The sequence below is a fragment of the Neisseria sp. KEM232 genome (genome assembly GCF_002237445.1).
Classification (GTDB): Bacteria; Pseudomonadota; Gammaproteobacteria; order Burkholderiales; family Neisseriaceae; genus Neisseria.
In genome coordinates, this window is record NZ_CP022527.1 from 341,255 (window position 1) to 396,995 (window position 55,741).

The following is a 55,741-nucleotide window of genomic DNA, read 5'->3' on the forward strand; positions in this document are numbered from 1 at the left end:
GAAGGCTATATCGAGAAACTGCACATCACCCCCGCCAATACCCATGAGTGCAAACACCTGTCGCCTTTGCTGGAAGGCATTGCCGAAGGCACGACCGTCTATGCCGACAAAGGCTACGACAGTAAGGAAAACCGGCAACATCTGAAAGAGCATCAGTTGTTAGACGGCATGATGCGCAAAGCCCACCGCAACCGTCCGCTGACGGAAGCGCAAACCAAACGTAACCGATATTTGTCGAAGACCCGTTATGTGGTCGAACAGAATTTTGGAACGTTGCACCGTAAATTCCGCTATGCCCGGGCAGCCTATTTCGGACTGAGCAAAGTGAGTGCGCAAAGCCATCTGAAGGCGATGTGTTTGAACCTGTTGAAAGCGGCCAACAGGCTAAGTGTGCCTGTTGCCGCCTAAAAGGCGGCCCGGATGCCTGATTATGGGGTGTCCGGGGAGGATTAAGGGGATATTTGGGTAAAATCAGGAGTGATTGGGGGCGGAAACAGCCGAAAACCTGTGTTTGGGGTTTCGGTTGTCGGGGAAAGGGCTTTTTTGCAAAGGTCTCCACGCTTTCAGACGGCCTTTGCCACAGCGGCAGTAAATAAGTCGGGCAACAGCGTTCCCTCTCCCGCCTGTACCCCTTTGGGGCATAAACGGGGGAGGGTTAGGATGGGGTCTGCACGGCTTCGGCAACTTTTGCAGGCAGCAGCGAATGCAGTTCTTTTAACTGCCCCCCACCCCTGCCCTCCCCCGCGCTTGCGGCGCAGGGGAGAGTGTTTGGTGTGCTGCGGGATTTTCGGTTTCAGACGGCCTTTGAAGGCGGCCGGTATTGCCTTGGGACGATACGCCCTGACCGCTTACTTGGGTTGAGATTTCTTGCGGGAAAGTGTCGGATACGGGTATCCGGCATACGAACTTGAGGCCGTCTGAAAGTGGAGGCCGTCTGAAAGGGTGAGGCCGTCTGAAAAACCTGCTTCGCAGGTTCTTCAGACGGCCTTTTGTCACATCCGAGAGTGGGGTTTACACGCCGCGTAAAAGCTCGTTGACGCTGGTTTTGGCGCGGGTTTGCGCGTCGACTTTTTTCACGATAACGGCGCAGTAGAGGCTGTGCGAGCCGTCTTTGGCGGGCATCGAGCCGGATACGACGACCGAGCCTGCGGGCACGCGGCCTTGGTGGATTTCGCCGGTTTCGCGGTCAAGGATTTTGGTGGACTGGCCGATGAACACGCCCATGGAAATTACGCTGCCTTCTTCGACAATCACGCCTTCGACGATTTCCGAGCGCGCACCGATAAAGCAGTTGTCTTCGATGATGGTGGGCGAGGCTTGCAAGGGTTCGAGCACGCCGCCGATGCCGACGCCGCCGCTCAGGTGTACGTTTTTGCCGATTTGGGCGCACGAGCCGACGGTCGCCCAGGTATCGACCATCGCGCCTTCGTCAACGTATGCGCCGATGTTGACATACGAGGGCATCAATACGACGTTTTTGCCGATAAAGCTGCCGCGACGGGCAACGGCACCGGGTACGGCGCGGAAACCGGCGACGCGAAATTCTTCTTCGCTCCAGTCGGCAAACTTGGTGGGCACTTTGTCGAAATATTTGTTGACGCCGTCGTTGAGGATTTCATTGTCGGCGATGCGGAAGGAAAGGAGAACGGCTTTTTTCGCCCATTCGTTGACTTTCCATTGACCTACGCCGAGGCGTTCGGCAACGCGCAATCCGCCCGAGTCAAGCAGACGGATGGTTTCTTCTACGGCCTGTTTCACTTCGGCGGATACGGTGGCGGGGCTGATGCCGGCGCGGTTGTCAAAGGCGGTTTCGATGATGTTTTGCAGGGACATGGGGTTTCCTTTTTTTGATGTGGAAAAGGCCGTCTGAAAGCGGTTTGGCGGTTTTCAGACGGCCTTTTGGCGGTTGGTTTACAGGCCGGAGAGGGCGGCGGTGTCGTGGGCGATCATGAGTTCTTCGTTGGTCGGAACGACGACAACAGCGGGCGCTTGGCCTTTGGGGCTGATGATGCCTTCTTTGCCGAAGCGCACGTCGGTGTTGGCGGCATCGTCGATGTGCAGGCCGAGGAAGCCGAGGTGGGCGACGGTTTTGGCGCGGACGGTGTCGGAGTTTTCGCCGATGCCGCCGGTGAACACCAGCGCGTCGATGCCGCCTGCGGCGACGGCCATGGAGGCGATGTATTTGGCCAGGCGGTAGGTCATGACGTCCATCGCCAGCTTGGCGCCTTCGTGGCCTTCGGCTGCGGCTTCTTCAACGACGCGGCAGTCGTTGGAGAGTTCGGACAGGCCGAGCAGGCCGGATTTTTTGTTCAAAAGGTCGGCCACTTCTTCGACGCTCATGCCGGCGTTGGCAGCCATAAAGGGGAAGACGCTGGCGTCGACATCGCCGCTGCGTGTGCCCATAACCAGGCCTTCGAGGGGGGTGAAACCCATGCTGGTGTCTTGCGATTCGCCGTTTTTGACGGCAGTGATGGACGCGCCGTTGCCGAGGTGGGCGATGATGAGGCGGCTGTTTTTGATGTCTTTGCCGATGATGCGGGCGGCTTCGGGGGCGACGAAGCGGAAGCTGGTGCCGTGGAAGCCGTAGCGGCGGAAGGCGTAGTTTTTGTAGAGGGCGCGGGGCACGGCGTAGGTGTAGGCGCGCTCGGGCATGGTTTGGTGGAAGGCGGTGTCGAACACGGCGACGTTGGGCAGGCCGGCGAAGATGGCTTGGGCGGCGCGGATGCCGGTGAGGTTGGCGGGGTTGTGCAGGGGGGCGAGCGGGATGCAGGCTTCAAGCTGGGCAATGACGGCGGCGTCGATCAGGACGGAGGCGCTGTATTTTTCGCCGCCGTGGACGACGCGGTGGCCGATGGCTTTCACGTCGGCATCGAGGCCGTATTTTTTCAACTCGTCGAGCAGGGCGCCGACCGCGCCGGTGTGGTCGTGGCGGTCGGACAGCTCGACTTTGTGTTTCTGGCCGTCTTTTTTAAAGGTGATGTAGGCGTCAGGGGTGGTGAGTTTTTCGCCGAGGCAGCTTAAGAGGACGTCGCCGCTTTGGTTGTCGATAACGGCGCCTTTGAGGGAGGAGGAGCCGCAGTTGAGTACGAGGATGAGTTGTTTGGACATTGTGTTTTCCTTGTTGAAAAAGTGCTTGAAACGGTGGTTTCAGACGGCCTGCATTATACAGGCCGTCTGAAAGTTGTGGAAAGGACGCCCGGGCGGGCGCGCCTGTTTCAGGCGGGGGTTTTGCCGCTGTTTTCCGTGCCGCTTTCCGACTCTGCGGGCGGTATGTCCCCATTGTTTTCAGACGGCCTCTCTTGTGCTTCGGCCTGCGCGGTTTCGGCTGTGGGGGTTTGTGCGGGCTGTGTTTGCGGCTCGGTTTTGGCTGCGGCTTCGGGGTTTTCAGACGGCCTCTCTTCTTGGCGGGGCGGCTGCGGCTCGGCCGTTGCGGTATTTTGTCCGCCCTCTTCGGCGAGATAGCCGAGGGTGACGGTTTTGCCGCCGCGTCTTTCCAGTTGCTCGCGCAGGGCGGCTTCGCCCATCAGGTTTTGCGCGCCGCCGCTTAGGTGGCGGATAACGTTTTGGTAGCTGCGGTTGAGTTCGTCGACGGCATCGGCGGTGTCGGCGAAATGGCGGTCGACGCGGCTGCGGTAGGCGTCGAATGCCTGCTGCACGGCGTCAAGTTCGGTTTGGAGTTTTTCCTGTTCGCCTTTGCCGCCGCGCAGGGCGAAGCGGGCGGCGATAAAGCCGAGGGCGAAACCGACGAGGGCGGCGAGGATGATGTGGATGGCGTTCATGGTGCGTTCTCCTGGTTGCGGACAAAAAGCGTGAGGCCGTCTAAACGTGTTTCAGACGGCCTTTTGTCTCTTTAAGAATGGGCGGCGATAAAGGCTCCGACTTGGGCGCTGCCGGTGAGGGCGGTGCAGACGGTATCTTTGTTGATGCGTTTGGCCAGGCCTGCGAGCACTTTGCCCGGCCCGCATTCGGCAGATTCGGCAAGGCCGTCTGAAACGAGCAGGTTGACGGTTTCCGTCCAACGCACGGGGCTGTAAAGCTGGCGCACGAGGGCGTCTTTGATGGCGGCTGGGTCGTTGTGGGCGGCAACGTCGGCGTTGTGGATAACGCGGATTTGCGGTGCGGCGACGGAGACGCTTTCCAGGGCTGCGGCCAATTTGTCGGCAGCGGGCTTCATCAGGCTGCAATGGGAGGGGACGGACACGGGCAGCGGCAGAGCGCGTTTGGCGCCCGCTTCTTTGGCGGCGGCCATGGCGCGTTCGACGGCGGCGGCGTGTCCGGCAATCACGATTTGGCCGGGCGAATTGTAGTTGACGGCTTCGACGACTTCGCCCTGTGCGGCGGCGGCGCAGATTTCTTCGACCTGCGCATCTTCGAGGCCGAGGATGGCGGCCATCGCGCCGACGCCCTGCGGCACGGCGTTTTGCATAAGCTCGGCACGCAGGCGCACGAGTCGGACGGCGTCGGCAAAACCGAGCGCACCGGCGGCAACCAGTGCGCTGTATTCGCCGAGGCTGTGTCCGGCCACGGCCTGCGGTGCTTTGCCGCCTGCGGCGAGATAGGCGCGATAGGTGGCGATGCCTGCGGCGAGCATGAGGGGTTGGGTGTTGACGGTTTGGCCGATGAGTTCGGCATCGCTGCCGTTCATCATCGCCCACAGGTCTTGGCCGAGGGCGGCGGAGGCTTCGTCGAAGGTTTGGCGCACGGCGGGGGCGCCGTCGAAGCCGTCCATCATGTTGAGGCTTTGCGAGCCTTGTCCGGGGAAGAAAAATGCGAAAGGCATGGGGTTTCCTTGTGCAAAACGGGTTTTAACTTTACTTTCAGACGGCCTTTTGCGGCATCTGCTGCGGAGGCCGTCTGAAAACTTTATCTGTGTTGTTTGGCAGGCGTGTGCCGACGGTAAAAACGCCACCGCAGGCAGAATGCGATGGCGCGAAGTGTATCAGAAAGGGTTTTGTCCTTCTATCGGCGGATGGTGCTTTTCAGACGGCCGCCCTGCCCTTTTATTGTTCGGTTTCGGGATAGAGGATGTCGATATCGGTTAAGAGCCATTGGCCGTTGTTGTGGCGTTTCAGACGGCCTTTGAGCACGTCGCCCACCTGCGGCACGTTGAATTGGTTGAGGTGTTGGCCGAGGGCGAAAACGGGAATTTCGGGTTCGCTGGCGAGCATGCCGAAGCCGCCGTTTTTCTTGATGTCCCACATGCCGACTTTGATGCGGACGATGTCGCCTTCTTTAACCACATCGCCTGCGCGGGCGGCGGGGTTGGCCTGAACGACGGGCGCGGGCGACAGGGCGCAGGGGCGGTTTTTATCGTCGGTACCGGCGATGTAGGTGATTTCGTCGCCTACTTTGGGCTCGCGGTAGCCTGCGGGCAGGTCTGCCGCCAAAAGCAGCAGGCGCGAACCTGTGTCGTCTTTGTCGCGCACGACGCCGAGCTGTTTGTCCTGAAACCATGAGATAACGATGCCGTAATGTTGGATTGCCTGCATTTTCAATACTCCGTATATGTAATATGTTTGGTCGATTATTATTGCCTGCACCGATTATCCATAAAAATAACCGTTCGGCTCGGTTACGCATTATACGCATCAGACGAACGGTTGCAATAGTTTGCTGAGCGGTATATGCGTTAGAGTTTGTTAAATTTTCCGTCCTCTGCCGCCATCCGCTTGTCCGGCACGCAAATGCCGGATATTTCGGGCGCTTTTCAGTAGCGTAAAAGCACCGCGCCCCAGGCGAATCCGCCGCCTATGCCTTCGAGCAGCAGGTTTTGTCCGCGCACGATGCGGCCGCTTCGGATGCCTTCGTCCAGCGCCAGCGGGATGGAAGCGGCGGAGGTGTTGCCGTGATCCTGAACGGTGAGGATCACTTTGTCCATGCCGATGCCCAGGTGTTTGGCGGTGCTGCCGATGATGCGTTTGTTGGCCTGGTGCGGCACGATCCAATCGATTTGCTCTGCAGTGCATCCCGCTTCGGCCAGCACGTCTTCGGCAGCTTTGGCCAGCGTTTTGACGGCAAATTTGAACACGCCCGGCCCGTCCATTTCGATATAGGGATTGCCGCAGATTTGTCCGCCCGCTATCTGCGCGGGCACTTTGAGCAGGTCGAGATAGCTGCCGTCGGCCTGTAATTTGCCGTGGATGATGCCCGGTTCGTCAGATGCGCCGAGCACTACCGCGCCCGCGCCGTCGCCGAACAGCACGCAGGTGGTGCGGTCGCTCCAATCGAGGATGCGGCTGAACGTTTCTGCTCCAATCACTAGCACTTTCCGTGCCATATTGCTTTTGATGTAGGCATTGGCTGTCACCAGCGCATACATAAAGCCCGCGCAGACGGCCTGCACGTCGAAAGCGGTGCAGCCTGCGATGCCGAGTTTGTGTTGAACGATGGTGGCGGTGGCGGGAAACTGCATATCGGGGGTGGCGGTGGCGACGATGATGAGGTCGATTTCGTCCGCATTCATACCTGCGTCGGCCAAGGCACGCTGCGCCGCTACTACGGCGAGGTCGCTGGTTTTTTCGTTTTCGGCGGCGATGTGGCGGAATTTGATGCCGGTGCGGGTGGTGATCCATTCGTCGGAGGTGTCGACGATTTGGGCAAGGTCGTCGTTGCTGAGGCGTTTGGCGGGCAGATAGCTGCCCGTGCCTAAAATTTTCGCATACTGCATGGTGTGTTCCTTTCGCAATATTTGGGAAGGTGGGAACCTGTCGGGATTTCGGCCGCAGCCGCCGTTCGGGGCGCTCGGGCGGATTTTGCAAAGAGGCCGTCTGAAAGCATCTGCGTTTTTCAGACGGCCTCTGTCGTGTCGTTGCCGCAAAGGCGTGCGGTGCTGCGCGGCATCATACCTGTTTTTCAGACGGCCTGTTCAGTCGATATTGATGGCCGCCTGTTCGGCCTCGAGTTTTTTCTCGGCGAGAAAGGCAAGCTGGTCGGCCACGCCTTCCTGAATGCGCGCCAGACTGTCGGCTTTGGCTTCGTGGAAAGCTTCTTCCAGCGCGTAGCTGAAACCGACGGCATCGGTGCCGCCGTGGCTTTTGACGACGACGCCGCGCAGGCCGAGGAAGATTGCGCCGTTGAATTTGCGCGGGTCGAGTTTGTTTTTGAAGCCTTTCAATGCGGGCATGGCGGCCAGTGCGCCGAGTTTGGTCAGCAGGTTGGTTTGGAATTCCTGCTTGATGGCCGCGCCCATAAAACGCACCGCGCCTTCAATGGTTTTCAACACGATGTTGCCGACGAAGCCGTCGGCCACCACGACATCGACTTCGCCGTCGAAAATGCTGCCGCCTTCGACGTTGCCGATAAAGTTGAGCTTGCTGCTTTGTAGGAGTTTGAAGGTCTGCTTGACGGTGTCCGTACCTTTGATGTCTTCCGTGCCGACGTTGAGCAGGCCGACGCGCGGGCTGCCTTTTTCGGGATAGAGGGCGTGGACGAGTTCGCTGCCGATCACGGCAAACTGCACAAGCTGCTCGGGCGTGCAGTCGACGTTGGCACCCAAATCGAGCACCAGCGTCATGTGGCCGTCTTTGGACGGGATGAATTTGGCAATCGCCGGACGCTCAATACCCTGTATGGTTTTCAGCACGAAGCGGGCGGTGGCCATCAGTGCGCCGGTATTGCCCGCTGAGACGGCAGCCTGCGCCTGGCCGTCTTTGACTTGGTTGATGGCGACGCGCATCGAGGAATCTTTTTTGTTTTTCAAAGCCAGCTGGGGCTGCTCGTCCATTTCCACCACCTGCGTGGCGGGAATGATGCGGATTCGGTCGGCAAGAGCGCCCGCGCCCTGTAAAGCCTGACGGATTTGTGTTTCGTCGCCAACCATCAGTAGGGAAACACCGCTCTGCTGGCGTAAAAAAGACAAAGCGCCGGGAACGGTTACCGCCAGCCCGGCATCGCCGCCCATGGCATCAACAGCCAAGGTAATCATAAGGTTTTCTCCATTTGCCGGAGCCCAGTCCGGTTGTCCGGCGGTGCGGCTGCCTGTGCCGCCGCACCGCCTTTTTGTTTTCAGACGGCCTCAATCCGCCTTTTTGCTTTCTGCGGCAAGGGTGTTGTGCGCGACGATGTCGTCGGCGTCCCACGGGTAGTTGATCCACCAGTCCTCAACGGTGATGCCGCTGAAATAGTGGATACCCTCGGGCAGCTTGCCTGTTTTTTCTTTAATTTTCGCGTGCAGCACGGCCACGCCGATTTCGCCGAAATCTTCTTCTTGCAATTCGTTCAGCACGAATTCCAATGTGACGCGCGAATCGTCCACTTCGTCGACAACCAGGATGTTTTTGCCTTTCAGCGTTTCCGGCATCGGATCGAGCCATTGGATTTTTTTGATTTCGTCGTTGGTTTCATAGCCGAAATCGTTGGCGTAATAGGCCGTAGTTACCGCGTAAATCGGAATATTGAGGAAGCAGCGCAGGATACGCGCCGGGATGAAGCCGCCGCCGCCGATGGCGATCATCGCATCGTACCGCACCCCGCCTGCGCGGATTTTTTCCGCCAACTGTTTCAACACCTGATGGATTTCGTCGTAGGTATACCAAATTTTTTTGACCATAATCGTCTTTCCGCTGCTTGCTGCTGAAAAATACCGAAAACAAAAACGGAAACCCGCAGACGGATTTCCGTTTTTCATCCGCCTCCGGCTTATTCGCCTTTGGCTTTCATAACTTTGCGGCCGCGGTACATGCCGTTGGGCGAAATGTGGTGCGGGCGGTGTACTTCGCCGGTTGCGCTGTCGACAGACAGGGCGGGCGCGGTCAGCGCGTCGTGCGAACGGTGCATACCGCGTTTGGAGGGGGATTTTTTGTTTTGTTGAACGGCCATTTCAAGCTCCTAAAAAATGATAGAAAAATTATTTGCTGCTTTTCAGCCCGGCCAAAACCGCAAAGGGATTGGGCTTGCCCGAATCTGCCGCCCCGGCCGGCATACCGCAATCTTCGTGGCGCGGGGCATAAGGCATCGCCATCAGAATCTGGTCTTCCACCAAAGTGCGCACCGAAATTTCCCGCTCCGCCACCATGCCTTCCAACTCGTCGTCGGACAACATGGCTTCGTCCAATCTGCCTTCGTCGGCAAACAATACGATGCGCGCGTTTTCGTCCAGCTCGAACTCGACAGGTTTCATGCAGCATTGGCACACCAGCGGCATACTGCCGCCCACATGCAAATCCAAAAAGGGACGCTGCCATTTGTCCTTGCCGCCGCGCAGCATAACCTGCAACGGCGCCGCGTTTCCGGCTAAATATTCGTGCGACCTTACGCGCTCGTCCATCTCGGCGGGAGACAGGCTGCCGCGAAGCTCGCGCTTCTCGGCGGCAAACGCCAGGGGGTCAATCAAATCAGGCTCTAACATAAACCGCGCATGATATAATCCAAGCCGTTCAACGTCAATGTTTTTACAAAAATGAATCGCACGCCGCCCATCGTTCTCGGTTCGAGTTCCGTTTTCCGCCAAGAACAGTTGAAAAAGCTGGGGCTGTCTTTTCAGACGGCCTCTCCCGATTTCGACGAAACACCTCTCCCCGGCGAGGCGGCAGCCGATACTGCCCTGCGCCTGGCCGTCGGCAAAGCACGCTCGCTGGCCGGGCGTTTTCCTGGCACGCTGATTATCGGTGCCGACCAAGTCGCCCTCTGCGGGGGCAGGCAGCTCGGCAAACCGATGAACGTCGCAAACGCGCAACAGATGCTGTCGGAGCTGAACGGAAAACAGATTGAGTTTTACAGCGCGGTCTGCCTGCTCAATACGTTTTCAGACGGCCTCAGGCATCATGTGGACAAAACCGTCGTCACCATGCGCGAGCTGTCTGAGGGACAAATTGCCCGCTATCTGCAACGCGAACCTGATGCCGTTTATTGCGCGGGCGCGGCCAAAAGCGAAGGTTTGGGCGCCGCCCTGCTGCAAAAAGTGGAAAGCAGCGACCCGAACGCACTGATCGGCCTGCCCCTCTTTCGCCTGATCGATTTTCTCCAAGTGGAAGGCGTCGATATTCTCTGAGGCCGTCTGAAAACACTCCGCCAACTATTCCGACCGAAAACATGCCTACGCTCTATCTGATCCCCACCCCACTGGGTACGCCCGACACGCCCTGCCTGCTGCCGCACGAACAAGCCGCCATTACCGGTCTGACCGATTTTGTCGTGGAAGCGGAAAAAACCGCACGCACGCATTTGAAACACCTCGGCATCACCACACCCATACGCGATCTGAACCTGCAAACCCTAAACGGACATACCGACCGCCAATCGCTGCCAAACCTTCTGCAACCTTTGCGGGAAGGCCGCAGCATGGGTCTGCTCAGCGAAGCAGGCTGCCCCGCTGTTGCCGACCCGGGCGCCGATTTGGTTGCGCTGGCACACAAACAGGGGTTTGTCGTACAGCCGCTAGTCGGCCCGTCCAGCATCATGCTGGCGCTGATGGCATCGGGGGCAAACGGTCAGAATTTTGCATTCAAAGGTTATCTGCCGTCTGAAAAAACCGAGCGCATTGCGGCGCTGAAAACTTTGGAACGGCATTCGCGTGCGCACAATGAAACAGCGCTGTTCATCGAAACACCCTACCGGAACGACGCCATGCTGGCCGATGCCGTTTCCTCACTGCATCCCGACACCCGGCTGTGCATCGCCTGCGATTTGACGCTGCCCACCCAGCTGATTGTCAGCCGGCCGGTTTCGGAATGGCGGTTGGCCGACGCTTTGCCGAATCTGAAAAAGCGCCCGACAATTTTCGTTTTGCAGGCATAACGCCCTTGCAAAAACAGAAGCGCCTCTCTATAATCCGCGCTTCTTTACGGAATGTAGCGCAGCCCGGTAGCGCACTTCGTTCGGGACGAAGGGGTCGGAGGTTCGAATCCTCTCATTCCGACCATTTTCAAAAGCAGCCTGTTTCGGCTGCTTTTTTATTTTCCCCGATAGGGTTCATCCATATGGTTTTCAGACAGTCTCATCTGTGCTTGAGGCCGTCTGAAAACCGTTTAACGGCCGACAGCCGCCCTTATGTTGTCGATAAATTTATCGAACAACGGCGCAACGTCGTGCGGCCCGGGACTTGATTCCGGATGCCCCTGGAAACTGAATACCGGCCGCCCGACCAACTCGATTCCCTGCAACGAGCCGTCAAACAGCGAACGGTGGGTAATTTTGACGCCCGCAGGCAAAGTATCCGCATCCACCTCGAATCCGTGGTTTTGGCTGGTAATCATCACTTTGCCGCTGTCCAAATCCTGAACGGGATGGTTGCCGCCGTGATGGCCGAAAGGCATTTTTTTCGTTTTCCCGCCCAAAGCCAAACCCAACAACTGATGTCCGAGGCAAATACCGAAAACAGGCTTGCCGCTGTCCAAAAGCTCTTTCACTGCTGAAACTGCGTAGTCGCACATTTCGGGATCGCCGGGACCGTTTGATAAAAACACGCCATCCGGATTCATGGCCAAGACTTCTTTTGCCGGTGTTTGCGCAGGCACAACCGTCAGCCTGCATCCGCGCGCGGCAAGCATTCTCAGAATATTGGTTTTGACACCGTAGTCGTAGGCGACAACATGATAAGGCTGCTCCTGCGGCGTCACAAAGCCCTTACCGAGCACCCACTCGCCTTCCGTCCATTCATACGGTTCGCTGCAACTTACTTCTTTGGCCAAGTCTTTCCCTACCATACTGCCGAACGCAGCAATCAGCTCCTTGGCATGGCTCTCGTCAGCCTGTTCGCCTGTCAAAATGGCTCCGGCCTGCGCACCTTTGTCACGAAGAATTCGAGTTAGCTTACGCGTGTCGATATCTGCAATGGCTACCGTTTTATTGCGCACCAAAAATTCCTGCAAACTCTCCGTTTCGCGAAAATTACTACCCAATAAAGGTAAATCACGAATAATCAAGCCGGATGCATGCACAGCCTTACCTTCGACATCTTCGGGATTGATACCTGTATTACCGATATGGGGATAGGTGAGTGTAACAATTTGCTTGCAATATGAAGGATCCGTCAGGATTTCCTGATATCCGGTCATGGATGTATTGAACACAACTTCACCGGACGCATTACCCTGGTAGCCGATAGATCGGCCGTGAAATACGCTGCCGTCGGCAAGAACGAGAAGAGCGGGAATAGTCATTATAAAAATCCTAGTAATTTCAATCTTCGCGAAAAAGCACGCATATGCCGTATATATGAGACATATTGCGTGCCTAATCAAATATCAAACCAAGCCGAAACGAGGGTGTGAATTGTAAACGAACGCACCACTCAAATTCAAGCAAACCTAAAATTTATTTTGTTTCAATTAGTTAATAAAACTTTTTGAAACCAAACTCAGATAATATCGGCAATATGTTTCGCCGCACGCTTCGCATCCAGCAAAATCAGTCCGAGTTTACCGCTTTCGTTGGCAATTAAAGCCAATACAGCATCGGGACCTGCTTGGTTTAAGAGAATATAACCGTTTTTGCCTTTAACCATTACCTGATCCAAATCACCGCAATTGAGTTCATTGGCAGCGTGACTTCCCAAAGCCAGCAGAGTTGCCGACATTGCACCGACACGATCCGGATCAAGACCATGTGGAATCAAAGTGGCAATCGGCAAGCCGTCGCTGGAAATTACGGCAGAAGCAGTAATATCCGCAGAAGTCGCATTCAAATCGCTCAATACCGAAATCAAAAGTTGTTCACGCATATTTGTAATCCAATTAATTTGTATCTTTTATATAAGATGCCGACATGACAGCATCAAGAATTTACCCGTAATACCAGAAATATTTCTGTTTATGACATTGAGGAATCACAACCAATATTTAAGCATACCGATTGCATAACACTTTAATTAAAGAAACAAACGCTTCCTTATTCAAATCCGGCATGCCTGCAACTACCAAAACCAGCTTCACTTTTCCCGCATATAATGGGAAGAAAGTCAGCTCTGTTTGCCCTGAAGGATCACAAATACCCCATGCATTATGATGGATATTGAGATTGTTTTTTACCAGCAGCTGATGCTTTTCACCTAAAGCGGCAACCTCGCTGGACATCAATCCGACTTCTTCCGCAGTCTCATGATGAAAACCCGCATTGGCAAAATACAGGCCGTTCGCATCGGCCAACAAAGCCTTACCGACACTTGACAATTGAGCCAACAGTTCGGGCAGCTGATCATCCGTCATACTGGACTCTTGGTATACAGGCTGCTCATCTCCATACAAGAACTCAAGTCTTTGCAAACGATAAAGCAAGTTCAACGCAGAATCGGCATCGTCGGTTTCAGCCCATGCCAAAAGATTATCCGTGCTGGCAGTTTCATCACCGGAGGCACGTAGCAAACCGTGCAGCAAAGTTCTGCTTGCACTCGGCACGTTGCTCGAAACAGCATAATAAGCACCCGCAGGTGTCACGCGCGGATATAAATTTGATTGTAAAGAAAGTGTAGAATCCATTTTATGCCTCTAAACCCGGATCAATTGAAAACAACATTGCACTGACCAACTGCTTGACATCTTCTTCTTCGCGCGCATCTACCTCAAACACAGGAACATTAAAATTATGTTGCGCCAAATATTTTTGATAAACATCAATTCCCGGCAAAGAGCGGACGTCCATTTTGGTAATCCCCACTACTAAAGGGGCAGTTTTCAGCAAGTCCTTAAACGCATCCAGAAAAAAAGTTAAGTCTTTTAACGGATTGGCACGAGTATTATCCAGCAACAAAATCAACCCCATACTGCCTTTGCTGAGAATTTCCCACATAAAATTGAAGCGCTCTTGACCCGGTGTGCCATACAGATGCACTTTTACATCTTCATCCAAGCGGATGACACCATAGTCCATTGCCACAGTAGTATGCCCTTTACGCACAAGTGTCATATCTGAAGCACGGGCATCGGTTTTAACCGGAGGATCATCCGACAAAGCTGCAATAGCAGTTGTTTTTCCCACTCCGACAGGGCCGGTAAAAATAATTTTATTCTCTTTCATTCCATTAAATCCTTATTTACCGCCAGATAATTTGCGCATCAAACGCTGCAATAAACCACGAGGCTGATTTTGCGAAGGAGTAACCGCACTTAACGCATCTTTAGACATCTTATTGTCGGGCACATGGGTGTTCACATTCATCGTACCCGATGCCAATTCTTTATTACCCTGAGCCGAGAATTCATTATCTGTTGCCAAATAGCCGGTAACATAGGTAGCAGCAAGATAATTGAGGATGTCGGCCATATCCAAAGGCATAACTTTATAAAGAATATTCAAGTTTACTGATGTCTTAGTCAGAAATGCCGATAAGCGCATAGACTCGGGAACAGGAGCCAACCGTGTCAGATTCGGCCACCTTTTTAAGGTAAACACCGTTTGCGGAGTCATCGGAAATACCAATCTGCCCTGAGCAGTCCAAATAGCCATCTGCCACAGGCAGGACATAATGGTCACTTTGGCTTTCTCTTTCCACTGAGGATTATCAGGAACAGATTTGCATACCACAGCCAAATGATCATCCTGACACATTTTTTCCAATTCTTCGGCACCAACAGTAAGCAAAACTCGCTGGATACTCGGGAATACAATCAAAACCGGCTTCCCACCCACTAAAACAGCAGTGTCCTGCTGGCGCTCACTGGATGCCCTTAACGCACCAAGCAATCCTCTTTGCGGATTAAAACGGCGGATAGTTGTTTTTCTGTTTTGTACACCGGCATTGACAGAAGTCGATTGCACTGTCGCATCAGGTTTCGCCTGTTTGGCTTCGACGACATTCCCTCCCTGCGCCAAACTCCTTAAAATAGGAAACAGCGTATCAAACTTTACCGGCTTGGGTAGATACGGAGCAGTAACGACAGGTTCATGAGCAGAAAAGACAACCACCGGAACATCTTGATAATTTTTTTTGGCCTCATGCCATGCCAGCATCCCCTTGCTGCCATCGACATCTACCAAAACCATATCGGGTTTATGAGCCGAACTCTGATCAACGATTTCATAATTTGTGGTGTTGTGCATTTTAAATGCCATTTTGAACACGGCATTCTGTTGCTCACCCATTTCCTGCAGCATTACCCGTACTGTCTTCACTTTCGGTATTAAATTATCCATTGTTCAGTACTCTTATTTATTGGAATTGCGATGAATACGCTGTTGCAACTGACTGATTGCCAAAACAACTTCTTCCGGCAAATTAGCCTCTTTTTCCCTCAGCAATCTTAAGAATTGTTCCAGCTTAACCCAATCCTCGGAACGCTCGTACAGATCGAACAACATAATGTACAACTGGGACTCTTGCGGATATTTTAAGACGGCCTGTTCCAATGTACCGATAGCCTGATCCAGCTGACCATACATCAACAGAGACTCAACTTCCTTCAAGGCCAACTCGGCAGGCGAAGTGCTTTCGTTCAAAATAGAATCGTTGCGCTGAACCAGTTCGCGGTATTTGACTTTTGATTGACGCGCACTACCTTGAAGATAACCTTGGCGCAAACCGATTTCACGAACCTGCTGTTCGCTTGGAGATTGCTCCAAATTATCAAAAACCTCATGCTGTCCCAAGCTGTAACCCCAGCCCAGCATACGCTCTTTAACCTGCCGCCCGTTAGAACCCAAAGAGTAATACAGCTTCCACAAGTGTTTGGCAAACTCGTTTACATCGGCATGTTGATAATCGAGTTTCAAGGCATCAATAATCAGACCGGCAGGTTTCTCGGCTTTTTGAATGGCTTTATTGTATTGGCGACGGGCAGTTTCATAATCCACTTGGTTTTTCAGAAGCTTGGCGGATTTCTCCGGTTTAACAAAACCGATCACCGCACTCATTTCTTCTTCCGTCATATCACCGACTTCGGCTTTGCCGATAATCAGCGGACTCGGTTTGCTCAAACGTCTGAATTCCTGACCGCTCTGATTCACGGCCACTTCAACAGTCGGAGCAGCAGAACCGCTGTATGTATCGGAATCGGACGACTCCAAACCTGTCTGCTCGCCGATTTGGCGTGCAACTTCCTGCATACCCCAATTCAGCTTCGATTCGGCCAATACGCGCAAGCCCAAATGGTTCGGATCGATTGCCAAACCGGCCTTGACGTATTCGGCCAACTTGTTCTGCGGCAGCACGGAAGCATGGCGATCCAGCGTAGCCGACAACAAATCGACATCACCGACATTCAGGCAGAGATTGACCAATTCGACAACCAGTTTCTCTGGCGCATCGCCTTTCATATTATTCAGATAGCCAGCCAACGAAACTGCGGCCTTATCTTCATAGCCGAACTGTTTGTAAACCTGATATTCGGTCAGCGGATCGACTTCCTGTGCCGACACTGACGCGGTGGACAAATCCGTATTTTCGGTATTGTCCCAATCCCAGCTTTGCAGATCGTCATTCGAGGCATCCGACTGAACCGTCCACTCGTCCGGCTCGGCCTGTTCTTCCGCCTGTACTGCGGGGCGGGAGCCGGCATGCCTGCCTTTGGCTTTAGCCTGCACAGCCGACTGCTGTTCCTTCCCTCGCTGTTTGAGCAGGACGATAACCAGCGCAACGACGGCGACAATCCCAAGTATAAGTATGTAATCCAAGAATATCTCCCAATATCTGGCGTATCCAACAAACGGGCAGCATTTTCAAGACTGCGTAAAATTTGTTGTAGATCCGTTAATCCCTTAGCTTTTTATAATAGCATGACTTACAAAAAACCGAACATTTATCCCAATGTTTTACCAAATTAAACAAACCGCTTATCTCTCAAAACAACCGACAGACTCGACATGTGCGGTTTGCGAAAACAAATTCATCACGCCTAGCGATTTGAATTTATAACCCTTTTCCACCAACACCGCCGCATCGCGCGCAAAGCTGGCCGGATTGCAGGAAACATACACGACCCTTGCGGGCATTTCAGACGGCCTCAGCGATTTTACCACTTCGTAAGCACCCGCACGCGGCGGGTCGAGCAGCATTTTGTCGGCACCGCGCCAGAAACGGGACAATCCGTCGGCACAAAACAGATCCGCCGTTTCAAACGACGCATTGCCGCAACCGTTCAGCACCGCATTGCGCCGTGCGCGGTCGGTCAGTGCGGGCAGACCTTCCACTCCCGTCACATGCGCACCGCTGCGTGCCAGCGGCAGCGTGAAATTGCCCAATCCGCAAAACAGATCGACCACCCGCTCGCCCCGCTGCGGCGACAGCATTTCCACCGCGCGGCGCACCATCACATTGTTCAGCCGCTCGTTGACCTGCGTGAAACTGCCGACATCAAACGGCATTTCCACAGCGAAATCGTCCAGCCGGTAGCTCAAACCGCCCTGCCCCCATATAAAGGCTCTTCACGATCGCCCGCTTTCCAACTCAGCAGCCAGCCGCTGCCCAACGTTTCCGACAATGCCCGCAAAGCGCCACGCTGCTTTTCAGACGGCCTCTTGTCCGTCAGCAGGCAAAGCGCCGTTTTGCCGCCGCCAACCGCAAATTCAATGCCCCGCAAGATGCCCGCAAACGTTTGCAGCGCTTCTTTCAACAAGGGCAGCACCGCCGACAGATGGCGCGGCAGCACCATGCAGGAAGATATGTCGGCAAGCCGGTTGCTCCTTTTTGCGCGAAACCCGATTTTCAGACGGCCTCCCTCGTCTGCCTGAACGCCGAAACGCCCGCGTTCGCGGTAGTGCCACGGCAAACCGTATACCGGCGCCAGCATCTGCGTGGGGCGCACTCTGCCGATGCGTTCGCACTGCTCCTCAACCGCGCGCTGCTTCATCGCCACCTGCGCGGCAAACTCCACATGCTGCATCGAACAGCCGCCGCATTCGGCATAATGCGGACACGGCGGCGTACGGCGGGATTCAGACGGCCTGAGCACACGCACCGCCTCCGCTTCATCAAAACGCTTCCCCGTGCGCGTCACCCGGCAGAGCACCCGCTCGCCCGGCAGCGCGTCGGTCACAAACACCGCCTTGCCGTCGCGGCGCACGATGCCGCGCCCCTCCGAGTCCCAACCCGACACATCCGCTTCAAACAGCGCCGCCAGTGCACTTTCGTTCCTTTCTGCTTTTGCTGCCACTATTGCCATTTCGCCACGCCCGTTGCGCCCAAACGCACAAAAAGGCGGCATTTTCCCACAAATCGCCGGGGTTTGCGGTATGATGCCGCCCCTCATTATCCTCACTGAAAACAACATCATGAAAAAACTAGGATTCAGTCTGCTCGCACTTGCCGCCGCGCCGGCCTTCGCAAACACCCCCGTTCCCGACGTCGCACCCGTCTCCTCCGGCCACCACGTCGTTATCAATATCCCCCAACAGCGCCTCTTTCTCTACACTGACGGCAAACTGTCGAAAATCTACCCCGTCGCCGTCGGCAAAGCATTAACGCAAACCACCATCGGCGCACACAAAATCGGCGCCAAAGCCTACAATCCCACCTGGCACATCCCCAAATCCATCCAAAAAGAACTGAACAACGGCGTCACCTCCATTCCGCCCGGCCCGAAAAACCCGCTCGGCCCCGTCTTCGTCCGACTGGGCGACCCGAAACTCGGCCTCGGCATCCACGGCACCAACGCCCCCGCCAGCGTACCCGGCGTGCGCAGCCACGGATGCGTGCGCATGAAATCGCCCGACGCCCTGCAATTTGCCAAAACCGTCTCCTCCGGCTCGCCCGCCGACGTTATTTACCAAATGGCATCGCTGAACGTCGACGGCGCGGGCAATCTCTGGCTGGCCGCCTTCCGCGACCCCTATAACAAGAAAAACCTCGACACCGCCGCCCTGCGCAAAAGCATCGCCGCCTGGTCGAAAGCCAACGGCAAAAACGTGTCCGCCAAACAAATCGACGCCGTGCTGAAAAACCGCACCGGCGCGCCCAACTGCCTCACCTGCGGCGGCAAAGGCAAAATCAGCGGCAGCCTGCAATCGCTGGCCTGGCTCTCCGGATCGGGCGCATTGAGCAAACCGAAAGCCGTCAAACCCGCCGCTCCCGCGGTCGACCAAACCCTGCCCGAAGGCAGCGAAATCGAAATCGACGCCGGCGACGACACCCTCAACAACGCCGCCCCCGTCCTGCCCGCCACACCCGTCAAACCCCGCGCCGCCGCGCCTGCCGCCTCCGACGTACCCGACGAAAGCGCAGACGGCAGCGACAACCTGTTCTGACCCGCCGCATCCCGTCAGGCCGTTTGAAAGCCTTGCCCGCAACGGACGGCTTTTCAGACGGCCTCTTTACCGCTCACGGAAACCCGCCATGCCCCGCCCCACCGTTCCCCCGCCCGCAGCCGTCTGTTTCAGCACCCTCGTCACCGTACAGGTCGGCGACCTCAACTACGGCAACCACCTCGCCAACGACGCCGTTTTGAAAATGGCACACGAAGTCCGCCTGCGCTGGCTCGCCTCAATCGGCCTGAGTGAGACCGACATCGGCGGCTGCGGCCTCATCATGAGCGCCGCCGTCGTGCAATACCACAACCAGGCCTTCCACGGCGACGAACTGCGCGCCGATGCCGGCATCGCCGAAACCGCCGCCGCAGGCTTCCGCTTCGACACAGCCATTATCCGCCGCCGCGACGGCCTGCCGATTGCTGCCGTCCAATGCCACATGGCCGCCTTCGACTACGACGCAGGCCGCGTCCGCCGCCTACCGCCCGAATTCCGCCAACGCCTCGCCGCCCTGTCCTGCGCCGACAGCACTGAGGCCGTCTGAAAACTCCGAGCCATGAAAAAAAGCAAACGCATCAAACTGTCCGTGTTTCTGAAACACGCAACCTTCTTTCCCGACACCCCGCCGCGCCAAGCCTGCCGTTTTGTCCGCCGCAAGGCCGATATGCGCTTCGGCAACGGTTTCGTCATGTATTCTTTCCGCCTGCCCGGCTGCCATGCCGCCTTTATCGTTGACGAACAGGCGGGACGCATCAGCGCCGAACAAATCGAAATCCGCCGCCCGCAGAAAATCCGCAGCAAAGCCCTGCGCGCCGTCCTCAACCTGAAAAAGCTGGTGCGCGGCAAATACCGCAAAAACATCGCCGCCCTCTACCGCGCCGACGGTGAAACCGTCTCCTTTCTGAGCAACGGCCTGAACCTCCACTACCACCGCAGCGGCAAAAAACACCTGCCGTCGCTTATCATCGGCCCACACGAAGCTTCGCGCGAACTGGTTAGGAACACCATGCGGCCGCTGCCCTTGAAACGGGTATTCGGCAAAAACGGCAAGGCCGTCTGAAAAAACCTGCTTCGCAGGTTTTTTCAGACGGCCTCCCGTTTCAGACGGCCTTAAATTTTCGGCTGCCGCGCTGCCGTCAGCCACTCTGCTCCCTCCCCTGCGCCAAAGCGCGGGGGAGGGTTGGGGTGGGGGTGGCGGTTCGCAGAACCGCTTATCCGCCGCCGTATAAACGCCGTTCACTCCCCGCCCCAGCCCTCTACCGTTTATACCCCAACGGGGTACAAGCGGTAGAGGAAACAGGTTTCAGACGGCCTTCTTCTTTACTTTCCTGTCAGTGCATCACCTGCGCGAGAAACTGTTTGGCGCGCTCGCTTTTCGGGTTTTGGAAAAATTCTTCCGGCGGCGCGTCTTCGACAATCACGCCGTGGTCGACGAAGATGATGCGGTCGGCCACTTCGCGGGCGAAGCCCATTTCGTGGGTGACGCACATCATGGTCATGCCGCTTTGCGCGAGGTCTTTCATCACTTTGAGCACTTCGCCGACCATTTCCGGGTCGAGGGCGGAGGTGGGTTCGTCGAACAGAAGGACGGCAGGCTCCATCGCCAGGCCGCGGGCGATGGCGACGCGCTGCTGCTGGCCGCCGGAGAGTTCGCCCGGCAGGGCGTCTTTTTTGTGGGCGAGACCGACGCGTTCGAGCAGGGCGAGGGCTTTGGGCACGGCTTCTTCGCGTTTTTGTTTTTTCACCTGCATGGGCGAGAGGATGATGTTTTCCAGCACGGTGAGGTGGGGATAGAGGTTGAAATGCTGGAAGACGAAGCCAACTTCGGTGCGGATTTTGTTGAGGTCGGTTTTCGGGTCGGCGACGTTGATGCCGTCCACCCAGATTTCGCCGCTCTGGATGCTTTCAAGCTGGTTGATGGTGCGGATGAGGGTGGATTTGCCGCTGCCGGAGGGGCCGCAGATGACGACGACTTCGCCCTGTTTCACTTCAAGATTGACGTTGTTGACGACGTGCAGGTCGCCGAAGTGTTTGTTGACGTTTTTCAGTTTGATCATGATGGTTTCCAATGGTTTTTCGATTTCAACTTTACCGGAGTTGCGTTTTCAGACGGCCTTTTTCACCAGATAATTGCTTAATTCGACATATTTTTCCGGCGCGATGTGTTCGGCGCGGTCTTGCGGGTTGATGCCCACGGCCTGCAAGTCTTCGTCGTCCGCCAGCTCTTTGAGGTTGTTACGGATGGTTTTGCGCCGCTGGTGGAAGGCCAGTTTGACCAATTTGGCAAAATGCTCAAAATCCTGCGCCTGCCCGATGCGGTGTTTGAGCGGAATCATGCGGACGACGGCGGAATCGACTTTCGGCGCGGGGTCGAACGATTCGGGCGGCACATCAATGAGTTTTTCCATCTCAAAAAAGTATTGCAGCATCACGCCCAAGCGGCCGTAGTCGTTGGTTTTGGGCGCAGCCACCATGCGTTCGACCACTTCTTTTTGCAGCATGAAGTGCATATCGACGACATCGTCGGCAATTTCACTCAGGTGGAACAAAAGCGGCGTGGAAATGTTGTACGGCAGGTTGCCGACGATTTTCTTTTTGCCCGCGATGCTGTTGAAATCAAACTGCAAAACGTCGCCCTCGTGTATCACGAGCTTGTCGGCAAACGGCAGGGTTTTCAGACGGCCTACGATGTCGCGGTCGATTTCGATCACGTGCAGGCGGTCGAGCTTTTCCGCCAAGGGCTTGGTAATCGCCGCCAAGCCCGGGCCGATTTCGATCACCGTGTCGCCCGCCTGCGGCCGAACGGCGTTGACGATGTCGGCGATGATGCGCGTATCCTGTAAAAAATTCTGCCCGAAACGCTTTCGGGCTTGGTGTTCTTTCATAGTCGCACGCTTTGGGATAAAGTCGCGCATTGTAGCCCAAACGGCAGAGGGCCGTCTGAAAAGATGGGCTTGCCCCCTCCTCAAACTGTTTTACGAAAGGAATCCGCAATGAAAATCCTGTTACCCGCCCTTATCCTGCCGCTGCTGCTGGCCGCCTGCGCCGCCGACCACTCTTCGGGCGAAAACGGCTTTTACGGCGAAATCAAAACGGGCGTGGAAACGTCGCACAGGCATTGAGGCAGCTTTGCCCGCTTCGGCGTTTCCCTAAGGTCTGTTAACAATCAGCCTTGCGGCCTGTAACACCGATACAAAAAGCCGTCTGAAAACACGTTTTCAGACGGCCTTTCTCTGTGATGGGAATCAGCGGTGGCGCTTGACCTGGCTGCCGATTACGCCGCCCAAAGCGGCGCCGCCGAGAGTCGAGCCGGTGTCGCCGCCGATCAGGTTGCCGGCCACGCCACCGATGACTGCGCCCGCAGCGGTGTTGCGCTGGGTTTGCGACATGCCGTTGCATGCGCTCAGGGACACGGCCAAGGCAACCAGTGCGGCGGTTTTGAGGTAAAACGGTTTCATGGGAGACTCCTTAACTTTAGGGGAAGAAAAAAACGCCATTTGCTACAATGGCGGCGCAAGGATACACAGGCCGCGCGTTGGCGGGTGTGTATCGCGGGTTAATCTTTCCAAAGGTTTGTTATGTCTGCCTACGCCTGGGTTCACATTGCCCATCTGTTTTGCGCCGTTGCCTTTGTCGGCGGCGTGTTCTTTGAAAGCCTGGTTTTGAGCGTGATGCACACGAAATCCGTGTCGCGAGAATCGCGCCGCGAGGTGGAAAAGGCGCTGTCGCGGCGGGCGGTGAAGGTGATGCCGTGGATTGTGGCGGGCGTGTTCGCTTCGGGCATCGGCATGGCCTGCCTGCGCTACCTGCCCAATCTTGCCGATCCGTTTGCCGCATCGTTCAACACCCAGCTTACCCTGAAAATCTGCCTCGCCCTCGGCATCCTGCTGCATTTTGTCGTTGCCGTAAGCAAAATGCGGCGCGGCACGCTGACGAAAAACTGGTCGCGCTACATCCATGCCGCCGTGCTGGCGCAGATGGTTTTGATTGTGCTGCTGGCCAAAACCATGTTTTATTTCGTGTGGTAGGCCGTCTGAAACACAAAGAAAGGCCGTCTGAAACCCGTTTTCCGGTTTTTCAGACGGCCTCCCCGCTATCCAACCCGGCAGGCGAAACATCATGAGCGTATCCGATACCCGCCCCAAAAACCGCATCATCATCAGCTTTCTCGGCACTATTCTCGACAACGCATACGGCGCGGGGCGCTGGCAGAAATGGCGGCCGAACATCGCCATCCACCAGCACCCCGCCCAACGTTTCGACCGGCTCGAACTCTTTTACAGCGCAAAATTCCGCGAGCTGGCCGAACTTGTCCGCACCGATTTGGCGCAGGCTGCGCCGCATCTGGCCGTCAGTCTCGTGCCGCTGGAGCTGGCCAATCCCTGGGACTTCGGCGAAGTCTATACCAAGCTGCACGACTGGGCGGCCGCCTACCCCTTCGACACCGAAACCGAAGACTATTTCACCCACATCACCACCGGCACCCACGTCGCCCAAATCTGCCTGTTCCTGCTGGTGGAAAGCCGCCGCATCCCCGGCCTGCTACTGCAGTCCGCCCCGCCCAAACGCCAGCGGCACAGCATGGAGCAGGGCGACTTCGGCACCATCGAAACCATCGATCTCAACCTTGCCCGCTACGACGCCATAGCCCAACGCCTGGCCGCCGAAAGCCATGATGCCGTGCGCTATCTCAAAAGCGGCATCGCCACCCGCAACAGCGCCTTCAACCGCATGATCGCCGAAATCGAACAAGTCGCCCTCAACTCCCCCGCCCCCATCCTGCTTTCCGGCCCCACCGGCGCCGGCAAATCCATGCTCGCCCGCCGCATCTACGAGCTGAAAAAAGCCCGCCGCCAGCTTTCAGGCAGCTTTGTCGATGTCAACTGCGCCACCCTGCGCGGCGACAGTGCCGCCTCCGCCCTGTTCGGCCACAAAAAAGGCGCCTTCACCGGCGCCGCCGAAAAACGTGAAGGCTACCTCAAAACCGCCGACCGCGGCCTGCTCTTTCTCGACGAAATCGGCGAACTCGGCCCCGACGAACAAGCCATGCTGCTCAAAGCCATCGAAGAAAAACGCTTCTACCCCGTCGGCAGCGACCGCGAAAGCGAAAGCAGCTTCCAACTCATCGCCGGCACCAACCGCGACCTGCGCCGCGAAGCCGCCGCCGGCCGCTTCCGCGAAGACCTGCTCGCCCGCATCAACATCTGGCACTACCGCCTGCCCGCCCTGGCCGGGCGCCGCGAAGACATCGAACCCAATATCGACCACCAGCTCGCCGTCGCCTCGCAAGAACTCGGCCGCGCCACCCGCTTCAACAAAGAAGCCCGCACTGCCTACCTCGCCTACGCCCTCTCCGAGCAAGCCCCCTGGCGCGGCAACTTCCGCGACCTTGCCGCCAGCATCATGCGCCTGGCCACCCTTGCCGGCCACGGCCGCATCCAAAACGGACACGTCGCCGCCGAAATCGAGCGCCTGCAATGGCAGTGGCAGGACGGCCTGCCCGACAGCGTTTTCAGGCAGCCTGAACACCCGTCCGACCCCGCTTTCAGGCTGCCTGCCGACAGCGCAAGGCCGTCTGAAAACCATCCCGCCCTTCCCGACCAATTCCATCCATACGGCCAACCCGAAACCCCCGCCGATCGCATCCGCCGCATTCTCGAAGCAAAAGGCCGCAGCTGGGACGACATCGACCGCTTCGACCAGCTCCAACTGGCCGCCGTCGCCGCCGAATGCCGCCGCCACAAAACCCTCGCCGCCGCCGGCCGCATCCTCTACCAAGCCTCCCGCCGCCAACGCGCCAGCCCCAACGACAGCGACCGCCTGCGCAAATACCTGCGCCGATTTGGTTTGGAATGGGCGGATGTGGCGGAGTAAGCGCCGTATGGCAGTTTCTTATGTTCAGACGGCCTTTACACCGTTCAGGCCGTCTGAAAACAACCCCGATGCGGCGGAGCAAGCCTGTCGTTTAGCAGATAAAAAGCCGCCCGCAACCAATGCCGTTGCGGGTGGCTTTTTATATATTCAGACGGCCTCTGTATATCGGCGGAGGCCGTCTGAAAACACAATTTCCACGACGTGAAACCCTCATTGCCCCAAGCGGCTCAATGCACTTCCGCCAGCCTGGTTTTGCGGATTTCGTCCACCCAGAAATCGGGGCTGTTTTGCTGTTCGGCAAAGCGGCCGATGATGGTGAAAACGTGGTCGGAGAAGCCGCCGATGTTGAGGATGTCGGCACGGGCGGGGGCTTGGGCGCGGGTGTAGGGCTGGATGTCGATGCACACCAGTTTGGCCTGCGGGCAGCGGCGTTTGAGGGTTTCCCATTCGCGCAGCATGGCGGTGCCGCCGTGCCAAGTGTTGCCGGTGTCGATCCAGCTTTCGTTGTCGGAAACGAAAATAACCAAATCGACTTGCGCTTTTTCGCGGTTGAGCAGGGCGAGCGGTGCGCTGCACGCGGTGCCACCGCCGCCGGTTGCGGCGAGTTTCTCGGCGTTGGTCATGATGCTGTCGCGCGGGTTGAGCCGCACGTTGACGACGTTTTCTGCAAACGGCAGCACGCGGGCGTGCGGGCTGCCGCGCAGCAGGGCGGCGGCGGTGAGGGCGGCGGCGTCGATGCAGCGGGTTTTACTTGTCGCGCTGCCGCGGTAGCCGCTGACGGGGCTGTGCATGGAGCCGGAAACGTCGGGGCAGACGATAACGTTGCCGCGCACGGCGGGCACGTTGGCAACGGCGGTTTCCATGGCGTCTTGCAGGGCGTTGCGGATGTCGGCAGGCATGTCGTCGGATGCCGCTTGAAAAGCGGCCAAAAGCTGGAAGGGCAGCACGCGGGCGCGGGCGATGGCGGCTTTGTCGCGCAGTTTGGACGCGGCGTCGCGCACGCTGCCTTCGCGCTCGAACACGCCGTGGCGCAGAAAGGTGTTGAGATTTTGACGAAGCTGCTGCCACGAGCTGTTGCGGGCGATTTGCGCCCAGGCGGCGGTGTCCAAATCAAGCGCGGTGAGCATTTGGAAGGGTACATCGGGCAGCTCGCCGCTGCGGTTGCGTTTGTAGGCCTCAAAAGCGCGGGTGAGCGGCGGCAGTGCCGCTTCGTCGCAGGGTTTGCCGATAAGCCATGCGAACCAAGCGGCGCGCCAGGCTTCCTGCGGTTTGGGGTGCACCATTTTGACGATGTCGGCGAGCGACGGCTTGTTGCCGACGGCGGCGTTCAGCAGTTGTTTTTCGTCGGCGGACAAGAGCCACGCCTGCATCAGTTTTTTCGGACGCGAGCCGAAGGATTTGCGGCCTGCCGCGCCGCTGCGGACGATTTGGGCGAAGTTGCGCAGCATTTTGCCGTTGTCGATAACTTGGTCGAAAACGCGGGCGAGCAGGGAAACGTCGCGCTGCGCCAGCACCGCCGCCAGCAGCGCGGGCATATCTTTCATATGGCCGTGCCTGCGGGCGTAAACGGCGGTTTGGGCGAGAAACAGCGGCGATACTTGGTTGGCTGGTTGCAGGGTTTGTTCGAGCTGGTTTTGGGCGGTGGCGTAAAAGGTGTTGTTCAGGCAGCCGGTAACAGCCAGTTGGGCAAGCTGCTGCTCGGCGGTTTGGGTATAAGCCGCGCCGCCTGCTTCGTTGCGGGTGTCGGCGGGGAGAATGCGGTTTTTCAGGGATTGGAACAAGTTGGCATTAGCCATGGCATTTCCTTTCGTTTTGTTGAGGCCGTCTGAAAACGGCTTTTCAGACGGCCTTGGACGGGGTGGGCGGCCAGTATGGCAAAGCACGGCGGTAAACCGTGTTATCGGCACGGCGAAGGACGCCACTCTTCCAATGGATGCTTTGCCGCATCCGCCCGTTGGACAGTTCGGCTGCAAGGCAGCCTGAAAAATAGAGACGGCAACGGTGCAGCAAGAAATTGGAGAAATATCCGCGCTCTATCCGCTGAGCTACCCTGCCATTGATGGCGGCAGGGGCGGGACTCGAACCCGCGGCCTCGGGCTTATCAGGCTGTAATTCCTCCGGCATCTGCGGTTGCCGACGGCGGCAGCAAGGGGTTGGTGAGATGGTGCTCCCGCTCTACCTGACTGAGCTACCTTCACGCTGCGGCGCAAAGGGCGGGACTCGAACCCGCGACACAGAGATGATTAATGTAATCTCACCGGCATCTGCCTGCCGTGTTGGGTATATAGAAATCCGAATGCCAAGTACGGAACGGTTACGAAAAAATATTTTAAGATATTGAAACAATAGAAAAGATATTTTTAGCCCGCCTGGAAGCAGATTTTCGCCTAATACAGTTTTATAGAACTAAAACTAGAAACTTATGCTTTTAAATACGTTAATTCGATATTTTGTGATATGGCAATATCTGCCCGCCACCTGACGAACAACGCAGGCCGTCTGAAAACCGTGCGGCGAAACGGCGCGATCGCAGCCCGTTTCCCGTACAATCCGCCTGTTTTCCACAACGGAGATTCCGCCATGACCCGCATCCCGTCCGTCGCCCTTGCCGCCCTGCTCGCCGCCTGCGCCGCGCCGGAAACTGCGCCGCAAGATACGCCTGCCAAGGCGCAAATTAGCAGCCAACGCGAGCAGTCGCGCACCATTCTGAACCAAGCGGTTGCCCTGTATCAGAACGGCGATTACGCCGCCGCGCTGCCGCTGTTTCGCCAGTCTGCCGCGATGGGCAATCTGAAAGCGCCGCGCTACATCGGCCTGATGTACCTGAACGGCAGCGGCCTGCCGCAAGACCCCGCGCAGGCGTTCGCGCAGTTTCAGGCTGCCGCCGACAAGGGCGACATCACATCGCAATACTGGCTGGGCTGGTGCTACGAAAACGGCCGCGGCACCGCGCAAAACTATGCCCAAGCCCTGCGCTGGTACGCCGTTTCCGCCCAACGCGGCGACCACGTCTCCGCCCCCGCCATGCTGGCGCTGGGCAGAATGCACGAGCAGGGCAAAGGCGTGCCTGCCGACCGCAAAACTGCTTCCGAGTGGTACCGCAAAGCCGCCGACGCGGGCGATGACAAAGTGAAAACCGAAGCACGCGAAGCCTTAGCAAACTTGTGAGAGCGCGACGATTCTGAAGTTGGATTGGCAGTGGGGCGGATAAGGGCGGCGGTACTCGGCGGTTTGCCGTGATGGTCGCAATCGCCGCCCGCTGCCCGTTTTGTATGGACAAAGGCCGTCTGAAAAGTCTTTTTGCTTTTCAGACGGCCTTTTTGGGGTTTTCAGGCTGCTTTGGGGTTTTCAGGCTGCTTTGGGGTTTTCAGGCTGCCTGAGAAACCGTTGCGCGCCTTGCTCCCTCCCCTGCGCCCCAGCGCGAGGGAGGGTTGGGGAGGGGGTGGCAGTTTGCAAAACTGCGTTTACCGCTGCCGTTGTCCCGTAAAAATTTCCCCAGCGGCAACCGCCCCACCCTAGCCCTCCCCCGCAAGCGGGAGAGGGGATGCGCTGGCTGATATGTTTCAGGCTGCCTTATGCGAGCGCAGTTTCGCGGCGAAAAACACCAGTGTCGCCGCTACGGCTAGGGCGCAGCCCATGGCCAGGTGGATGCCGTCGAGCATTTTGGCCGGTGCGGTGGGGGCGGACGAGAGCTGTTCGCCGATATTGGTGGTGCCGACGAAAAACGCTGCGCCCAGTGCGCCGGCAATCGGGTTGATGGTGGTCATAATCGCCGCGCCGTGCGGGTTGAGCTGCTTGGGCAGGGCGTTTAAGCCGTGGGTTTCGCCGGTAACGCAGGCGGATACGGATACCGCCATCAGGGCAAACATCGCCGAGAGCGCGGCGGTTTGCGTGTCGAGCCGCAAAAACAGCCACATTACCGCCAGCGACACCACCATCATCACGGTGGCGGGCAGCACGACAAAGCGCCCGCCTTTTTTGTCGAGCAGACGGCCAAACAGCGGCGCGGCGGCGGCCTGCGCGATGCTGGCGGGCAGCAGAATCAGGCCGGTGGCGGTGCCGGTGAGCAGCAGCACTTGCTGGGTGTACATCGGCATCATCAGTTCCAGCCCCAAAAACAGAAACACCGCGCCCGCCAGTATCACCACGCTGTAGCGGAACTGCGCGTAGCCGAAAGCGCGCAGGTTCAACAGCGGCGTGGCCAGCTGGAACTGCCTGCGGGCAAACCAGCCCACCAGCAACACCGAGCCGGCGCTAATCAATACAAACTCGGCCATCGGCAGCGTGGAAAAGCTGCTGCTGGCGTACACCAGCCCGCCGAAACCGGCGACGGACAGCACCGCCGAGAGCGCGTCGATTTTCGGGCGGGTAACGCGGCTTAGGTTTACGGTGAGAGACTTCGCCACCAGCGCCATCGCCGCCAGCATAAACGGCGCGGTAAAGCCAAACAGCACGCGCCAATGGGTGTGGTCGATGATGATGCCCGAGAGCGTCGGCCCCATCGCGGGCGCGGCGGTGAACATCATGGTAATCACGCCCATCGCCGTGCCGCGCCGCGCGGGCGGGTAGATCGACAAAATGCCGTTAAACAGGAGCGGCACGAAAAACGCCGCCGACACCGCCTGCACCATCCGCCCGGCCACCAATACGCCGAAGGTCGGTGCAAAGGCGCATACCAGCGAGCCGGTTAGAAACACCGCCTGCGTCAACAGCACCATGCGGCGCGTTTCAAACCATTGGATCACGCCCGCCGTAATCGGTGTAAACGCGCCCATCACCAGCAGAAAACCGGTGGTCAGCCACTGCACCGTGGTTTTGTCCACGCCGAAGTCGCGCATAATCGGCGTCAGCGCCACATTGAGCAGGGTGTCGTTGAGATAACCGAAAAACGCGCCGATAAATAATGTGGCAACGATGGTTTTGGCGGGGAAGTCGGGGTGGTCGGCGTGGTATTCGGCGTCGGTTTGTCGGCCGTCTGAATCTGAAGCGTGCATGGCGGTTGACTAAAAATTTGAAAAGGCGGGGATTTTAACATGGGAGAAGGATGGCTGACTCACCCCGCCGATACCGCATTTTCAGACGGCCTCCGTTCACAACCTACGTTTGGGCAGCGGGTAGTTACCGACGGTTATATGGGGAAGGCCGTCTGAAACCCTGTTTCAGGTTTCAGACGGCCTTCGGTTTTCCGCTGCCGTTATCGGCAATGCTCTGCCTGCGGCGGCGCGTTTTATTTTTTGCTCAGTGTCAGCCCCGTCCAGCCGAAGAGGAGGGTGAGCGCGAGGCTGAGGTAGCAGAAGAAGGCGTAGGGCAGGTAGTCGAGGACGGGCACGCCGAGGGCTTGGGCGATGAAGACGCCGCAGACGCTCCACGGTACGAGGGGGTTGATAACGGTGCCGGCGTCTTCCAGTGTGCGCGAGAGGTTGCGCGGGTGCAGGCCGAGTTTGTCGTAGACGGGTTTGAAGGTTTCGCCCGCCAGCAGGATGCTCAGGTATTGTTCGCCAATCAGGACGTTGACGCCGACGGAGGTGGCGGCGACGCAGGCGGTGGCGCGGCCGGCGCCGGTGAGGAAGCGGCGGATGCCTTCGAGCAGGCTGGGGATGATGCCGAGGGTGAAGAGGAGGCCGCCGAGGCTCAGGCCGAGAATGACGATGGTTTGGGTGAAGAACATGCTCTCCAAGCCGCCGCGCGAGACGAGGCGGGCGATGCGGTCGAAGCCGTCGCCTTCGAGTTTGAAGCCGCCGTAGAACCAGCTGCCGAGTTTGGCGAGGTCGGGGCTGCTGTGCAGGTAGGTGAGGGCGAGGGCGGCGAGGATGGTGGCGAGCATGGCGACGATGGCGTTGACGCGGCGCACGGCAAGGACGACGAGCAGGGCGAAGGGGATGAGGGCGTAGGCGTGGACGAGGCCGGAGGCTTCGAGCTGCTGGCGGAAGATTGCGGTGCTGTTGAGGTTTTCGGCGGCGACGGCGGGCAGCAGCCAGCCGGTGGCAAGGGCGGTGAGCAGCCAGGCAGGCACGGTGGTGTAGGCCATGTTTTTGATGTGTTCGAAGAGGTCGATGCCGACGATGGAGGCGGCGATGCCGGTGGTGTCGGAGAGGGGGGACATTTTGTCGCCGAAAAACGCGCCGGAGACGACGGCGCCGGCGGTCATGGCCAAGTCGGCGTGGAAGGCTTCGCCCATGCCGATAAAGGCGACTCCGACGGTGGCGCAGGTGGTGAGGCTGCTGCCGATGCTGATGCCGATCAGGGAGGAGAGGACGAAGGCGGAGAGGTAGAAGTATTGCGGCGAGATAAGACCGAAGCCGTAGTACATCAGGGTGGGTATCGAGCCGGACATCATCAGGGCGCTGACCATCAGGCCGATGAAGAAGAAGAGGTAGACCGCGCCCATGCTCTGGCTGAGGGCGGCAATCATGCCGCGCTGCATGTCGTCGTATTTGAGGCCGCGCGCGAGGCCGTAGGCAACCAGAGCGGTGATGGCGGCGATGATGGTCATGTGCGGCAGCCAGCTCAGGGAGATGATGCTGTAGCCCATGGCGGCGACGAGGACGGCAGCAACGGCGGCGGCTTCTTTGCGCGGCATGTCGATCAGGGGTTTGAAGGCGAACACGGTTTGGCTCCGTTTGTTTCAGTGTGAACAGCGGCGCATTGTAGCGTATTGACGCAATGTTTACATGATTTAAAGAAAGGCCGTCTGAAAACACGGTTTGTGTTTTTTTCAGACGGCCTTTCTGCGCGGCGGACGGCGTTCAGACGGCCTGCAACAGCAGGCGGACGAGGTGTTCGTCTTGCGGCAGGGTGAGTTTGAGGTTGCGCGTGTCGCCTTCGACCAGCAGCGGGCGGATGCCGATGGCTTCGACGGCGGAGGCTTCGTCGGTGATGCCGCCCAAATCGGCGGCGGACAGGGCACGCTGCAATAAGGCCGTCTGAAAAAGCTGGGGGGTTTGCGCCTGCCACAGGGCGGCGCGGGAGACGGTGGCGGCGATGCGGTTGGCGTCGTCGGCGCGTTTGAGGGTGTCGGCCACGGGCACGGCGAGGATGCCGCCCTGCTCCGCCGCGCCTGCCTGTTCGATGAGGCGGCTGAGGGCGGCGGCGGGCAGGCAGCAGCGGGCGGCGTCGTGGACAAGGATGCTGTCGTCTGCCGCCGCGATGCCTTGCGAGACCAGTTCGCGCAGGCCGTTGCGCACGGTTTCGGCGCGGGTTTGCCCGCCGACGCGGAAGACGCCGAATTTGGCGGGACTGTCTGTGGAGGCCGTCTGAAAAACGGTGTCGTCGGGCGCGAGGATAACGGCGGTGTAGTCGATTTGCGGGTGGTTTAGAAAGATGTTGACGGTGTGGCGCAACACGGTTTTGCCGTTGATTTCGACATATTGTTTGGGTTTGCCCGCGCCGAAGCGTGCGCCGACGCCGGCGGCGGGGATGAGGGCGATGTGGCGGCTCATGCGCTTTCGTCCTGCGCTTCGGCCGGGTCGGCCTCTTCCGGCTCTTCGGGCTCGGGCGGCGCTTCCTGCGCGGCTTCGGCGGCGGGCTGCCAGATGCAGCGTCCGCCGGTGGCTTGGTTGAGGTCGTCGAGGATGGCGGCGTGGGCAGCCAGTTCGCCAGCGTCGGCGGCAATGACTTTCAGACGGCCTGTACGTTCGGTTTTGGCGGCTTGCCGTGTGGCGGCGGAAGCGGCCTGTTCGTTCGGCGTTTCGCTGCTTTCGCCGACCAGGTCGAACTGTTCGCGGGTCATGGCAAGGTAGACTTCGGCGAGCAGTTCGCAGTCGATGAGTGCGCCGTGGTAGACGCGTTTGCTGCGGTCGATGTCGAGGCGGTTGCACAGGGCGTCGAGGCTGGCTTTCTGGCCGGGGTATTTTTCGCGTGCCATGGCGAGGGTGTCGGTCACTTCGCAGCCGAGTTCTTTGATGGTGGGCAAGCCCATGCGCTCGAATTCCATGTCGAGAAAGCCGACGTCGAAGCGGGCGTTGTGGATGATGAGCTCGGCACCGCGCAGGAAATCGGCGATTTGCGTGCTGACGGCGGAGAATTTGGGCGCGTTTTTTTCTTCGAGCACGTCGAGGGTGATGCCGTGCACCGCCGCCGCTTCGGCGGGGATGTCGCGGTCGGGGTGGATGTAGAGGTGGAGGGTGCTGTCGGTGAGCTGGCGTTTGCGCATTTCGATGCCGGCAAATTCGAGAATGCGGTCGCCGCGGTCGGGGTAGAGGCCGGTGGTTTCGGTGTCGAGGATGATTTGGCGTTCGCGTGCCATGTGTGTTCCTTCAAATAAACGGGCAACCGGTGCGGCTGCGGCCGCGCATTTTACCGCAAGGCCGCCTGTTTGGCTGTTCAGACGGCCTGATTGCCCGAAAATCAGGCAGAAAAGGGACTTTCAGACAAATTTTATTCTTTTGTTTTTCAAACAGATGGAAAAATATTTTATAACAGTAATAATTATCGTTTGATTTGGATGGAAAGTTGGGATAATATGCGATCCATCGAAGCAGACGGATGTTGCCGCAAGCAAGTAAGCACACGCAGGGAGGAAGAAATGTCCGAAACGATGTTCAAGCTCTTTGCCCCGGATATTTTACAGCTGCACCGGCAGATTTTTTCTTCATGGCTGGCTGTATCCCCGGCAAAAGATAACGGCGAACCGGCCGTATTCAGTAGCGTGTACGCCCATATCGACGGCCATTATTATTTCGCTCTGCCCGAACAGTGCCCCGCCCTCGACAGGCAAAACGGTATCGTACTGATTGAAAACGAAAAGGCCGATATCCGCCTGAGCTGGGTTGGTCGCACGCGGGAAGTTTCCTGCAAAGAATGTGTTTACCGCGAAGCCTGCGCCGTATTGCAGCGGCGCTGCGGAGGGGAGGCAGACTTCGACGAAAACTGCCGTCTGTTGGAGCTTGATCCCGAACAGGGTCATTTGAGCATCAGCGGCAAATACGATTCCGCGCTGTCTCCCAATCTTCTGCAACGCGCTCTTTATCCTGCCGCACAACGTGTTCCTGCGGCAGCCTGATGTAAAAGTTTTGGTAGTGGTTTGTGTTCCTTTTGCGCCCCTGTTTTCAGGGGCGATTTTTTTGTACGGCTTTTTTCAGACGGCCTTATCTGTCACAATCAGGCCGTCTGAAAAAGCTTATCCGAATATGCAACTGATCAAATATTTGCAGGCGCAGGGGCTGGGCAGCCGCAAGCAGTGTCTTTGGTTGATTGAAAACGGCTGCGTCGCGGTGAACGGCGAAATTCTCAACGGCGCAAAAACCGAAATTTCGCCCGCCGAAGTCTCTTCTCTGGCAGTTGACGGCGAAGCGGCAACGGTGATCCCCCTGCCTTATTTCTATATCGTGCTCAACAAGCCCGCCGGTTACGAAACCTCGCACAAACCGCGCGATTATCCGAGCGTGTTTTCCCTGTTTCCCGACCAGCTGCGCAATACCGATATGCAGGCTGTCGGGCGTTTGGATGCGGATACGACGGGCGTTCTGCTGATTACCAACGACGGTCAGTTCAACCACCGTCTGACTTCGCCGAAGCACAAAGTCCCCAAGTTGTACCGAGCCGTTTTGAAACACGCGGCGGACGAAGCGTTCTGCCAAACGCTGAAAAACGGCGTGCTGCTGCACGACGACAATGCAACAGTTTCGGCTGCCGATGCCGTGCTCGAAGATCCGCACACGCTGCTGCTGACGATTACCGAAGGCAAATACCATCAGGTCAAACGCATGGCCGCCGCTGCGGGCAACAGAGTGGAAAGCCTGCACCGCCTGCAATTCGGCGAATGGTCGGCGGAGGATTTAGCGGCGGGGGAATGGCATTTTGTTACTCTGTGACAGCGGTTGCGCCGACTGCCGCTTGTCCGCATCCGGCAACCGCTCGTACATCTGCGGTTTGCGCTCCTCGCTGCTGCCGCTAGTATGCGAAGCGTCTGACAGACGTTTGCTTTTTGGCAGACATGTGAGTAAGACGTTTTCCCCGTAATGTGTTTGGCCATCTATACTTCCCCTTGGTATAGATGGTATTTTTTTGCCTGCCGTTTTGGCCGATAGGACAGACAAAACCCCGAAGCGCGTGTCCGCTTCGGGGTTTTGCTGTGGTGGGCAGCTTATTTCATGCCGGGAAATACGCCTTTCATGCTTTTGGCCATACTCATCAGCTTGCGCATATTGTTACCGCTGAACATTTTCATCATTTTTTGCGACTGCTCGAACTGGTTGAGCATTTTGTTCACTTCCTGAACAGTCGTGCCCGCACCTGCGGCGATGCGGCGCTTGCGGCTGGCTTTGATGAGTGCGGGATTGGCACGCTCTTTCGGCGTCATCGAATTGATGATGGCTTCGACGTGTCCCATCGCTTTTTCCGCCGTGCCTTCGGGAATCTGCTGGGACAGGCGGCCGATTTCGCCCGGCATTTTCGACATCAGGTTTTCCAAACCGCCCATATTGCGCATCTGCTGGATTTGCAGTTTGAAATCGTTGAGGTCGAAGCTTTTGCCTTTGCGCAGCTTCTTCGCCATCTCTGCGGCTGCGGCTTCGTCTATGCCTTTTTGCACGTCCTCAACCAAAGTGAGCACGTCGCCCATGCCCAAAATGCGGCTGGCGATGCGGTCGGGGTGGAAGGCTTCGAGGCCGTCGATTTTTTCGCCGACGCCGATGAATTTGATCGGCTTGCCGGTCACCTGGCGCACGGAAAGCGCCGCACCGCCGCGCGAATCGCCGTCCATTTTGGTGAGGACGACGCCGGTAAGCGGCAGGGCTTCGTTAAACGCCTGCGCGGTGTTGACGGCGTCTTGGCCGAGCATGGCGTCAACAACAAACAGCGTTTCCGTCGGATGAAGCGCGGCGTGCAGGGCTTTGATTTCGTCCATCATTTCCTGATCGATGGCGAGACGGCCGGCGGTGTCTACCATCAGCACGTCGTAAAAGCCGCGTTTGGCTTGGTTCAGCGCGGCCTGCGCGATTTCGACGGGCTTTTGCGAAGTGTCGGACGGGAAAAAGTCGACCTGCACCTGTTCGGCCAGCAGGCGGAGCTGTTCGATGGCGGCGGGGCGGTAAACGTCGGCAGACACCAGCAGGATTTTTTTCTTTTTGTCCTGCGACTTGATCAGGCGGGCGAGTTTGCCGACGGTGGTGGTTTTGCCCGCGCCCTGCAAACCGGCCATCAGCACCACGGCGGGCGGCGCGACGGACAAATCCAGCCTGCTGTTTTCTTTGCCCATCAGCTCGATGAGCGCCTGGTTGACGACGGTAATGAAGGCCTGTTCGGCGGTGAGGTTGTCGGAAATTTCGCGTCCGACGGCTTTTTCTTTCACGGAGGCGACGAAATCGCGCACCACGGGCAGGGCGACGTCGGCTTCCAAAAGGGCGAGGCGCACTTCGCGCAGCGCGGGTTTGATGTTTTCTTCGTTCAGCGTGGCAATGCCGCGAACGTTTTTAAAGACCGAATAAAAGCGGCCGGTCAGATTGTCTAACATGGACTTCCTTCGAGTAAGCTGCCACGCGGACAGTGTAGTTTGATAAAATCGGCGCATTTTACACCAACCCGCGCGTTTGATGGATACGCGCCCAGCCGAAAGAGCGCCATGCCGATTATGCTGATTTGTCTGATGCTTGTTTACGCCGCTTTGGCCGCTTTTGTGTGGTTTTGGCGGCTGAAGAAAAACGCGGACGGCTATCCGCTGGGCAGGGAGCTTGCCGTTCTGGCTGCCGCCCTGCTGCCGCACGGCGCGGCGCTGCTGCTGCCCGTGCTGCACGACCGCATGCTGATTTTGGGTTTCGGCTATGCCACGGCGGTGATTGTATGGCTGATGCTGATGCTGTATCTGGCGGGCAGTTTTTTCTACCGCCTGCGCGGCTTGCAGCTGCTGCTTTATCCCCTGTCGGCCGCGCTGCTGCTGGTTGCCGTTTTGTTTCCCGGCCACTCGGCGGCCTACCGCCTGACCGACTGGCCGTTTATGCTCCACATTGTGTCGTCCCTGCTGGCATACAGCCTGTTCGGCATCACCACGCTGATTGCGGTGCTGATTTTGTGGCTCAGCCGCGATCTGCACAAACACACGCTCTCGCCCGCCCGCTCTTTTCTGCCGCCGCTTTTGAGCTTGGAAAAAATGATGTTTCAGGCGATGTGGGCGGGTTTTGCGCTGTTGACGGCGTCGGTGGTGAGCGGCACATTTTTCTCCGAGGCCGTGTTCGGGCGGCCGTTTACCTTCACCCATAAAAACCTGTTCGGCGTGCTGTCGTGGTTTATTTATGCGGCGCTGCTGCTCAAACGCGCCATGACCGCCTGGCGCGGCAAACGGCCGGCGGTGTGGACGATAGTCGGTTTTGCCAGTCTGATGCTGGCCTACGCGGGCAGCAAGTTTGTGTTGGAAGTGCTGTTGCACCGCTAAATGCCGCCCTGTACGGAAGAGGCCGTCTGAAAAATACTTTTCAGACGGCCTCTCCGTTTCATTTCGCCTTTTTCAGACGGCCTGTACATAAAACAGGCCGTTCTTGTGAAACGGCCTGCCGGTCAAACTTCCTGATTTTATTTGGGATCGCGCCCTGTTTTCTCTATTTCTGTTTATCGGCCTTTGTTTACTTGGCTTTGTGTAGCGCAATGTAATCCATCAGTAGCGCTTATGGCAAGAGTACTTATCGTTGATATTTTAATAAAGGCGCAAAATTGCCGAATTTTATCTTTTTGTAGCGGATTATGCTTCTAAAACCGAATTTGCGTCTGCTTGCCGATTTGTGCTTAAAATACCGTTTAGTCGAATGTAGTTGCAATTTTCTCGCGCAAAGGCCGTCTGAAAACGGAGCTGCAACGAAGTCAAAACCCGCCCTGCAGCCTCGGGCAAACCGTATGACGCCGTTTTCCGTTTTCCATTAGAATGCCGCCTTTTTTCAGACGGCCTCACGCCATGCGCCTCACCCACATCAAACTCTCCGGCTTCAAATCTTTTACCGACCCGACCACAATCCATGTACCCGGCCAGCTGGTGGCCGTTATCGGGCCAAACGGCTGCGGCAAATCCAATGTAATCGACGCGGTGCGCTGGGTATTGGGCGAGGCTTCAGCCAAGCAGCTGCGCGGCGAAAGTATGCAGGACGTGATTTTCAACGGAGCGGCCACCCGCCGCCCCGCGCCGAGGGCTTCGGTGGAACTGGTGTTTGACAACGCCGACCACTCCTTGCAGGGCGCATGGGGGCAGTATGCCGAGGTGAGCATCAAACGCCAGCTTACGCGACAGGGCGAATCAACTTATTTCATTAATAATCAGGTAGTGCGCCGCCGCGACATCACCGACCTGTTTTTGGGTACGGGCGTGGGCGCGCGCGGCTATGCGGTGATTGAACAGGGCATGATTTCGCGCATCATCGAAGCGCGGCCCGAGGAGCTTCGCGCCTATATAGAAGAGGCGGCCGGCGTGTCCAAATATAAGGAGCGGCGCCGCGAAACCGAAGGCCGTCTGAAAGACACGCGCGAGCATTTGCAGCGGCTGGGCGATTTGCAAAACGAGTTGGCGCGGCAGGTGGAAAAGCTGGAAAAACAGGCCGAAACGGCCGAACGCTACCGCTTTCTCACCGAGCAGCTCAACCGCCAGCAGGATTTGCTCGATTACAGCCAATGGCGGCAGTCGCTCGCCGCCGCCGACAAAGCCACCGCGCAGCATCAGGCTTTGCAGGCGCAGCAGGACGAGGCCGCCGCCCAAATCCAAACGCTTTCAGACGGCATCCGCGATTTGCAGCAAACCGAGCAGGCGCAGCAGCAGAGCGCACACGATTTGGCCAACCGGCGCGGCGTGTTGCGCGAACAGATTGCCCGCCTCGAAGAGCAAATCCGCCACCGGCAAAACCTGCACCAGCGCATCGAGCGCGACAAGCAGGCGGCGCAGGCGCAGATGCAGCGAATCCGCCAAGAAGAGCAGCAGATTCGCGCCTTGATGGAAGAAAACGACATGGCGTTTGAAGAGCGGCAAACCGAGTTGGCCGAACTGGCGATGCAGGTGGCCGAACACGAAGAGAGCCTGCCCGAACTGGAAGAAGCCCAAGCCGCGCTCAACGCCGCCTATCAGTCGCAACACGACGAGGCCGCGCGGCTCAAACGCGAGCTGGCCTTGAAACAGCAGCAGCTTGCCCACGCACAGCAAACCCTGCGCCGCCACGAAGAGCGCAAAGGCCGTCTGAACGCCGAAAGCCAAGCCCTCAACCTGCCCGATGCGGCCGACACCGCCGCCGCGCAGGAAGCCGCCGCGCTGCTGCAAAGCCGGCAGGAACATTACGAAGAGCAGATTGCCGCCGCCGAACAGCATTTGACCGCCGCGCGGCAGGCTTTTCAGACGGCCTCAACCCGTTTCCAAAACCTGCAACAGCAGTCCATCACGCTGCAGGCGCAGCAGCAGGCCATCTCGCAGCTTTTGACGCAGCAGGAAACCGCCGATTTCTGGCCGCATACCGAATGCGCCGACGCGCCGCAGCTTTGGCAGCACATCCAAGCCCCGTCCGAATGGCAGCACGCGCTGGGCGCGGTGTTGGCCGAACGCCTGCACGCCCGCGCCGTACCCGATACCTTCGCGCCGCCCGCGCCGCTGCCGCAGGGCGCAGCCGCCTGGTTTTCAGACGGCCTCAGCGGCGGCGTGAAAAAATCCCTGCCCGCGCAAGCCCTGCTCAACCAAATCCAAGCGCAGCCGCCGTTTCAGACGGCCTTGCACCACTGGCTCGACGGCGTGTTGTGCGCACCGAACCTCGATTACGCCCTCGCGCACCAATCCGACTTGGGCGGCGGCCAAATCTGGCTCACGCCCGAAGGCCACCAAATCGACAAAGTCAGCGTGCTGCTTTACGCCACAAACACGCAGGAAAGCCTCATGGCGCAGAAAGCGAGTTTGGACGACATCGCCGCCTCGCTGGCCACCCTCGCACCCGAGTTGGAACACGCCCGCGCCGCGCAGCAGCAAGCCCAAGCCGAAGCCGAAGCAGCCGAGTCGCAACACCGCAGCCTGATTGGGCAGCAGCAACAGAACAGCCGCGAACACAGCCGCGCCCAGCAGCGCGCCGCCGAGCTGCTCACCCGCACCAACCAAGGCCAAATCCGCCGCGAACACATCGAGCGCGAGCTTGCCCAAATCGAAGAAGAAGCCACTGTATTGGCGCACAGTTCAGACGGCCTCGAAGACGACATCGCCACGCTGGCCGAAGCCGCGTCCGAACTCGAAACGCAGCAGCAGCACGCCGCGTCCGAGCGGCAAACGCAGCAAGGCCGTCTGAAACAGGCGCAGCTTGCCCTTTACGAAGCCAACCGCCGCTACGGCCTGGCCGAAGTCGCCGTGCACAAGCTCCAACAGCAGCAGCAAAACCACCAAGCACAAATCCTGCGCCTGCAGGAGCAGGCCGAAGAATGGCAGGAGCGCCAGCAAGAACTTGCCCTTGCCTACGAAACCGAAATGCAGGGCGACGAGCAGCACATTCAGCTTGAACACCTGGGCGAAGCCGTGCACATGCTCGACGAAGAATACGCCGAACTGCAAAGCGCGTTGGCCGACACGCAGGCGCAAGGCCGCGAACAATACGCGCAGCTGCAAGCCGCGCAAACCAAGCTGCCGCAGCTTCAAGCCGCCACCCAAACCGCCCTGTTGCAGCAGCAGGAAGCCCTGCTCAACGCCAAACGCTTCCACCAAAACCTCACCGAACGCGGCGCGGATTTGGACGCGCTTGAAGCGTCTGCCAAAGAAGCAGGCCGTCTGAATATCCAAAACAGCCAAATCGCCGACACCGCCCGCCAAATCGAAGCCCTCGGCGCGGTCAACCTCGCCGCCCTGCAGGAACTCGAAGACGCACGCGAGCGCGACGGCTACTACCGCAGCCAAAGCGAAGACGTACAGTCGGCCATCGCCCTGTTGGAAGAAGCCATCGCCCAAATCGACGGCAAAACCAAAGAGCGTTTCAAAGCCACCTTCGACGCCGTCAACGAAAAAGTCCAAACCTTCTTCCCCACCCTCTTCGGCGGCGGCGAAGCCGCACTGCACATGATAGGCGACGATTTGCTCACCGCCGGCGTATCCATCATGGCGCGGCCGCCCGGCAAGAAAAACTCCACCATTCATCTGCTCTCCGGCGGCGAAAAAGCCCTCACCGCCATGAGCCTCGTGTTCGCCCTGTTCAGCCTCAACCCCGCGCCCTTCTGCCTTTTAGACGAAGTGGACGCGCCGCTGGACGATGCCAACACCGGCCGCTTTTGTAACCTTGTCAAAGAAATGAGCGCGCAAACCCAGTTCCTCTACATCTCGCACAACCGCCTCACGATGGAAATGGCCGAACAGCTCGTCGGCGTAACCATGCAGGAAAAAGGCGTATCACGCATCGTGGCCGTCAATATCCAAGAAGCCCTGAAAATGGCCGAGAGCGCGTAGGGTGCATGGGCGCAAAAAGGCCGTCTGAAACCCCCGTTTCGGTTTTTCAGACGGCCTTTCTTTATCTGACTATGCTTTCAGACGGCCTTACGCCTTACTCTGCCTAAAAATCCAATCCAACACCGGCGCGATGTTGTAGGCGTATTTCCAAGTGGACGTATGCCCCGACGCGCCGCCGGCATTAGCTTCTGCTGCGGTTTTAAACACCGTGCCTTTGGCAAAGGCAACGAAATTCACATTGGCGTTTTGCGCGGCGATTTTGTCGAAGGCCGTCTGAAACTTGTCGGCCGGCCATTGCGCGTTCCAATCGTCGGCGCGGGCGACTTTCGCGCCGAAGGCGGCGAGTTTTTCGGTGATGGCGATTTCGCCCGGGTAGGCTTTGGCATCGTCCTGCGACACGGTAATCCACCATTTCACGTTTTTCATCTGCGGCGTGAGCAGCGCGGGATTCCATTGGCAGGCAACGAGATACGACGCGGCGAAAAAGTCGGGATATTTGATGTTCATGGCGATGGACATCATGCCGCCGCCCGACTGGCCGGTGGTGTACAGGCGATTGCCGTCTATCGGCAACTCGGTTTGCAAGTGTTTGATTAGGTTGATGGTAGCATCGAGATAGTTTGACGCGGTGCTGGTGTCGTCCACAATGATTTCGTCAAACTCGGGCGCGATGACAAAGCAGGGATGCTGCGCCTGAAACCCGGGCGACGCCCACGCAATCGCGCCGTTGCCCTGATAGAGCGGGGCTTTGACGATGGTGCCGGTTACGCCCGCGTCGTGCATAAACAGCACCAACGGATAGCGTTTGCCGTCTTCGATATTCTTCGGCGCAAACAGGTTGTAGCGCACGGTTTTGCCCGTTTGTTTGTCGGCGTATTCGCGCTGGACGAAGTCGTCGAATACTTCGTTGATCACAGCGGCCGTCTGAAACGTTTGCCCGCCGATATTCACTTCGGCCGACGCGGCCTTGAGCGTGGGCGCACTGTCGCCCTTGTCGCCCGCCTTGCCCGGGCCGTTTTTGGCGGGATCGGCATTGGCGGATTTGCCTGCGGGGCGGCCTTTTTTCACGGTAAGCAGCGCGCCATCGTCATACGGATTGAGCTGTACAATCACAAAACGGCCGCGCTCGGACGGCATGCCGTCGGCACTCTGCGCCACATAAACGCGCTCTACCGTGCGCCCCGCCACGCTGTATTGCGACGGCTCAAGCGCGGCGGCAGACACATCGTCGCGGTACTTCACCGCCACCGCCACCAGCCGCATCCCGTCGCCAAACACACGGGTTACGGCAGTGGCCGACTCAACAGCATTATCCGACGCGCCGCCCAACGCGGCACAGCCACCCACGGTAAACAACACGGTTGCACCGGCAGCGGACAATAAAAATTCACGGCGGGTAGGCATGGGAACTCCAATCGGTTCAAATGAGAAAGGCCGCCTTTTAGCACGCTTTGCGGCGTGCCTCAACCGCAGGCCGTCCGCCGGAGCGCAAACAGGAAAGGCCGTCTGAACAGCCGTTTCAGACGTCCTTTGCTCGCTCGGGCTGCGTCATGAGGCCGTCTGAAAGCAAGGTTTCAAAGAAATGAAACCGCATGCTTGCGGGTTCGGCCGTTTTCACGCCGTTGATGCTTCGCTTTCAGACGGACTCTGCGTGCCTCTGTAAAACAAATTCAAACAAAACTTATTAAAAACAATGCTGAACAAGTATAATCGCTATCGTTTTTCAACTTTAACCACCATCAAGGACATCCTTATGAAATACCCGAAAAGCCGTCCCACCCTGCTCGCGCTGGCGCTGATGCCGCTGTTTGCCTTTGCCGAAGACGAAGCCGTGTTGGACACCGTTACCGTCACCGGTACGAAATCCGCCTCCCTCAACCAGGGCTATTCCACCGCAGGCACTTACGCGCCGCTGGGCATCGGCATGACCCTGCGTGAAACGCCGCAAAGCGTGAGCGTAATGACCGCCAAGCAGATGGAAGACTGGAAGCTCGACAGCCTGCGCAAAGTGATGGAACAGACCAACGGCGTTACCGTGAAAAGCGGCAGCGGCGGCAGCGACCGCTACACCGGCCTGCACGCAAGAGGCATGGAAGTACGCAATTTCCAAATCGACGGCGTACCCATGCGCAGCTCCGGTTTCAGCAAAGATTCGTGGACGGGCTGGGGCGGCATCGACACCCGCTCGCTCGACCGCGTGGAAGTGTTGCGCGGCGCGTCGGCACTCTTGGGCGGCACGGGCGATCCCTCCGCGCAAGTGAGCCTGGTCCGCAAACGCCCCACCAAAGAACGCCAAGGCGAAATCGGCATCGAAGCGGGCAGCCACAGCCGCGCAGGCATCAGCGGCGACCTCTCAGGCCGTCTGAACGACAGCGGTTCGCTGCGCGGCCGCATCGTTACCGGATACGAACGCAGCGGCTACCAAACCGAAGACGCGAAAATGCGTAACAGCAGCCTGTATGCCGTAGCCGAATGGGATGCCGCGCCCGACACCACGCTTTCCGTTGGCACGCAGCTGCAACACCGCCGCGAAACCGACACCCCCATCTTCCTGCCCACCGCCTACGACAGCGAAGGCTATCCGCTCAAAGACGAAATCAGCCGCCGCGCCAACAACTCAACCGCAGACACATCCTACAAATACAGCAGCCGCAACGTGTTCGCCGAACTGCGCCACCGCTTCTCGCCCGACTGGAAAGGCAAACTCGAATACAACTGGATGCGGAACACCATACACGACCGCCAAGGCTACGCGGCGATGAAAACCGATCACGACAGCCGCGAAATCGACCTCATCGAAACCCGCGACGACGAAAAAACCACCAGCCACAGCTTCGTCGCCTCGGTTGACGGCAAATACAGCCTCCTCGGCCGCAAACACGACATCATGGCCGGCATCAGCGGCTTTCACACCAAAACCCGCGACCCCGCAAGCTTCGCCCGCTACGACAACGCCTTCGGCCTGCACGACTTTCTAAACAACCGCAGCCTGCGCCCGGCCAACCCCGTACCCGACGCGGAATACACCGTTGACGACGACATCCGCGCCCGCCAAATCGGCGGCTACTTCGCCACCCGCTTCCGCCCCGTCGAACGCCTCGCCCTCATCGGCGGCGCGCGCTACAGCCGCATCACCATGCAAAAAGCCGAACACGTCGCAGGCACAAGCGAAAAAGTCAGCCGCAGCAAAGCCACACCCTACATCGGTGCCGTATTCGACCTGAACGAAAACCTCTCCGCCTACACCAGCTACGGCACATCGTTCGAACCCGTGTTCGAGCGCGGCCAAGACGGGCGTTTCCTCAAACCCACCACCGGCCGCAACGTCGAAATCGGCCTCAAAGGCGAATTTTCCGACCAACGCCTCAACGCCTCCGCCGCCTTCTTCGACACCCGCAAAAACGGCATGGCCAAATACGTAGAAAGCGGCGACTACTACGTTTCCGAAGACAACATCCGCACACGCGGCTTCGAGGCCGAAATCTCCGGCCGCATCCGCGACAACTGGTCGGCCAACGCAGGCTACACCCTGCAAAACCGCAAAGGCGGCGAAGACTCCTACGAAGCCGACCTGCCGCGCCACCAGATCAAACTCGCCACCACCTATGATCTGAACGAGCGCCTCACCCTCGGCGGCAGCCTGCGCTGGCAGAGTAAAACCAGCAACATCAACAAAAGCGCACTCAACGACGAAACCGACCCCGCCGCCCTCGAACGCGCCCGCCGCTCCGCCACCCAAAAAGCCTACACCCTGGTTGACCTGATGGCCGCCTACCGCATCGGCAAAAACGCCGAAGCCACGTTAAACGTGAACAACGTGTTCAACACCCGCTACCGTACCCTATCCACATTCCTCGCCTACGGCGAAGCGCGCAGCGCAGTGTTGGGCTTCAAATACCGCTTTTAAAAAGCGGCAAAAGGCCGTCTGAAAAACCTTTCAGACGGCCTTTTCATACGTAGGTTGGGTCAAGACCCAACAAGCCTTAAAATCCTAACAGCCACGTAGGTCGGGCATCCCGCCCGACCCCCGCTTTTAAAACCACCGAAAGAAAGGCACACCCATGTCCCTCAACCCCGTCTACCTCTGGAACCCGCAAAACTTTCCCGATCCGCAGGCCATGCTGCCCGACGGCTTCGACACGGCGCACCGCATCGTCTCCGAATGGGCCGGCCAACCCCTGCCGCAAGGCGCGGACACAAGCGCGTTTGACAAACTGGCCGGATACATCGCCGAAGCCGCCCGCAGCGGCAAAGCCTCGGCCGGCTTCAAAGCCGCTTACGCCGATATAGGAACCCAAGTGGCCGAACAACTGAAAAGCCGCGCCGTACTCGAACTGTACGAACATTATCTGGAGCTGATGCCGATACTGACCTGCCGCAGCGAAAGCCTCGGCCTCGTGCTGTACGACGCCAACGGCTACCTGCTGCTGCCCGACGGCCGGGAATACCCCGACCAAGAAACCCAAGACGAAATCACGGCATACTGGCGGCAGCGCGAAGCCGAAGAACAAAAATGGCGGCAGGAAAACAGGGGCCTGCCGAAGAACATCAAAGACTTCTACAAATACTTCCGCCCCAAAGTAGACGAACTGATGGCGCGCCACGGCTTCGAATACGCGCCGCATTTGTTCAAAACAGGCGTCATGAAGGATGTTTGGCTGGATGTCAATTTGCTGATTTACGCCAAACCGACGGCAACCGGCCAGCAGACGATATACATCAGCTACAGCAATTATTACGGCGACGGCAAATACAGCGGTCTGAACTTAGAATGGTTTCTTTCCGACGAAACCGTGGAGCGCATCTACCTGCACGAACTGGACAATTTAAACCCTTATCAGAAAAAATATATTGGAAAACAATTAATTGGCGGTGGGGTGGATATGGAGTATTACCTCTCTAAAACATGGTACCACCCCGGTCCGTCGCTTTACCAAACAGAACCTGAGATAGAGGATCTGCTGGCCTATTGGGATCAGAAGCTGCGGGAAGTGGCGTGGATCGATACCTACGACGATGTGGAAGCCTATATTGCCGCCAATTTGGAAGAAATCGGCAGGCTGCACCTCCGTATCGTGATTTCCTACCTGCGCGGAGTAAAAGACCTCATCGCCGAAAAAGAAGAGTGGTTGCGGACTTATCAGATGGTCGGCAGGGAAGAGGAACTGCTGGAAAAATCGGTTTCCTATCTGATAAACAAACAGAAGGAAGAAAGTTAGACGCAGGGGCATCCGTTGCCCCTTTTTAAAACCACCGAAAGAAAGGCATACCCATGTCCCTCAGCCCCGTCTACCTCTGGAACCCGCAAAACTTTCCCGACCCGCAGGCCATGCTGCCCGACGGCTTCGACGCGGCACACCGCATCGTTTCCGAATGGGCCGACCAACCCCTGCCGCAAGGCGCGGACACAAGCGCGTTTGACAAACTGGCCGGATACATCGCCGAAGCCGCCCGCAGCGGCAAAGCCTCGCCCGACTTCAAAGCCGCTTACGCCGATATAGCCGCGTAGGTCGGGCATTCATGCCCGACGCGCTCCCGTTTGTGTTCCATTTGTCGGGCATAAATGCCCGACCTACCGCACCCCGCTTTCAGGCTGCCCTGATGCCGTCTGAAAAAGCCCAAAAGCCAGCCTGAAACCCCACCCCACCTTCCCCACAGGCAATCTCCCATGAAAAAAACCCTCCTCCCCCTCCTCCTCGCCCTATCCCTCCCCGCCCCCGCCGACCCCATCGACGACTTCGCCCAAGCCGAGCTTGAGCGGCAAAAAATCCCCGGCCTTGCCGTCGGCATCTACCGCAACGGTAACATCGTCAAACAACAAGGCTACGGGCTGGCGAATGTCGAACACCAAATCCCCGTATCCGCCGACACCGTGTTTCAGACGGCCTCCATCGGCAAAATGTTCGCCGCCGCCGCCGTGATGCTGCTCGTGGAAGACGGCAAAATCCGCCTCGACCAATCCGTGCGCACCTACCTGCCCGAAGCCCCCAAAAGCTGGCAACCCATCACCATTCGCCACCTGCTCAACCACACCGGCGGTATCGGCAACACCGAAACCGACTGGCAGCAAAACAGCAGCGAAAAACACATGCTGCGCCGCATCTACGCCGCCCCGCTGCAATTCAAACCCGGCAGCCGCTGGGCATACAGCAACAACGGCTACGCCCTACTCGGCGCCGTCATCACCCGCGTTTCCGGCAAACACTACGGCGAAATCCTGCAAGAGCGCGTGTTTGCCCCGCTGGGCATGACTTCCGCCCGCGTCATCAGCGAGCGCGACATCGTCCCCCACCGCGCCGCAGGCTACGAACTCGACGACGCCGACGGCAGCCTGAAAAACCAAGAATGGGTCGCCCCCTATCACAACCAAACCGCCGACGGCTCGCTCTACCTCTCGCTCAACGACTACCGCCGCTGGCTCGCCGCCGTAGAAGCCCGCCAAATCCTCAAGCCCGAATCCTGGCGCGAAATCTTCACCCCCGCCCGCCTCAACAACGGCGACACCTACCCCTACGGCTTCGGCTGGTCGCTCGTGCCCGCCCCCGACGGCAGCCCCATGAGCGGCCACCCCGGCGCATGGCAGGGTTTCAGCACCGAGCTGCGCCGCTACGAAGGCGACGGCACCGCCATCGTCGTCCTCACCAACCTTGCCGGCGTCGATACCGAAACCATCATCGAAGGCATCGCCGCGCGCACCAACCCGCGCTACCAAAAAACCCACACCCCCATCGCCGACCAGCATCCCGCCTTAACCCGCGACTTCGAACGCATCGTACTGCTTATCAAACAAGGCAAACCGCACCCCGCCGTGCCCAAAGGCCGTCTGAAAGACCTGCACGCCAAATTCGCCGACGCAGGCAAGTGCCAAGCCCAGCCCACCCGCCACCAAAACAACGGCGACATCCAAGAGCGCGACTACCGCGTTATCTGCGAGCGCCGCAGCTTTGAAGGCAATGCCGATTTTGTCAAAGGCAAAACCGTGCGGCTGTGGTTGGAAGAGACGGGGGACGACAAAGCGCAGGGGCAATAGGCAGCCTGAAAACATTTTTAGTTTCGCCCCAGCCTGCTGCACTGATTTTCAGGCTGCCTTCACACAGCGCGGCTTGATTCCCGCTGCCGACAGCTTGGCGCGCGGCGAGTATTACCGCTGGCTGTGCTTCGCCATCAATCTGGAATACGCCGTGTTTGACCGTCTGAACAACGCGCCAAACGATGAAGAACACCGAAAATCCATCGGCTACGGCGATTTTGACACCGCGTTTGGCGCATTGCGTGCGCATCTGGCGCAGCATGATTACATCGTCGGCGGGCAATTTTCCGCGCTGGACCTCTACTACACCATGCTGCTGGTGCAGTTCACCCGTGTGAAACCCGTGGAAGGCATTGCCTGCGACGTGTTTGATGCCTACATCGCACGGCACACCGCCCGCGCTGCATTTGGCGAAACCATGGCTTGGACGGGGGAAGAGATGGCGAAAATGGGGATCGCGCAGTAAAACAAGTAAAGCAAAGGCAGCCTGAAAAGCGGAATTTAGCTTTTCAGGCTGCCTTTTTGCTATGCCAACTGGCGATATTCAACCTTAAAAATCAACCATTTCAACTATAATCGCTGCACGAACAACCCAAACACAGCCTGAAAGGAACAACCTATGCCCGCCGTCCGTCTCTACCACCCGCTGAACACGCTCAAACCCTTTGGCGACAACATCTGGATTGCCGACGGCGGCGAAATCCGCATGGCGTTTCCGCTCGGCGTCAAAATCCCGTTCAGCACGCGCATGACCGTGGTGCGGCTCTCGGACGGCGGTTTGTGGTGCCACTCGCCCATCGCCCCCACGCCCGAGTTGTTCGCGCAAATCGACGCGTTGGGCGAAGTAAGGCATTTGGTCTCGCCCAACAAAATCCACTACGCCCACATTAGCGCATGGCAGGCGCGCTATCCGCAGGCACTGGTGTGGGCAAGTGCTGGCGTGCGCGAACGGGCGGCGGCGCAGGGCATCGCCATCGCGTTTGACGACGATTTGGGCGATACCGCACCAAGCGCATGGGCAGACGATTTGGCGCAGATGCCGTTTGCCGGCAGCCGCGTGATGACCGAAACCGTGTTTTTCCACCGCGCCAGCCGCACGCTGATTTTGACCGACCTGATTGAAAACTTTGAAACCGCGCGCTTTCCCAGGGGCTGTTGACATTCAGCTTGCGAGACGGTTTTTTGAGTAAAAAATGCCCGAATGCAAGGAAAAAAGCGCAGCAAGGTTAGACACCTTGCGAACATTTTTGACGCGGCAGGCGGGTATTTTTTGCCAAAAACACCGCCGCAAGGCTGATTGTCAGCAGCCCCTAACCGTTTTTGGGCGGGCGTGATGAAACTGGCGGGCATCGCCGACCCCGACGGCAAAACCCCCACCGATTGGCGCGCCACCTTCAGCGACAAAGCCGCCGCCCGCGCCTGTCTGGCGCAAATGCTGGCATGGCAGCCTGAAAAAATCATTCTGGCGCACGGGCGGTGTTACGGGCGCGATGTCGGCGCCGAATTGGAGCGGGCGTTTCGCTGGTTATGCTAGGCTGAAAGTGGCCGTCTGAAAGGGTTGAGGCCGTCTGAATCCATGTTCAGACGGCCTTGAGTTTTTTCAGGTTGCTTGGGGATGCTGCGGCAGCCTGAAAATCAGTTGTCCAGCAACACGCGCAGCATCCAGGCGTTTTTTTCGTGGGTCTGCATGCGGGTGGTTAGGAGGTCGGCGGTGGGTTCGTCGTTGGCTTCGTCGACGACGGGAAACAGCTCGCGGCAGGTGCGCACCACGGCTTCCTGCCCTTCGACCAGCTCGCGGATCATGGTTTTGGCGTCGTTGCGGCTGTTGCCTTCGGGTATCGAGGCGAGCTTGGAAAACTCGCCGTACGAGCCGGGCGCCAGTTCGCCCAAGGCTCGGATGCGCTCGGCCACTTCGTCCACCGCCAACGCCAGCTCGTTGTATTGCTGCTCGAACATAGCGTGCAGGCTGTGGAACATCGGCCCGCGCACGTTCCAGTGGTAGTTGTGGGTTTTCAGGTAAAGGGTGTAGGTGTCGGCCAGTACTTTGGACAGTCCGGCGGCAATGGCTTGGCGTTGCGAATCGGTCATGCCGATGTTGATGCTCATGGGGCTTTCCTTTCAGGTTAAGGATTAAAAAGGGTTTTTCGGGAATGTGAAACCCGTCGGCATCATACCACAAATGAGAATACCGATAAATTACATAACTTGACACCCTGTCGCCCAAACGGCCGCTTGCATCACGCGGGGAAAACACGAAATCATCCGAAAGGCCGTCTGAAAACTGTTTTTCAGACGGCCTGACCGCTTTCAGACGGCCTATAATCGCGCTTTCCCAAACCGTCCCGTCAAAGGAAAACCCCATGACCCCCTTGGCCAAAGGCGTTGCCCTGTGCCTGCTTTCGCAAATCCTGTTTGCCGTGCTTTACCTGTTCAGCCACTGGATGCGGCCGATAAGCGGCACCGGCGTGTTCGCGCTGCGGATGCCCGCGATGGCGGCGGGGCTGTGGCTGATGGCGCTTTACGCCGTCGGCGCGCGCGTGATGGCGTCTTTCGCCCTGCGCCTGTGGCGCGGCGGCTGGAAAACGCGACTGCTGTTTCTAATCGGAACCGTCGACGTCGGCAGCCAGTTTTGGCTGTTTATGTGGGCACCGGTCAACGGCGAGGGCGTGAACGTGGCGACGGGCTATTTCCTCTTTCCGCTGGTGATGGTGCTGGTCGGTCGGCTGTGGCGCAAGGAGCGGCTCGGCCGCCTGCAAACCGCCGCCCTCGCCTGCGCGGCCGCGGGTGTGGCGCACGAATTGTGGGAGGCGGGGTCGTTTTCGTGGGCGACACTGTGGGTGTGCGGCCTCTATCCCGTGTATTACGTCAGCCGCGTGGCGATGAAAACGCCCGCTTTGCAGGGGCTGACGCTGGATTTGACGCTGCTGACACCGTTTGCCCTGTGGCTGCTGGCGCCGGGAAACACGCCCGCGCTGGTGGCCGCCGAACCGCGCTATTGGCCGCCGAACTGCGCTACTGGCTGTTGGTGCCGCTCCTGGGGCTGTTCAGCGCACTGTCGATGTCGGCCAGCCTGAAAGCGGGGCAGCTTCTGCCCGTGAGCCTGTTCGGCATGTTGAGCTACGTCGAACCTGCCCTGCTCTTTCTCGCCGCCGTGCTGGTGCTGCACACGCCCGTGCCGCCCTCGTCCTACATCACCTACGGCCTGATTTGGGCGGGACTGCTCCTGCTGGCGGCACACGGCTGGAACAGTTTCAGACAGCCTCCCGTGCAGGCATAAGGCCGTCTGAAAGCCGATACGGCGGCAAAGGCAAACGAAAGGCCGTCTGAAACCCAGAAAACGGGCTTTCAGACGGCCTTTTGCCTCTCCAACCTGCCGACGGTCGGTTGCCGGGATGCAGCGAGGCGGACGGATTACCGATACGGATACAGCCAGTTTAAGCGTAGCGCGCTTACGGTTTAAAGGCCGTCTGAAACCGATTGGGGATTTTCAGACGGCCTCCGTGCCACCACAGGTTTAATCAGGGAATTTGTCGGGGTATTTGGGTTTCCAGTTGTCGACAATATTCATGACAAAATCACGATGCTCTGGGTGAAGTTCAATAAAACGCAGACAGGCTTCTTTGGCATAGCGGAAAAATTGGCGTTCGGTCAGATATACCCTATGGTCTTCATCATCATAACAAACAGCAAAACATACTAAGCCATTATGAAAATGCATCTCCCGATAAGGGCTTTCCCAATCTGGATAATATCCGTAACAACCTTCAATAGAAAAATCACCATATTGCTGCATTAGTTTCTGTATAGCTTGTAAAAAATATCCATCCAAATAGATACGATTAAGGTATTCTATAATGGTAATTTCTAAAAAACTGGGCATTTCATTAAACTCAATAAGTTTATAGTTTAATATATTTGTTTTTTTATAAGTAAGTTTATTCTGGATGAACATTTTCAATTACTCCTGTTTTTAATTTTGTTCTTGGATTAATCCCCATATACATTATGAATTTAATTCCATTAAACTCTACATTATGCATACAGCCTACTTTGTTCATTGCTTCTTCATACCCTTTCTCAGCCGCTTTCTTCGCCATCTCAAACATTTCCTTGTCCGAATACTTTGCAGGATCGTAAACGGTTTTGAGGCTTGATGTCTATTTATTCAGACAAAAATTTCCAAGAGTTCTCCACAACAAATAATTCTCTCTCTATTCCGATTCTCTTCATACTCTTTGTATACCTCATCAAGATATTCAAAAAAACTTAAATTAGTACACCTCACTTTTTCTATGTTTTCATTATAATGATATACTAAATTATTCATTTTTTTTGTTATTAAGAAATAGTATTGAGTTTCACCCTCTAAAGAAAAGCAAAATATTTTTCCTAAAAAATCAAATGCACCAATACCTTGTAATTCATCAAACAGTTTCGCCTGAAACATAATTTGCGTACGCACACTCCAATAGGATCGATATAAAATGATGGGATCGTCATTCAAACCCCCCCCTGAGCATCTTCCGGCTAACAGCATAAAATCTCTAAATTCTCCATTTATACTGACATTGTATAGCGCTTCAATCTTCTTAAGCTCATATTCAGTATAGCCAACTACATTACCCAGTTCAGATTGACGTTGTTTGATTAAGTTCATTACTCTGCTATTGTCCATTATGGATTCACTCCTGTTGTTCCATGATAAATAGTTATATCCATATCAGGGTTTTGCATACCCAATCTACTAATGGGAACACCTCCTTTTTCTCCTTGACATCGTTCGCAAACACCCGCACTACTTTTTGATGTATTTTGTGCAGAAATTTCTACTTTGGCGTTACTTCCGCCGTAAACAACTATAGGTTGGAAAACGATCTAACAAACCAGACTCCGGATCAACCTGAAAGTTAGGGCTAAAGCCAGCCTATGCTTAGCTTATTTAGACAAAGATTTCCAAGAGTTCGCCACGGCAGATAACATGCTCTTTTTTAGATTCTTCTTCATACATATGATCTAGATACTCGAAAAGAGTCAAGCACGTACATTCAACGCTTTCTTCATTTTCATCATAGCAATAAACTAAATTATCGTTATGTTCTGTAATCAGATAGTAATATCTACTCTCATTTTCCCAAGAAAAACAGAATGTTTTAGCACTTTTTCCTACATATTTATATGCTCTTGCATTTAGCAAGAAATCCAGAAGTTTTATTTGGAATAATATTTGCGTTCTAACATCCCATGCTGGCCTATATAGGATAATTGGGTCATCACCAACGACTCCTCCTGAGCAACGGCCAGCTAACAGCATAAATTCCCGAAATTGCCCTTGTATATTGATATTGTATAAAGATTCAATTTTTTTTAATTCATGAATACTGTAACCAATAACATAAGGATTATTATCTACCAGTTTTTGTAACGTGCTGATAAATTTGTAGCTACTCATTAAGGGTTCACTCCCGTTGATCCGTGGTAAAAAGTTATATCCATTTCTTGATTTAGCTTACCCAGTATACTGATGGGTGTCTCACCTTTTGCACCTCTGCAATATTCGCAAGCTCCCAGCTTATCGCGAGATGTATTTTGTACAGCAATCTCTACCTTAGCATTAGTACCACCATAGGTTTCATTAATGTGGCTAGCTAATTTTATTTCAGCATGATTGAAGTTTTCAGCAGATTTTTTACCATTTTCTGCTGTACCAAGCGAACCACTATCACGCCTAATAACTTCATATTCAACATTATTTATTGTTACTTCATCAGGAGAATTACCTTTCCAACTTGAGCCACTAACACCCAAATAATGCTTGGTTTCTCCATTAATAGTTACTCGCGCAGCAGCAATACTAATATCTCTAGTATTATTTGAAGCCACCCAAAAAGTTAATTCATGCCTTAAAGCATCCACATCAATAGATGTTCCTTTAACCTCAGAAAGCCCTTTAACACGAATATTAGGCACATTGGTTTCAAAATAGTCTCCATCGCGCGGATGCCCTCCATCATGGTTTCCCAATCCATTACCAGCGCCATTGCCACCGTTATTGCCACTCAAACCATCGTTATGGATGCCGCCCGCACCGCCGTAGTTTCCTGACGGATTGCCGCTGCTGCTGTTGCCGCCGTTGTGGCTGCCGTGTCCTGCCGACGGGCGGCTGCCGTAATGGCCGCCGTGGGTGTACGGGATACCGGGTCTGCGGTTCGGCAGTGCGGTGTGGCCGCCGGAGTGGCCGGGATGCAGGGAGGCGGACGGATTGCCGATGCGGATACAGACGGTTTAAGCGTAGCGCGCTTACGGTTTAAAGGCCGTCTGAAACCGATTGGGGATTTTCAGACGGCCTCTGTGATACGGAGTTTAATCAGGGAATTTGTCGGGGTATTTGGGTTTCCAGTTGTCGACAATATTCATGACAAAATCACGATGCTCTGGGTGAAGTTCGATAAAACGCAGACAGGCTTCTTTGGCATATCGGAAGAATTGGCGTTCGGTAATATCAACCCAATCCCCTTCATCATCACAGTTATCAATTCGTATCATACCCTCTTCAAAATGGTATTTTGAAGAAGGGTCATTCCAATCAGGATAATTAGCAGAAGTGTATTCATGTGCATAACTATCATAATTTTTCATAATATTCACAATAAGATCTAAAAAGTCACCAAAAAAATATGCATGATTAAAAAGTTGCGATGCAGCTTCTTCTTTAGGATCATTACTAATTCTATTTTTAGGAAATAGAAAATCAACTTTATCTTGTTCCCTCCCAAATGGCACATAACAATTATTTTTTTGTAGGAAAGACATGTTTTATTACTCCTGTATTTTGTTTAATGCCAAAATCATCTTTTATATAATCCATATAACCATAAAAGTCTATCCCATTAAACTCCGAAGAAAACTCCTGCTTATTCATCCGCATAGTTTCTTCATATTTTTTTAATGCAGCTTGTTTACCCATCTCTACCATTTGCTCATCGGAAATTTTAGCAGGATCATAAACTGTTTTTGGAATTTTAATATCTTTATATCCAACAACCTCCTTCTTATGATTGTAGATTGGAACCCTATAATAAATATGAGAAATACCATCTATATCCGATAATTCTTTTCTACTAATTAGATCTTCAACGGTCATTTTCCCATGGGGGTCGAGTGCCGCCAGTCTTTCCAGCTCTTTCATAAAGTTATCCTGATTGTGCCCGCCTTTGATACCGTTTCTATCGACACCATCCACATTGGCCAGATGGCGTTCCAAATCAGGGTTAAACCTAATATCGGGCGGCGGCGGGGGAGTGCCCTTGCCATCGCCACCCTTGCCGCCATTGCCTGCTCCGTCTCCGTTGAAACTACCG

General features: G+C 56.9%; 58 protein-coding genes, 1 tRNA gene and 1 pseudogene (2 of these 60 cut by a window edge). 24 read left to right on the forward strand and 36 right to left on the reverse strand.

All coding sequences use genetic code 11. The features are described from left to right. Positions 1-408: pseudogene (locus CGZ77_RS01610) on the forward strand (IS5 family transposase); it begins 599 nt to the left of the window's first position. Between the two features lie 603 nt (positions 409-1,011). Here the strand turns inward: CGZ77_RS01610 and dapD are convergent. From dapD to CGZ77_RS01665, 10 genes are all read right to left on the reverse strand, one after another. Beyond that, complete coding sequence (gene dapD / locus CGZ77_RS01620) at positions 1,012-1,833, reverse strand: 2,3,4,5-tetrahydropyridine-2,6-dicarboxylate N-succinyltransferase (RefSeq protein ID WP_009426323.1); 822 nt, start codon at positions 1,831-1,833, stop codon at positions 1,012-1,014. Between the two features lie 78 nt (positions 1,834-1,911). Beyond that, complete coding sequence (locus CGZ77_RS01625) at positions 1,912-3,108, reverse strand: acetate kinase (protein ID WP_009426322.1); 1,197 nt, start codon at positions 3,106-3,108, stop codon at positions 1,912-1,914. A 107-nt stretch (positions 3,109-3,215) separates the two neighbouring features. Then, positions 3,216-3,779: a YhcB family protein gene (locus CGZ77_RS01630; protein ID WP_009426321.1), complete on the reverse strand. Its 564-nt coding sequence runs from the start codon at positions 3,777-3,779 to the stop codon at positions 3,216-3,218. A gap of 71 nt (positions 3,780-3,850) precedes the next feature. Beyond that, positions 3,851-4,780 (reverse strand): ACP S-malonyltransferase, encoded by a 930-nt coding sequence (gene fabD / locus CGZ77_RS01635; RefSeq protein WP_009426320.1) that lies wholly within the window; start codon positions 4,778-4,780, stop codon positions 3,851-3,853. Positions 4,781-5,000: 220 nt separating this feature from the next. Beyond that, on the reverse strand, positions 5,001-5,489 hold the full coding sequence (locus tag CGZ77_RS01640; RefSeq protein ID WP_051040434.1) for a hypothetical protein: 489 nt from the start codon (positions 5,487-5,489) through the stop codon (positions 5,001-5,003). 218 nt (positions 5,490-5,707) lie between these two features. After that, positions 5,708-6,667, reverse strand: coding sequence for a beta-ketoacyl-ACP synthase III (locus CGZ77_RS01645; protein WP_094030854.1), 960 nt, complete (start codon positions 6,665-6,667; stop codon positions 5,708-5,710). 198 nt (positions 6,668-6,865) lie between these two features. Continuing rightward, positions 6,866-7,924 (reverse strand): phosphate acyltransferase PlsX, encoded by a 1,059-nt coding sequence (gene plsX / locus CGZ77_RS01650; protein ID WP_009426317.1) that lies wholly within the window; start codon positions 7,922-7,924, stop codon positions 6,866-6,868. Between the two features lie 90 nt (positions 7,925-8,014). Beyond that, positions 8,015-8,548: a phosphoribosyltransferase gene (locus tag CGZ77_RS01655; RefSeq protein ID WP_009426316.1), complete on the reverse strand. Its 534-nt coding sequence runs from the start codon at positions 8,546-8,548 to the stop codon at positions 8,015-8,017. Between the two features lie 89 nt (positions 8,549-8,637). Continuing rightward, positions 8,638-8,817, reverse strand: a complete 180-nt coding sequence (gene rpmF, locus CGZ77_RS01660) for a 50S ribosomal protein L32 (RefSeq protein WP_003773931.1) — start codon at positions 8,815-8,817, stop codon at positions 8,638-8,640. 28 nt (positions 8,818-8,845) lie between these two features. After that, complete coding sequence (locus tag CGZ77_RS01665) at positions 8,846-9,346, reverse strand: DUF177 domain-containing protein (protein WP_009426315.1); 501 nt, start codon at positions 9,344-9,346, stop codon at positions 8,846-8,848. Positions 9,347-9,397: 51 nt separating this feature from the next. Between CGZ77_RS01665 and CGZ77_RS01670 the strand changes: the two genes are divergently transcribed. The 3 genes from CGZ77_RS01670 to CGZ77_RS01680 all read left to right on the forward strand — a co-directional run bounded on the left by CGZ77_RS01670 (position 9,398) and on the right by CGZ77_RS01680 (position 10,858). Then, positions 9,398-9,988, forward strand: a complete 591-nt coding sequence (locus CGZ77_RS01670; RefSeq protein WP_009426314.1) for a nucleoside triphosphate pyrophosphatase — start codon at positions 9,398-9,400, stop codon at positions 9,986-9,988. Between the two features lie 41 nt (positions 9,989-10,029). After that, positions 10,030-10,734, forward strand: a complete 705-nt coding sequence (locus CGZ77_RS01675) for an SAM-dependent methyltransferase (protein ID WP_009426313.1) — start codon at positions 10,030-10,032, stop codon at positions 10,732-10,734. 47 nt (positions 10,735-10,781) lie between these two features. Then, positions 10,782-10,858 (forward strand) — tRNA-Pro (locus CGZ77_RS01680). Positions 10,859-10,964: 106 nt separating this feature from the next. Here the strand turns inward: CGZ77_RS01680 and carA are convergent. The 8 genes from carA to CGZ77_RS12390 all read right to left on the reverse strand — a co-directional run bounded on the left by carA (position 10,965) and on the right by CGZ77_RS12390 (position 18,020). Then, positions 10,965-12,098, reverse strand: a complete 1,134-nt coding sequence (gene carA / locus CGZ77_RS01685; RefSeq protein WP_036496177.1) for a glutamine-hydrolyzing carbamoyl-phosphate synthase small subunit — start codon at positions 12,096-12,098, stop codon at positions 10,965-10,967. A gap of 197 nt (positions 12,099-12,295) precedes the next feature. Beyond that, positions 12,296-12,658: a roadblock/LC7 domain-containing protein gene (locus tag CGZ77_RS01690; protein ID WP_009426311.1), complete on the reverse strand. Its 363-nt coding sequence runs from the start codon at positions 12,656-12,658 to the stop codon at positions 12,296-12,298. 118 nt (positions 12,659-12,776) lie between these two features. Beyond that, positions 12,777-13,412 (reverse strand): hypothetical protein, encoded by a 636-nt coding sequence (locus tag CGZ77_RS01695; RefSeq protein ID WP_036496175.1) that lies wholly within the window; start codon positions 13,410-13,412, stop codon positions 12,777-12,779. Between the two features lies 1 nt (position 13,413). Further along, complete coding sequence (locus tag CGZ77_RS01700; protein ID WP_009426309.1) at positions 13,414-13,950, reverse strand: ATP/GTP-binding protein; 537 nt, start codon at positions 13,948-13,950, stop codon at positions 13,414-13,416. A gap of 12 nt (positions 13,951-13,962) precedes the next feature. Further along, positions 13,963-15,066 carry a response regulator gene (locus CGZ77_RS01705; protein WP_009426308.1) on the reverse strand — a complete coding sequence of 368 codons (1,104 nt, stop codon included), beginning with the start codon at positions 15,064-15,066 and terminating at the stop codon, positions 13,963-13,965. Positions 15,067-15,078: 12 nt separating this feature from the next. Then, a complete protein-coding gene (locus CGZ77_RS01710; protein ID WP_009426307.1) occupies positions 15,079-16,542 on the reverse strand; it encodes a lipopolysaccharide assembly protein LapB in 1,464 nt (487 codons plus the stop codon). A gap of 159 nt (positions 16,543-16,701) precedes the next feature. Then, on the reverse strand, positions 16,702-17,265 hold the full coding sequence (locus tag CGZ77_RS12385; RefSeq protein WP_232504842.1) for a methyltransferase domain-containing protein: 564 nt from the start codon (positions 17,263-17,265) through the stop codon (positions 16,702-16,704). Beyond that, on the reverse strand, positions 17,262-18,020 hold the full coding sequence (locus tag CGZ77_RS12390) for a TRAM domain-containing protein (RefSeq protein WP_232504843.1): 759 nt from the start codon (positions 18,018-18,020) through the stop codon (positions 17,262-17,264). The genes CGZ77_RS12385 and CGZ77_RS12390 overlap by 4 nt, the downstream gene beginning before the upstream one ends. 118 nt (positions 18,021-18,138) lie before the next feature. On the opposite strand from CGZ77_RS12390, the gene CGZ77_RS01720 reads away from it, so the two are divergent. The 3 genes from CGZ77_RS01720 to CGZ77_RS01730 all read left to right on the forward strand — a co-directional run bounded on the left by CGZ77_RS01720 (position 18,139) and on the right by CGZ77_RS01730 (position 20,170). Next, on the forward strand, positions 18,139-19,110 hold the full coding sequence (locus CGZ77_RS01720) for a L,D-transpeptidase (RefSeq protein ID WP_094031203.1): 972 nt from the start codon (positions 18,139-18,141) through the stop codon (positions 19,108-19,110). 88 nt (positions 19,111-19,198) lie between these two features. Continuing rightward, positions 19,199-19,654 carry a thioesterase family protein gene (locus tag CGZ77_RS01725; protein WP_094030855.1) on the forward strand — a complete coding sequence of 152 codons (456 nt, stop codon included), beginning with the start codon at positions 19,199-19,201 and terminating at the stop codon, positions 19,652-19,654. A gap of 12 nt (positions 19,655-19,666) precedes the next feature. Further along, positions 19,667-20,170, forward strand: a complete 504-nt coding sequence (locus CGZ77_RS01730; protein ID WP_094030856.1) for a hypothetical protein — start codon at positions 19,667-19,669, stop codon at positions 20,168-20,170. 271 nt (positions 20,171-20,441) lie between these two features. On the opposite strand, the gene CGZ77_RS01735 is transcribed toward CGZ77_RS01730, so the two are convergent. Then, positions 20,442-21,167: an amino acid ABC transporter ATP-binding protein gene (locus CGZ77_RS01735; RefSeq protein ID WP_094031204.1), complete on the reverse strand. Its 726-nt coding sequence runs from the start codon at positions 21,165-21,167 to the stop codon at positions 20,442-20,444. 48 nt (positions 21,168-21,215) lie between these two features. Continuing rightward, positions 21,216-21,995: a 16S rRNA (adenine(1518)-N(6)/adenine(1519)-N(6))-dimethyltransferase RsmA gene (rsmA, locus tag CGZ77_RS01740; protein ID WP_036496875.1), complete on the reverse strand. Its 780-nt coding sequence runs from the start codon at positions 21,993-21,995 to the stop codon at positions 21,216-21,218. Between the two features lie 108 nt (positions 21,996-22,103). On the opposite strand from rsmA, the gene CGZ77_RS12585 reads away from it, so the two are divergent. Then, positions 22,104-22,232, forward strand: coding sequence for a hypothetical protein (locus CGZ77_RS12585; RefSeq protein ID WP_009427559.1), 129 nt, complete (start codon positions 22,104-22,106; stop codon positions 22,230-22,232). Positions 22,233-22,355: 123 nt separating this feature from the next. Here CGZ77_RS12585 and CGZ77_RS01745 read toward each other — a convergent pair whose 3' ends face one another. Then, positions 22,356-22,568: a glycine zipper 2TM domain-containing protein gene (locus CGZ77_RS01745; protein ID WP_036496874.1), complete on the reverse strand. Its 213-nt coding sequence runs from the start codon at positions 22,566-22,568 to the stop codon at positions 22,356-22,358. Between the two features lie 120 nt (positions 22,569-22,688). Here CGZ77_RS01745 and CGZ77_RS01750 point away from each other — a divergent pair, with 120 nt between their 5' ends. Both CGZ77_RS01750 and rtcR read left to right on the forward strand, forming a co-directional pair. Next, entirely contained in the window at positions 22,689-23,138 is a 450-nt protein-coding gene (locus CGZ77_RS01750; protein WP_009427557.1) for a CopD family copper resistance protein, read from the forward strand. Between the two features lie 91 nt (positions 23,139-23,229). Further along, positions 23,230-24,984, forward strand: a complete 1,755-nt coding sequence (gene rtcR / locus CGZ77_RS01755; protein ID WP_009427556.1) for an RNA repair transcriptional activator RtcR — start codon at positions 23,230-23,232, stop codon at positions 24,982-24,984. Positions 24,985-25,211: 227 nt separating this feature from the next. Here the strand turns inward: rtcR and CGZ77_RS01760 are convergent, their stop codons facing one another. Beyond that, positions 25,212-26,780, reverse strand: a complete 1,569-nt coding sequence (locus CGZ77_RS01760; RefSeq protein WP_009427554.1) for a TROVE domain-containing protein — start codon at positions 26,778-26,780, stop codon at positions 25,212-25,214. Between the two features lie 784 nt (positions 26,781-27,564). Between CGZ77_RS01760 and CGZ77_RS01765 the strand changes: the two genes are divergently transcribed. Next, the gene (locus CGZ77_RS01765; protein ID WP_083479464.1) at positions 27,565-28,152 is read left to right on the forward strand and encodes a tetratricopeptide repeat protein; all 588 of its coding nucleotides are present in this window, start codon (positions 27,565-27,567) and stop codon (positions 28,150-28,152) included. Between the two features lie 395 nt (positions 28,153-28,547). Here CGZ77_RS01765 and CGZ77_RS01770 read toward each other — a convergent pair whose 3' ends face one another. The 4 genes from CGZ77_RS01770 to dnaQ all read right to left on the reverse strand — a co-directional run bounded on the left by CGZ77_RS01770 (position 28,548) and on the right by dnaQ (position 33,229). Beyond that, on the reverse strand, positions 28,548-29,978 hold the full coding sequence (locus CGZ77_RS01770) for an MFS transporter (protein ID WP_094030857.1): 1,431 nt from the start codon (positions 29,976-29,978) through the stop codon (positions 28,548-28,550). A gap of 233 nt (positions 29,979-30,211) precedes the next feature. Then, complete coding sequence (gene nhaC / locus CGZ77_RS01775; protein ID WP_094030858.1) at positions 30,212-31,591, reverse strand: Na+/H+ antiporter NhaC; 1,380 nt, start codon at positions 31,589-31,591, stop codon at positions 30,212-30,214. A 139-nt stretch (positions 31,592-31,730) separates the two neighbouring features. Then, positions 31,731-32,423 carry a 2-C-methyl-D-erythritol 4-phosphate cytidylyltransferase gene (gene ispD / locus CGZ77_RS01780; protein ID WP_009427548.1) on the reverse strand — a complete coding sequence of 231 codons (693 nt, stop codon included), beginning with the start codon at positions 32,421-32,423 and terminating at the stop codon, positions 31,731-31,733. Then, positions 32,420-33,229: a DNA polymerase III subunit epsilon gene (gene dnaQ / locus CGZ77_RS01785; RefSeq protein WP_009427547.1), complete on the reverse strand. Its 810-nt coding sequence runs from the start codon at positions 33,227-33,229 to the stop codon at positions 32,420-32,422. The genes ispD and dnaQ overlap by 4 nt, the downstream gene beginning before the upstream one ends. 90 nt (positions 33,230-33,319) lie before the next feature. Here dnaQ and CGZ77_RS01790 point away from each other — a divergent pair, with 90 nt between their 5' ends. After that, on the forward strand, positions 33,320-33,985 hold the full coding sequence (locus tag CGZ77_RS01790) for a hypothetical protein (RefSeq protein ID WP_232304422.1): 666 nt from the start codon (positions 33,320-33,322) through the stop codon (positions 33,983-33,985). A 127-nt stretch (positions 33,986-34,112) separates the two neighbouring features. Continuing rightward, positions 34,113-34,796: a pseudouridine synthase gene (locus tag CGZ77_RS01795; RefSeq protein WP_036496872.1), complete on the forward strand. Its 684-nt coding sequence runs from the start codon at positions 34,113-34,115 to the stop codon at positions 34,794-34,796. A 272-nt stretch (positions 34,797-35,068) separates the two neighbouring features. Here the strand turns inward: CGZ77_RS01795 and ffh are convergent, their stop codons facing one another. Further along, positions 35,069-36,436, reverse strand: a complete 1,368-nt coding sequence (gene ffh / locus CGZ77_RS01800) for a signal recognition particle protein (protein ID WP_009427543.1) — start codon at positions 36,434-36,436, stop codon at positions 35,069-35,071. Between the two features lie 108 nt (positions 36,437-36,544). Here ffh and CGZ77_RS01805 point away from each other — a divergent pair, with 108 nt between their 5' ends. Continuing rightward, positions 36,545-37,351, forward strand: coding sequence for an inner membrane protein YpjD (locus tag CGZ77_RS01805; protein ID WP_009427542.1), 807 nt, complete (start codon positions 36,545-36,547; stop codon positions 37,349-37,351). 513 nt (positions 37,352-37,864) lie between these two features. Further along, entirely contained in the window at positions 37,865-41,353 is a 3,489-nt protein-coding gene (smc, locus tag CGZ77_RS01810) for a chromosome segregation protein SMC (protein ID WP_009427540.1), read from the forward strand. An 87-nt stretch (positions 41,354-41,440) separates the two neighbouring features. Here smc and CGZ77_RS01815 read toward each other — a convergent pair whose 3' ends face one another. Beyond that, positions 41,441-42,757, reverse strand: a complete 1,317-nt coding sequence (locus CGZ77_RS01815) for a Tat pathway signal sequence domain protein (protein ID WP_009427539.1) — start codon at positions 42,755-42,757, stop codon at positions 41,441-41,443. A gap of 349 nt (positions 42,758-43,106) precedes the next feature. Between CGZ77_RS01815 and CGZ77_RS01820 the strand changes: the two genes are divergently transcribed. The 7 genes from CGZ77_RS01820 to CGZ77_RS01850 all read left to right on the forward strand — a co-directional run bounded on the left by CGZ77_RS01820 (position 43,107) and on the right by CGZ77_RS01850 (position 49,917). Beyond that, complete coding sequence (locus CGZ77_RS01820) at positions 43,107-45,260, forward strand: TonB-dependent siderophore receptor (protein WP_036496871.1); 2,154 nt, start codon at positions 43,107-43,109, stop codon at positions 45,258-45,260. 154 nt (positions 45,261-45,414) lie between these two features. After that, on the forward strand, positions 45,415-46,572 hold the full coding sequence (locus CGZ77_RS12395) for a hypothetical protein (RefSeq protein ID WP_232504844.1): 1,158 nt from the start codon (positions 45,415-45,417) through the stop codon (positions 46,570-46,572). Positions 46,573-46,625: 53 nt separating this feature from the next. Continuing rightward, positions 46,626-46,862 carry a hypothetical protein gene (locus CGZ77_RS01830; protein ID WP_009427534.1) on the forward strand — a complete coding sequence of 79 codons (237 nt, stop codon included), beginning with the start codon at positions 46,626-46,628 and terminating at the stop codon, positions 46,860-46,862. A 159-nt stretch (positions 46,863-47,021) separates the two neighbouring features. Then, entirely contained in the window at positions 47,022-48,383 is a 1,362-nt protein-coding gene (locus CGZ77_RS01835) for a serine hydrolase (RefSeq protein WP_094030859.1), read from the forward strand. Between the two features lie 73 nt (positions 48,384-48,456). Further along, entirely contained in the window at positions 48,457-48,849 is a 393-nt protein-coding gene (locus CGZ77_RS01840) for a glutathione S-transferase C-terminal domain-containing protein (protein WP_232504845.1), read from the forward strand. A 153-nt stretch (positions 48,850-49,002) separates the two neighbouring features. After that, a complete protein-coding gene (locus CGZ77_RS01845) occupies positions 49,003-49,542 on the forward strand; it encodes a DUF4336 domain-containing protein (protein WP_232504846.1) in 540 nt (179 codons plus the stop codon). A 138-nt stretch (positions 49,543-49,680) separates the two neighbouring features. Further along, positions 49,681-49,917 (forward strand): hypothetical protein, encoded by a 237-nt coding sequence (locus CGZ77_RS01850; protein ID WP_232504847.1) that lies wholly within the window; start codon positions 49,681-49,683, stop codon positions 49,915-49,917. A 101-nt stretch (positions 49,918-50,018) separates the two neighbouring features. Here CGZ77_RS01850 and CGZ77_RS01855 read toward each other — a convergent pair whose 3' ends face one another. After that, positions 50,019-50,489 (reverse strand): Dps family protein, encoded by a 471-nt coding sequence (locus tag CGZ77_RS01855; protein ID WP_094030860.1) that lies wholly within the window; start codon positions 50,487-50,489, stop codon positions 50,019-50,021. 254 nt (positions 50,490-50,743) lie between these two features. On the opposite strand from CGZ77_RS01855, the gene CGZ77_RS01860 reads away from it, so the two are divergent. After that, on the forward strand, positions 50,744-51,457 hold the full coding sequence (locus CGZ77_RS01860) for an EamA family transporter RarD (RefSeq protein WP_369830581.1): 714 nt from the start codon (positions 50,744-50,746) through the stop codon (positions 51,455-51,457). Beyond that, positions 51,442-51,660, forward strand: coding sequence for a hypothetical protein (locus CGZ77_RS12725; protein ID WP_009427430.1), 219 nt, complete (start codon positions 51,442-51,444; stop codon positions 51,658-51,660). Before CGZ77_RS01860 ends, CGZ77_RS12725 begins: the two co-directional genes overlap by 16 nt. Before the next feature lie 237 nt (positions 51,661-51,897). Here CGZ77_RS12725 and cdiI (CGZ77_RS01865) read toward each other — a convergent pair whose 3' ends face one another. The 7 genes from cdiI (CGZ77_RS01865) to CGZ77_RS01885 all read right to left on the reverse strand — a co-directional run. Further along, complete coding sequence (cdiI, locus tag CGZ77_RS01865) at positions 51,898-52,335, reverse strand: ribonuclease toxin immunity protein CdiI (protein ID WP_094030861.1); 438 nt, start codon at positions 52,333-52,335, stop codon at positions 51,898-51,900. Continuing rightward, positions 52,319-52,480: a hypothetical protein gene (locus tag CGZ77_RS11915; RefSeq protein ID WP_157697484.1), complete on the reverse strand. Its 162-nt coding sequence runs from the start codon at positions 52,478-52,480 to the stop codon at positions 52,319-52,321. Before CGZ77_RS11915 ends, cdiI (CGZ77_RS01865) begins: the two co-directional genes overlap by 17 nt. Before the next feature lie 68 nt (positions 52,481-52,548). Further along, positions 52,549-53,040 (reverse strand): hypothetical protein, encoded by a 492-nt coding sequence (locus tag CGZ77_RS01870; protein WP_232504848.1) that lies wholly within the window; start codon positions 53,038-53,040, stop codon positions 52,549-52,551. A gap of 282 nt (positions 53,041-53,322) precedes the next feature. Beyond that, positions 53,323-53,832, reverse strand: a complete 510-nt coding sequence (locus CGZ77_RS01875) for a hypothetical protein (protein ID WP_009427435.1) — start codon at positions 53,830-53,832, stop codon at positions 53,323-53,325. Continuing rightward, on the reverse strand, positions 53,832-54,404 hold the full coding sequence (locus CGZ77_RS11920; protein WP_157697485.1) for a hypothetical protein: 573 nt from the start codon (positions 54,402-54,404) through the stop codon (positions 53,832-53,834). The genes CGZ77_RS01875 and CGZ77_RS11920 overlap by 1 nt, the downstream gene beginning before the upstream one ends. A gap of 339 nt (positions 54,405-54,743) precedes the next feature. Continuing rightward, on the reverse strand, positions 54,744-55,193 hold the full coding sequence (gene cdiI, locus CGZ77_RS11925) for a ribonuclease toxin immunity protein CdiI (protein ID WP_157697487.1): 450 nt from the start codon (positions 55,191-55,193) through the stop codon (positions 54,744-54,746). Continuing rightward, positions 55,171-55,741, reverse strand: the 3' portion of a protein-coding gene (locus tag CGZ77_RS01885) for a MafB family polymorphic toxin (RefSeq protein WP_198344878.1). The gene runs 1,622 nt beyond the window's last position; only the last 571 of its 2,193 coding nucleotides appear in the window; its start codon lies off the right edge, out of view; its stop codon occupies positions 55,171-55,173. Before CGZ77_RS01885 ends, cdiI (CGZ77_RS11925) begins: the two co-directional genes overlap by 23 nt.

Excerpts from the sequence above, each read along its gene's own strand:
- CGZ77_RS01665 (WP_009426315.1), bottom strand. The coding sequence starts at position 9,346 with ATGTTAGAGCCTGATTTGATTGACCCCCTGGCGTTTGCCGCCGAGAAG.
- cdiI (WP_157697487.1), bottom strand. The coding sequence starts at position 55,193 with ATGTCTTTCCTACAAAAAAATAATTGTTATGTGCCATTTGGGAGGGAA.
- CGZ77_RS01640 (WP_051040434.1), bottom strand. The coding sequence starts at position 5,489 with ATGCAGGCAATCCAACATTACGGCATCGTTATCTCATGGTTTCAGGAC.
- CGZ77_RS01760 (WP_009427554.1), bottom strand. The coding sequence starts at position 26,780 with ATGGCTAATGCCAACTTGTTCCAATCCCTGAAAAACCGCATTCTCCCC.
- CGZ77_RS01815 (WP_009427539.1), bottom strand. The coding sequence starts at position 42,757 with ATGCCTACCCGCCGTGAATTTTTATTGTCCGCTGCCGGTGCAACCGTG.
- CGZ77_RS01855 (WP_094030860.1), bottom strand. The coding sequence starts at position 50,489 with ATGAGCATCAACATCGGCATGACCGATTCGCAACGCCAAGCCATTGCC.
- CGZ77_RS01835 (WP_094030859.1), top strand. The coding sequence starts at position 47,022 with ATGAAAAAAACCCTCCTCCCCCTCCTCCTCGCCCTATCCCTCCCCGCC.
- CGZ77_RS01870 (WP_232504848.1), bottom strand. The coding sequence starts at position 53,040 with ATGAACTTAATCAAACAACGTCAATCTGAACTGGGTAATGTAGTTGGC.
- CGZ77_RS01625 (WP_009426322.1), bottom strand. The coding sequence starts at position 3,108 with ATGTCCAAACAACTCATCCTCGTACTCAACTGCGGCTCCTCCTCCCTC.
- ffh (WP_009427543.1), bottom strand. The coding sequence starts at position 36,436 with ATGTTAGACAATCTGACCGGCCGCTTTTATTCGGTCTTTAAAAACGTT.
- CGZ77_RS01805 (WP_009427542.1), top strand. The coding sequence starts at position 36,545 with ATGCCGATTATGCTGATTTGTCTGATGCTTGTTTACGCCGCTTTGGCC.
- CGZ77_RS01645 (WP_094030854.1), bottom strand. The coding sequence starts at position 6,667 with ATGCAGTATGCGAAAATTTTAGGCACGGGCAGCTATCTGCCCGCCAAA.
- CGZ77_RS12725 (WP_009427430.1), top strand. The coding sequence starts at position 51,442 with ATGTCGGCCAGCCTGAAAGCGGGGCAGCTTCTGCCCGTGAGCCTGTTC.
- CGZ77_RS01820 (WP_036496871.1), top strand. The coding sequence starts at position 43,107 with ATGAAATACCCGAAAAGCCGTCCCACCCTGCTCGCGCTGGCGCTGATG.
- rtcR (WP_009427556.1), top strand. The coding sequence starts at position 23,230 with ATGAGCGTATCCGATACCCGCCCCAAAAACCGCATCATCATCAGCTTT.
- smc (WP_009427540.1), top strand. The coding sequence starts at position 37,865 with ATGCGCCTCACCCACATCAAACTCTCCGGCTTCAAATCTTTTACCGAC.
- CGZ77_RS12585 (WP_009427559.1), top strand. The coding sequence starts at position 22,104 with ATGAAAATCCTGTTACCCGCCCTTATCCTGCCGCTGCTGCTGGCCGCC.
- plsX (WP_009426317.1), bottom strand. The coding sequence starts at position 7,924 with ATGATTACCTTGGCTGTTGATGCCATGGGCGGCGATGCCGGGCTGGCG.
- CGZ77_RS01765 (WP_083479464.1), top strand. The coding sequence starts at position 27,565 with ATGACCCGCATCCCGTCCGTCGCCCTTGCCGCCCTGCTCGCCGCCTGC.
- CGZ77_RS01830 (WP_009427534.1), top strand. The coding sequence starts at position 46,626 with ATGTCCCTCAGCCCCGTCTACCTCTGGAACCCGCAAAACTTTCCCGAC.
- dnaQ (WP_009427547.1), bottom strand. The coding sequence starts at position 33,229 with ATGGCACGCGAACGCCAAATCATCCTCGACACCGAAACCACCGGCCTC.
- CGZ77_RS01745 (WP_036496874.1), bottom strand. The coding sequence starts at position 22,568 with ATGAAACCGTTTTACCTCAAAACCGCCGCACTGGTTGCCTTGGCCGTG.
- CGZ77_RS11915 (WP_157697484.1), bottom strand. The coding sequence starts at position 52,480 with ATGGCGAAGAAAGCGGCTGAGAAAGGGTATGAAGAAGCAATGAACAAA.
- fabD (WP_009426320.1), bottom strand. The coding sequence starts at position 4,780 with ATGCCTTTCGCATTTTTCTTCCCCGGACAAGGCTCGCAAAGCCTCAAC.
- CGZ77_RS01655 (WP_009426316.1), bottom strand. The coding sequence starts at position 8,548 with ATGGTCAAAAAAATTTGGTATACCTACGACGAAATCCATCAGGTGTTG.
- CGZ77_RS01795 (WP_036496872.1), top strand. The coding sequence starts at position 34,113 with ATGCAACTGATCAAATATTTGCAGGCGCAGGGGCTGGGCAGCCGCAAG.
- CGZ77_RS01750 (WP_009427557.1), top strand. The coding sequence starts at position 22,689 with ATGTCTGCCTACGCCTGGGTTCACATTGCCCATCTGTTTTGCGCCGTT.
- CGZ77_RS01720 (WP_094031203.1), top strand. The coding sequence starts at position 18,139 with ATGAAAAAACTAGGATTCAGTCTGCTCGCACTTGCCGCCGCGCCGGCC.
- carA (WP_036496177.1), bottom strand. The coding sequence starts at position 12,098 with ATGACTATTCCCGCTCTTCTCGTTCTTGCCGACGGCAGCGTATTTCAC.
- CGZ77_RS01670 (WP_009426314.1), top strand. The coding sequence starts at position 9,398 with ATGAATCGCACGCCGCCCATCGTTCTCGGTTCGAGTTCCGTTTTCCGC.
- dapD (WP_009426323.1), bottom strand. The coding sequence starts at position 1,833 with ATGTCCCTGCAAAACATCATCGAAACCGCCTTTGACAACCGCGCCGGC.
- rsmA (WP_036496875.1), bottom strand. The coding sequence starts at position 21,995 with ATGAAAGAACACCAAGCCCGAAAGCGTTTCGGGCAGAATTTTTTACAG.
- rpmF (WP_003773931.1), bottom strand. The coding sequence starts at position 8,817 with ATGGCCGTTCAACAAAACAAAAAATCCCCCTCCAAACGCGGTATGCAC.
- CGZ77_RS01695 (WP_036496175.1), bottom strand. The coding sequence starts at position 13,412 with ATGGATTCTACACTTTCTTTACAATCAAATTTATATCCGCGCGTGACA.
- CGZ77_RS01770 (WP_094030857.1), bottom strand. The coding sequence starts at position 29,978 with ATGCACGCTTCAGATTCAGACGGCCGACAAACCGACGCCGAATACCAC.
- cdiI (WP_094030861.1), bottom strand. The coding sequence starts at position 52,335 with ATGTTCATCCAGAATAAACTTACTTATAAAAAAACAAATATATTAAAC.
- CGZ77_RS01705 (WP_009426308.1), bottom strand. The coding sequence starts at position 15,066 with ATGGATAATTTAATACCGAAAGTGAAGACAGTACGGGTAATGCTGCAG.
- CGZ77_RS01700 (WP_009426309.1), bottom strand. The coding sequence starts at position 13,950 with ATGAAAGAGAATAAAATTATTTTTACCGGCCCTGTCGGAGTGGGAAAA.
- CGZ77_RS01730 (WP_094030856.1), top strand. The coding sequence starts at position 19,667 with ATGAAAAAAAGCAAACGCATCAAACTGTCCGTGTTTCTGAAACACGCA.
- ispD (WP_009427548.1), bottom strand. The coding sequence starts at position 32,423 with ATGAGCCGCCACATCGCCCTCATCCCCGCCGCCGGCGTCGGCGCACGC.
- CGZ77_RS01630 (WP_009426321.1), bottom strand. The coding sequence starts at position 3,779 with ATGAACGCCATCCACATCATCCTCGCCGCCCTCGTCGGTTTCGCCCTC.
- CGZ77_RS01875 (WP_009427435.1), bottom strand. The coding sequence starts at position 53,832 with ATGAGTAGCTACAAATTTATCAGCACGTTACAAAAACTGGTAGATAAT.
- CGZ77_RS01690 (WP_009426311.1), bottom strand. The coding sequence starts at position 12,658 with ATGCGTGAACAACTTTTGATTTCGGTATTGAGCGATTTGAATGCGACT.
- CGZ77_RS12395 (WP_232504844.1), top strand. The coding sequence starts at position 45,415 with ATGTCCCTCAACCCCGTCTACCTCTGGAACCCGCAAAACTTTCCCGAT.
- CGZ77_RS01725 (WP_094030855.1), top strand. The coding sequence starts at position 19,199 with ATGCCCCGCCCCACCGTTCCCCCGCCCGCAGCCGTCTGTTTCAGCACC.
- CGZ77_RS01845 (WP_232504846.1), top strand. The coding sequence starts at position 49,003 with ATGCCCGCCGTCCGTCTCTACCACCCGCTGAACACGCTCAAACCCTTT.
- CGZ77_RS01675 (WP_009426313.1), top strand. The coding sequence starts at position 10,030 with ATGCCTACGCTCTATCTGATCCCCACCCCACTGGGTACGCCCGACACG.
- CGZ77_RS01735 (WP_094031204.1), bottom strand. The coding sequence starts at position 21,167 with ATGATCAAACTGAAAAACGTCAACAAACACTTCGGCGACCTGCACGTC.
- CGZ77_RS01860 (WP_369830581.1), top strand. The coding sequence starts at position 50,744 with ATGACCCCCTTGGCCAAAGGCGTTGCCCTGTGCCTGCTTTCGCAAATC.